Origin of the sequence: Thiothrix caldifontis, assembly GCF_900107695.1 — a bacterium.
Classification (GTDB): domain Bacteria; phylum Pseudomonadota; class Gammaproteobacteria; order Thiotrichales; family Thiotrichaceae; genus Thiothrix; species Thiothrix caldifontis.
Genome location: NZ_FNQP01000009.1, coordinates 114,971 through 158,084 on the forward strand (window position 1 = coordinate 114,971; position 43,114 = coordinate 158,084).

Below are 43,114 nucleotides of genomic sequence, written 5' to 3' on the forward strand. Positions count from 1 at the left end.
CACCGGCAATCCCGAACGCTGCCATTTCACCGGGCAAATCATGTACTGCATGAGCGCTTTGCAAGCGTTTCAGCGCATTAATCATTTTCTGACGACCGGCCAAATCCGCTCCGGCAATATCTGCTTTGAATTCACGGTAACGTGAAAACCACATAACAATCGCTGTTGCCAAGAAGCCCAACAGAATATCGGCAATGAACGAACCCACAAAATAACCAATGCCCGGCCCGCTACTTTCGTCATTATTACTGCGGAAGAAGTTATCGACCATCATGCCAATCAACCGCGCAAAAATAATCACGAAGGTATTCAACACACCTTGCAGCAAGGTTTGCGTCACCATGTCACCGTTGGCAACGTGACCGATTTCATGCCCCAATACCGCCTCGACTTCATCCGCCGTCATGTGGTCTAGCAAGCCTTGGCTAACTGCCACCAAGGCATTGTTACGGCTGGCACCCGTCGCAAATGCATTCGGGTCGGGTGAATAGAAAATCCCGACTTCAGGCATTCCAATGCCGGACTTTTCAGCTTGGCGGCGTACCGTTTCCACTAACCAGCGTTCTTGTGCAGTTTGTGGATTTTCAATAACTTGCACACCCATGCTGCGCTTCGCCATCCATTTGGACATTAGCAAACTCACAAACGAGCCACCAAAACCCATCACAACTGCCAGTATCAAAATACCACTCATGCTGCCCGCACTCATATCAATGCCAAACAGCTTGCCAATAATTGTCATGGAAATAAACAGCACCACCATCACCGCAAAGTTAGTCAGTGCCAGTAAAATAATCCGCATCATGTCTTTCGACCTCTAAGGTTAGATATTATGCCGTAAATATTAGGTTAGCAGAGGTTAGATTCAAGTTTTCCCTACTAATTGACGCTTATCTCCAGACCGGTGACGTTTTGGTAACCTTTCGGTAACAATTTGCCGCGTTTTGCACGTTCACTGCGGTATTCTTCCAATTCCGCACCCTTGATGGTTTTAAACTGCTTACCCGCACGAATCAGCAACGCCGCATTTGCAGGCAAAATCGCCGCAAACTGCACCGTTTCATCGGCAATCCCCAACCCGCCTTTTTTCAGGCTGATCAACTTATTGCCTTTGCCCTTGGAAAGCTGTGGCACATCCTGCAAGCCTGTCACCAGCACATAACCCGACGATGAAACCAGCACCAGCGAATCCGTAGCCACATTTGTCACCAACAATGGCTGCAAAATCGCTACACCCTCGCCCACCGTCAGGGTCACTTTGCCCGCTTTCACCCGGCTTTGCATCTCACCAAAAGTACACAAGAAACCGTAACCTTCCGCCGAATGCAGCAAATACTGATCGCTGTCTTTGCCCATTAGCGCGTATTGGAATTTCGCCCCTGCTGGTGGAGCTAACTTACCCGTCAACGGCTCACCCTGCCCGCGTGCCGATGGCAAGGCATTCGCTGGCAATGCGTAGGTGCGCCCGGTGCTATCCAGCAACACCACTTGCTGGCTGGAACGCCCGCGTACTGAAGTCAGGAATTCATCACCCTGCTTATAGCTCAATGATGCAGGGTCAATATCATGGCCTTTTGCCGACCGAATCCAGCCCATTTTCGACACCACCACCGTCACCGGCTCAGAGGGTGCTAGTGCGGTTTCATCCAACACTTGTGCTGCCGCCCGTTCTTGCAAGGGCGAACGCCGTGCATCACCGTACAACTTGGCGTCTTCTTTCAACTCTTTGCGGATCAAACTGGTCAGTTTGGTATCGGAACCCAACAACGCCAGCAAGGTTTCTTTCTCCTTTTCCAACTCGTCCAATTCGCCGCGAATCTTCATTTCCTCCAAACGTGCCAACTGACGCAATTTAGTATCAAGGATGTAATCCGCCTGAAGCTCGGTCAAATCGAAGCGGCGCATTAACACCGCTTTCGGCTCGTCTTCGGTGCGGATAATGTGGATCACTTCATCAATATTCAGGAATGCCACCAACAAACCCGCCAATAAATGCAGGCGTTTCTCGACCTTATCCAACCGCCATTGCAAGCGGCGCGTCACTGTTTGTCGCCGGAAGGCCAGCCACTCGGTCAAAATGTGCAGCAAACTTTTGACTTGCGGGCGACCATTCAGACCGATCATGTTCATATTGACGCGGTAACTGCGCTCCAAATCAGTGCTGGCGAATAAATGCGACATCAGCATTTCCACATCCACACGGTTGGAACGCGGCACGATTACCAAGCGTACCGGCTGTTCGTGGTCAGATTCATCGCGTAAATCTTCCACCAACGGCAGTTTTTTCGCCTGCATTTGCGCGGCGATTTGCTCCAGAATCTTGCTGCCCGACACCTGATACGGCAAGGCGGTAATAATAATGTCGCCATCTTCGATTTCATAACGCGCCCGCATTCTAAATGTGCCGTTACCTTTCTCATACAGCGCGAGAAAATCCGCCGCCGGAGTAATGATTTCGGCTTCGGTAGGAAAATCCGGTGCGGGAATGTGCTGATGCAAATCCTGCAAGGTCGCATTGGGGTGATCCAGCAAATGCAGGCAAGCATTCACCACCTCACGCAGGTTATGCGGTGGAATATCCGTCGCCATCCCTACCGCAATGCCACTACCACCGTTAAGCAAAATATTCGGCAAACGTGCAGGCAAAATGGTTGGCTCTTCTAACGACCCGTCGAAATTGGGTTGCCATTGCGCAGTGCCCTGCCCCAATTCTTGCAGCAACACCTTGGCGTAAGCGGTCAAACGCGATTCGGTGTAACGCATTGCAGCAAACGATTTCGGGTCATCTTGCGAACCCCAGTTGCCCTGCCCATCCACCAGCGTGTAGCGGTAGGAAAACGGTTGCGCCATTAACACCATCGCTTCGTAACACGCCGAGTCGCCGTGCGGATGGAATTTACCCAATACGTCACCGACAGTACGTGCTGATTTTTTGTGTTTGGAAGCCGCCGTCAGCCCTAACTCTGACATGGCGTAGACAATACGGCGTTGCACGGGCTTTAAGCCGTCGCCGAGATGCGGCAAAGCGCGATCAAGAATAACGTACATGGAATAGTCGAGATAGGCTTTCTCGGTGTATTCTTGAAGTGGCAGGGTTTCGATGCCTTCGTAGTTCATGGATGTCCTGATTCCTTATTCTAGGTTGAGCACAGAGTAATGCACAATGTCAGCAAAAGACAACTGACTTCTCTAAATCAGCCGTATAACCTTGAAACATTGAAGATTTTTAATTTATGCAAACCACTGTACTGATTGCTGACTACCATAATACAACCCATGCGACGGATATTGGTCGCCTACTTGCCCACTATGCACAAGATCCGATGGGAGGTGGCAAATCACTACCGGCGGAGATCACCCAAGGTGTTGCCCAAGCACTCTCGCGTATCCCTAATGCCTTTAGCGTGTTGTGTTATGTGGATGGTCAACCTGCCGGACTAGTTAACGGCTTCGAGGCATTTTCAACTTTTCAGTGCAAGCCACTTATTAATGTTCATGATGTTGTTGTCGCAGAAACATTTCGCGGCATAGGTATCAGCCAATTATTACTCACTAAAGTGGAAGAGGTTGCACGGGCAAAAGGCTGTTGCAAACTAACGCTTGAGGTACTGGAAGGCAATCAGCGTGCGCAACATGCCTATCGCAAATTCGGGTTTACAGGCTATGAACTAGACCCCACAGTAGGCAAAGCATTGTTTTGGCAAAAACCTTTATGAGACTCGCACCCATAATCAATCCAGCGTACAGTTATCACTAAATGTAACAACAATCGACCTTTTGGAGCGGAATGATGACAACCAATAATCCTCGCTACGTCAGCTTACTGACCCGTAATACCCTAGCACTCGTACTCGCGGGGGGACGCGGCTCACGTTTGTATGAACTTACGGATCGCCGTGCTAAACCTGCTGTTTATTTTGGTGGGAAATTTCGCATTATTGACTTTCCTCTATCTAACTGTGTTAACTCAGGCATTCGCAAAATTGGCGTCTTGACCCAATACAAAGCCCACTCACTCATTCGGCATTTGGTACATGGCTGGTCAAACTTTCGCACTGAACTGGGCGAATTTGTGGAAGTATTACCCGCATCACAACGTACCACCGGCAACTGGTATGCGGGTACTGCCGATGCCATTTACCAAAATTTGGACATTGTAGAAGCATTGCGCCCTAAATATGTTTTAGTACTGGCGGGCGATCATATTTATAAAATGGACTATGGCGAGATGTTAGCCTACCACGTCGAAAAAGGTGCTGACATGACCGTCGCTTGCGTTGCTGTCCCGTTAGAAGATGCGAAAGGCTTTGGCGTAATGACCGTTGATGAGCATCACCAAGTCGTCGCTTTTGATGAAAAACCGGCTGAACCACGCCCTATGCCGAGTTCACAGGATACGGCACTGGCTTCGATGGGTAACTACATTTTCAATACCGACTTTTTGTTTGAGCAGTTACACAAAGATGCTGCTAACCCTGATTCCAGTCGCGATTTTGGTAAAGACATTATCCCCGCACTGATTAAAGAACACGCGGTATATGCCTACCCATTCCGTGACCCCATCACCGGAAAACAACCTTATTGGCGCGATGTGGGCACTATTGATGCCTTCTGGGAGGCCAATATGGAACTCGTCTCTATCGAACCAGAATTAAACTTATACGACGATGCATGGCCTATCCTGACTTATCACCGCCAACTACCCTCAGCCAAATTTGTCTTTCGGGATGCCGGACGTGAAGGCAAAGCCTTGGATTCAGTGGTTTCAGCAGGCTGTGTCATTTCGGGTGCAACCATAGTCAACTCCCTGCTATTTTCCAATGTCAAAGTTCATTCTTACAGCACGGTTCAAGACTCGGTACTGCTGCCAGAAGTACGGGTTGGCAGGCATTGCCGCATCACTCGTGCGGTGATTGATCGCGGCTGTGACTTACCAGAGGGGACAATCATTGGCGAAGATCGCAAAGCCGATGCCAAACGCTTCCGCGTTACCAACAAAGGCATAACGTTAGTGACACCAGAAATGCTTGGGCAGAAGGGTTCAGCCAGCGTTGGTTAAGTCAATAGGCTTTCTCACTTTCTTTTATAATAGTGATAGGCGCTTTTGACGAACTGCATAGTGTGCAGCAAAGGCTTACTTAACGGGTGTTGAGTGCTCAAGTGGAAATTAACCATTTTGCGGCGCTCAACCCATAAATGGTCGATCATGGGATGATTGGGAGTTGCGCAAGAATCCATCCATTCCAATGACGTATCATTTAATGTGCGGTAAATATTTTCCAACTCTAACAAGACTCCGGGCGAGTACGCAGCATAATCTTCGTGGTAAGCAATTTTCAGGGCATAACTCCCTTGGGTCGCACTAACCAGATTTAACTTAATCGCAATGGATTTACCATCCACTAGTAATCGCAACATCATCAATTGCCCATTTGCCGCCGCGTTACGCATCAGGTGCTCCGCAAACTCGCGCTCCCCACCATGGCAACTCATCGCGGTCAAGGCACGGCCTTTCCACCCCTGCTCTTCTAAGCGCAAGAAATCATTAATCCAATCACTTAAGCTTTGTCCTTGTCCCGGCAGTAAAGCTTGAAATTCTAACTTACCTAAACTCTCAAGACGTCGACGCAAACGGCTGTATTCTTTACGCTTCTTTTTACGTTGATGCATTAATACATAATTTTCACCCGAAGTTTCCGCCTTTAATAAGGCCCGCTCCCAAATATCCTTCTCATTCAATAAACAGCCTTGGTCTTGAGCGCAAAGCCGTAAATAGTGAGCAAACTCACCTTCGGCTGGTATTTTATTGAGTGAAAATGCCAATGCCCCCGAATGTTCATGCAACCACTCAAATAACGCTTGCAACGTTTCTGTGGCATACAACTTGTCCACCAACGGTGTACCTAAGGGGCAATGCGGATGCAGCCAGTTAAGCCAATGACGAGCAGGGAATTGCTGATAAGAATGCTGCTGTACCAGCGGAAACAATCCTGTTAAGCGAGAATGCGTCGCATCTGACCATACTAATAAAACAGCTACCCTATCTTGAGCAGACAAACTTTCCAAAGCGGGAAACAATGCCCAACTTTCGTAGAAAACATTCGGTTCAAGTGCATGACGTGTCAGTGAGTCCCAAGCGGGAACAATATCACGCAATTCACGTATAGCGGTTACCAGTTGCGTAATCAAAGTGAGTACCCAGTTTATAATTATTGAATTACTATATGGGTGACTATTGTCTACCTAATGAGATATTGGACTTAAGTGAATTCCCGACAAACGGATCCAAATCAACGACAACAAAAAAGCGAGCCGAAACTCGCTTTTTGTATCCTCACAAAGAAGAGTAACGCTTAGGCAGCGATCCACTCTTTGTAGGCTTCCATGTCTTTTTCTTGACCAGCAGCATAACCTGCTTCATAGGCTTCTGTCAGACGCTGCTCTTCACGCATAGGGTTGAGCAGGTAGCCACCTTGCCAGCCTTGCAGGAACTCAGGGTCAACGCCCGCTTTTTCCATTTCTACTACAGCGTTGTAATACTGCATATTCATTTGTCATGTCCTCTCTAAAATCAAAAATGAAAATAAACGTGGTGCTTTTTACGCCGCAGCACGCAGTGTTTCCAGTGCCTTGCCGCTATCCAGCATAGCACGTACCGCATCAGCGGCCTCCTGTATCGAACCATAACGGCCCAAATGCGCCAGACAGATCGAGGCGGAGTATACCAGACTGTCGTACATCAAACCTTTTTCGCCACTAAGTGCAGCCATTCCCATTTCAGCCGCTTTCGCCGCCAATGCATCGCTATCCACCGTGGTTGCAATCTCATCGCCAATCATGGGAGCAGCAGGTAAATCATCCGGCAATGGTACTGCCCGTACCTCTGCTTGAAGTCCAAAGTTTTGGGGATCAAGATCACGTTGCTGTTCTTCACCTTTTTCATAGTAATAAAACAGCTTGCCTGCTTGTTGCAGGGAAGGAATAACCCCTCCCTCCACGCCACGCACAAACATAGCACTATCAAACCCTGCCTGACGTGCCAATGATGCATAAATAGGTGGATACGCTTTATGCACATAGCCGCCCATGCAATGCGTTTTCACACGACCACGGATAGGCCCTAACATGGTTTCCACCGTGGTCAGCACTTGACGCTTAATCATACGCTGGCGAATCGGAATCAGATCATGCAATCCGGGGGCAAACTGGCGTTGATCTAAATAAGTCCAACCAATACGCTCCAACTGCGCCACCGCTTCAGCCGGAGTCAAATTTACATTGAGACCTGCTGCTTTCAATACCTTGTGATGAGTTGCACCAAACTTGGGACCCACTTGTTCTAAGCCATGCAATACCGCGTGTACGCCCATCGCTGCTAACACAACAGGCACAAACGTGGAGGCGGGTACACCACGTGTATAACCGTCATACGGGTCAGACACATCCAGAATCTCATCCACATTCGCCGCGCTAATAACCGAGCTATCAATCAAGGCTTGCAATGTGCCCCGGTTTTCTTCATCAGTTTCACGTTTCATGCGTAAGGCAATAAAGTAAACCGCTACCTGCACAGGGTCAGCTTCACCACTCAAAATGTGGCGCATCGCATAATAGGCATCCTCATAACTCAAGTCCTTGCTGTATTCAGGGCCTGTAGCTACTTTTTGGATGCACTGACGCATGTGCAATTTCAAATTACGGTCGGTGTTTGTATCAGTCATCGTGGCATTTTCCATATCGCGGAAGTTTAAGAAGCGCGTCCCTGTTTCTAAATATCCCTCTAGGGGTAACACTCATGTCCCAGCGGGCTATTTCGGAACCAAACGTATAATGCGCTAAGATTGGAATCTTATTTTACGTTCAAGGAGATTACTGTGTCACAAACCGATAATGAGTCTATGGATTTCGCGAGTGGAATGGCAGCATTTGAAGCCAAACATTTTTCCCGTGCCATGCAACTGCTTTCCCCTTTTGCCGAACAAGGAGACCAAGTAGCGCAACACCTGTGTGCAATTATGTGTCAAAATGGTTTAGGTGTAGTACGTAATGATGCTAAAGCCTTCCAACTCATGCAAGCCTCGGCGGAACAAGGGTACGGCTTAGCACAACATGGCTTAGGCTTTATGTATCTCGAAGGCGAATGTATTCCCAAAAACGGCGCAGAAGCAGCCAAATGGTTTCGCAAAGCAGGTGAACAAGGGCTGCAAGGCTCTCTTAGCACATTAGCACTGATGTACCAACAAGGTAACGGTGTTCCACGTGACGAGGAAGAAGCAAAACGTTTGTATAAACTCGCGGGCTTCGACGATCTGGGGTAAACCATGCGCCAAGCAGGCAATAAACTACATGTCGTGGTAAACGATGTCCCCGTATTAGAATTTGACCGCAGTCAGGCGATTCCTGGTCATCAACGTCTGTATTTGAACAATATGGACGTTAAAATGGATCAAGGCATTACGCTTGATGGCACGTTTCATCCTACCCCTGATCCAATAGTGCGTTCCCACTTTGTCGCGAACTCCATGGTCAATGCACTATTTGTCGAGAATTATTCTCTGGCAATGGCATTGTGTACATGGCTAGCAGACCGTATTCCTGATTTGCAAATCGTGAAAGCGGTTGGCAATATTGAAGCCGATATGGGGATTGAGTTGGTGTTTGACCGTGACTACACAAAAGCCAAAACTGAACAGGGGATTAAGTTCTATAAGCCATAAAAATCACAAAAACATGCACATAAATAAAATTAATAAATTAAGTAGTGATTCAGGCCAAACCCGTAAGATGCACGGCATGGATGAAGGGCGCACAGCAATAACAATAAGCCCGGCTAACGATGGATGTTATGAAAAAGCCAGTCGGCTCAAGTATTAATGAATACCCAGCCGACCTTAACGTTTAACTATCTGCAAGGGTAAGCAGACCCGACACAGATAAGAATCATAACAATAAGCGAATGTTCGCAATGCGTACCGAGCGATAACTATAACAAGAAATGCTCGGTTTTTCCTTTTTAATTCCGATTAAATGCACTTAACCCTGTACAACCCTCAAGCTGCCTGCACCGCAATTTGCTTTGAGGTATGCGTTACCCTATTTTGCTGATCTACATACACCAGTTGTGGTTGATGAACATTGGCTTGTGCCTCTGAAAACCCTGCATACGTACAAATAATAATCAAATCACCCGTACTGGCTTTGTGTGCCGCCGCACCATTGATCGAAATAATCCCACTACCCGCTTCCGCACGAATGGCATACGTGGAAAAACGTTCACCATTGGTAATGTTGTAAATATGCAGTTGCTCATATTCACGGATATTACCGATACGCAGTAAATTATCATCAATCGCGCAAGAACCCTCATAGTCCAACTCAGCATGAGTGACAGTAACACGGTGCAGTTTGGATTTAAGAAGCGTCAGCTCCATGGCGATTCCTCCGTAACGTTCAGTCAAGTATTTGGCAAAGCAATACCATTATGATGTTTCTGTTAATTTTTTCAATGTTAAGGGGATATTATCTATCAAGCGAGCTTTGCCCAGCCATGCCGAGCCTAACACCACCAAATTTTCATCCCCCACTTGCGCGGGTAACAAATCCACTGTACGCCGAATTTCCACATAGTCCGGTTGGAAACCGCGTGATACCAGTGATTGCATTGCCTCGGCCTGTAAAGCAGCGTAATCCTGCCTAGATTTGTGCAGCGCGTCAACCACTTCCCGCAAGGTCAACTGCAATCCGGCAGCAAGCTTCCGCTCAGCGGTGGTGAGGTAGCCATTCCGCGAACTCAGCGCCAATCCGTCAACCTCACGCACTGTCGGCAAACCTTCAATGTGAATATCCATATCCAAATCACGAACCATCTGGCGGATCAACATCAATTGCTGAAAATCCTTCTCGCCAAAAACCGCCACATTCGGTTGCACCAGATGAAACAGCTTACATACTACGGTAGAAACGCCCGTGAAATGACCGGGACGGGAAGCCCCTTCCAGCAACTCACTAATCCCCGGCACTTCGACCTTGGTTGCCAGCCCGCCGGTGGGATACATCAGTGCAGGCGTTGGCGTAAACACCAAATCTGCCCCACCCGCTTGCAACTTACTGCAATCTTCCGCAAGAGTGCGCGGATACGCTGCCAAATCTTCCTTGCGATCAAATTGGGTCGGGTTCACAAAAATAGACACGACCACTTTGCTACCGAGAGCCTGCGCCCGTTTCACCAAGGCAATATGCCCCGCGTGTAAGTTGCCCATTGTGGGCACAAAAGCGATGATTTCACCCGCTTTGCGCCAGCTTTTGAGTTCTTCACGCAATGCGTCAATGGCTTGAACAATAATCATGGAAAACTCTTTAGAAAAAACAATGTTGATCGGCGGGGAATGTGCCCGCTTTTACGGCCTGCACATACGCAGCCACGGCTTGCGGAATGGTTGCGCCCGCACCGATAAAATCTTGGGAAAATTTTGGTGCACGTGGTGAAATACCGAGCATATCGTGCAAGACCAGTACTTGCCCGTCACAGTCGCGCCCTGCCCCAATCCCAATGGTTGGAATCTCTAAGGCTTGGGTAATTTGTGCTGCCAGCGCCACGGGGACGCATTCCAACACCAACATATCTGCCCCCGCCTCTTGCAGGGCAATGGCATCGTCGAGCATTTGCTTAGCAACCGCTTCATCACGCCCTTGCACCCGATAGCCGCCAAGTTTGTGAACCGATTGTGGTTGCAAACCCAGATGCGCACAGACAGGTACGCCATGATGAGCAAGTTGTCTGACCGTAGCCACTTGCGGTGCACCGCCTTCTAATTTCACCATGTGTGCGCCGCTTTCCTGCATTAAACGGGCACTATTACGCAAAGCAAGTTCGGGCGAGGTATAACTCATGAAAGGTAAATCACCAATCACCAAAGCGCGTTGACTGGTTTTAGTAACAGCGCGGGTGTGGTAAACCATGTCATCCATTGTCACAGGAACTGTGGTTTCGTGACCTTGGATGACCATGCCTAATGAGTCCCCCACCAGAATCACCTCAACCCCTTGCGTGTCGAGTACTTTGGCAAAACTGGCATCGTAAGCCGTCAGCATGACGATCTTTTCACCTTCACACTTCATCTTACGCAAAGTGGTTACGGTCACGCGCGGCTCAGGTTTAGTACTCATGCGACTTGTCTCTTAGAATCCATTAAATGTTGCAGTGCAGTTTACCACACTGCAACAATTCAGCCAGTTAACCTGAACGTCACCAGCAGTAACCTGATGTTGCGCAAGCAACAACAATCTGCCCCAAAATAGAAACCACCGTATGCCGCATAGAGAATTGCGGATCAGTAGTACTCTCCTCCAATGTGGGTACGTCATTATCAGCACTGACGGAAATAGGCTGCGGTACACCATCACGCTCTAATTGATGGAATGCTGGCTCTACCTTCGGTAATGAATTACCTGCTGACGCAGATGACTTTACCGCTGGGGAGTGGCTTGTGGTTGTCGTGCAAGCGGGGAGTGACAGCGCTAACGCAAACATCATGGCAATGGTTGGAATTGTTTTCATGGGTTTTTTCCATATATTTTGTTTATCAGCACAACCAAGATTAGCTTAACCCCAGTTAAACGAACAGCACTTTCGTTCATTTATGATTCAGGTTATAACTTATACAAAATTTGCATATTGTATAAATTTATTGCATATTGTTATCTTTAAATGAATCGAACAATAACTAAACAAATGCAAGCAGACACACAGAATCGGCACATCCCGCAGGATGGCAAGCGCCTCAAGGCATTGCGGAAAATCAAAGGACTAAGCCAAGCAGGTTTAGCACAAGCACTGCAAACATTGATTAAGCCTTACATGAAACAAGGCTTCGTCATTCAGCAACCCGACATCGCACGGATTGAGCTGGAAAAGTCCACCCTAGACGTGCCTGCATTGCTCGGTTATTCGCAATTCTTTGGTACGGATATTGACGATTTGCTGAAACCGCATTTCCGCTCCCTACACAAAAATGCCTTTTGTTTGCAACAATTTTCGACGGATAGTGATGCGGATGATTACTTCACCCATATGGAAGCAGCAGGGCGCATTCTCGCTTACAGCCAGTTCCCCTCCTCATTTTTCATGGAAAATCAAGCCACTAACCGACGTTTCAAGCAGATAGCACAACCCGATTATTGCGAAACGCACCTGCATACGCTGGATTCCTTGTTGAGTTTCATTTTTTCGCCGATCAGCCGCTACGGCTACACGCAACGGAACAGCATTTTAGAACGCTATGTAAAACATTTCCGACAACGCCACCACAAGCGCTTGTACTTCTTTTCACGTGCCAGTTTCACGCCTCACAGCCTGTTTCCGAACCTAGTGTTGCTGCCTGAAAAAGCCACGTTGCTGATGCTGGCTCCTATCATGCAGCAGCAACAAGGCGATGTCTTTCTGGAAATTCATGACGAATTGATCTGCAAGCAGGTACACGATTTTTATTTCCAAACCGTGCCGTTATTGGAAGCCAACGTCACCCTACTGCGCATCGGCCGAGAAACACTCACACTCTTACAAGATGGCATTAGCATGGAAATGTCGATTCGTTTTTTTTATGAGGAAGTCCAGAAACGCAGCCCCGAAGACAGTGCTGCGGTTATGGAAAACTTCAGCTTGGATATTCAAGAAATGCTGAAAGAGTAAGGCAACTTAAAAATCCTCTTGTTCTGCTTCCAAAATAGCCAAGCTAATGTGCTTGCCAAGTGTGTCGTCCATGCTATGCCAATCTTTGTAAGCGACGATCTTTTCCGCAATTTTCGGCTTCATTTCGTGTGCCTCCATTTCTTCACGGAGTTCTTTGACACTGGTATACAACTTATTCATGTAATCGCCATACGCGGTAACAATGGCTTTATCACCGGTTGCACCATGCCCAGGTACAATCGTGCTTAAATCCATTGCAGCAATACGTTCGGCATTTTTAACACTACCAGGAAAACTGCCCTCATCCATTAAAATTAAACGGGCATTGCTGATGGTATCACCCGTAAACAAAAGTTTGTCTTCTAACACTTCAAACATGACTTCGTTGGAGGTATGCGCTTTACCTTCCACTAAGTGTGCTTTAACCGTGACATTGCCCACTTTGATTTCCTGATCTTGCGTCAATGCCTCGGTAGGAATCACCAGCTCAGTACCTGCCGTGGCTTTTTCGGTCATGGAGTCCATGGTTTCAATCCACGAGTCGCCTGCGCCTTGCTTAGCATCTTCAATCATGCCCGCACTGGCATAAAACTTAGCATCGGCATTGTCTTCCTTAAACGCCTGATTGCCGAGCCAGTGATCGCCATGAATATGGGTAATAAACACCTTCGTCACTGGTTTATCGGTAACTTTGCGGATATGCGCCAATACCGCACGCCCAATAGCGGCGCTTGAGCCGGGGTCAACCACCGCAACTTCACTATCGCCGACAATGAAACCAGGATTATTAATAAAACCCTGATTTTCTTTGTTAGGCTGACCGGCAGGGCCATGAATCACATAAACATGATCAGATACCTTTTCAGCTTTGTAGTTATCCACAATACCTTGATGAATATTTTTCTCCGCTGCTGCCAAGTTCAGACTGAACGTCGTCAAAGTAATTCCAGCAAGCCACAGTAACATGGGATGTTTCATAAATTAATTTCCTCCTAATTAAATTTTCTGAGAGTCTCAAGTGTATCCGATTACGGAATTAGCTGAAATTTCTGTGGGTTTGTCTACAATAGGCGGCTTTATTGAGTCAGCACGCTGGTAGGCTTTATACATGCAACACAACAACAGTCATCGCAAGGGCATTATTCTCGCAGGCGGCAGTGGCACACGCCTCTACCCCCTCACCCGCGCTGTCAGCAAACAACTGATGCCGGTCTACGACAAACCGATGATTTATTACCCTCTGACCGTGTTAATGCTCGCCGGGATCCGTGATATTCTCATCATCACCACTCCCGAAGATTCCACACAATTCCAGCACTTGCTGGGCGATGGTGCGCAATGGGGGCTGAATATTGAATACGCAGTGCAACCCTCACCGGATGGTTTAGCGCAAGCTTTCATCATCGGTGCTGATTTCCTTGGCAATTCACCTGCCACGCTGATTCTGGGTGATAACATTTACTACGGTGAAGGTTTATCCAGCCGTTTGCAAAGCGTTGCGCAACAAACCACTGGCGCGACCGTTTTCGCTTACTACGTCAAAGACCCAGAACGCTACGGTGTTGCCGAATTCGATGCTAACGGCAAAGCACTCAGCATTGAAGAAAAGCCTACTAATCCACGTTCTAATTACGCGGTAACGGGCTTGTATTTCTACGACAATCAGATTGTGGATGTGGCGCGTGAAGTCCGCCCTTCCCCACGCGGCGAGTTAGAAATCACCACTGTCAACCAGATGTATCTGGAACGTGGACACTTGCAAGTGGAAATGCTCAAACGCGGCACGGCGTGGTTGGATACTGGCACGCACGCCTCCTTGCTGGATGCGTCCAACTACATCCGCGTCATTGAAGAACGCCAAGGGCTGAAAATTGCCTGCCCCGAAGAAGTCGCGTGGCGCATGGGTTATATCGGTGACGAACAATTATTACAACTTGCCGAACCGTTGAAAAAAAGCGGGTACGGCGTATACCTCGCGGAATTGCTGAAATGAAGATTATCCCCACCAACATTCCCGACGTGCTGATCCTCGAACCGCAGGTGTTCGGCGATGCACGCGGCTTTTTTCTGGAAACGTGGAACAGCAAAACGTTTGCGGATGCAGGCTTAGACCTGAACTTTGTGCAAGACAATCACAGCCGTTCCGGTCAAGGTATTTTGCGCGGAATGCACTACCAAATCCAAAACCCGCAAGGCAAGCTGGTGCGCGTCACCAGCGGCAAAGTGTTTGATGTCGCAGTGGATTTACGCCAATCCTCACCCACCTTCGGGCAATGGGCGGGAGCAGAACTTTCCGCTGACAATCACCGCATGTTGTGGGTTCCGCCCGGTTTTGCACACGGCTTCTATGTCATGAGCGAATCGGCAGACTTTTTGTACAAATGTACTGACTTTTACGCCCCCGCTTACGACCGCAGCTTGCGCTGGGATGACCCGACTGTGGGTATCGAATGGCCGCTAATCAATGGCACACAGCCCACGATTTCCGCCAAAGACGAAGCAGGCAAAAGCTGGCAAGAGGCGGACAAATTCGCATGAAAATATTACTCACTGGCGCACACGGGCAACTTGGTTCAGAATTGCAAGCCACCTGCCCTGCCAATATCACCCTGATCCCGACTGATCGGGATACACTGGACATTACCGATCCGCAACAAGTCATCAATGCACTGGAACAACATCGCCCAGATGTCGTTATCAACGGTGCTGCTTATACCGCCGTCGACAAAGCGGAAACGGATAGCGCCAACGCTTACCTGATCAACCACGCCGCCGCACACGTCTTCGCCGCACAAGCAGCATTGTTTGATTATTACCTGCTGCAAATCTCAACCGATTTTGTGTTTGACGGGCTGCAATCCACCCCGTACCTGCCGAATGCCATCGCCAACCCACTCGGTGTTTACGGCGCAAGCAAACTCGCAGGCGAACAAGCCGTACAAGCTGCCTGCCCCAGTGCGGCTATTGTGCGCACCTCATGGCTGTATTCGGCTTACGGCAATAATTTCGTCAAAACCATGTTGCGCCTGATGCGCGAACGCGATTCCCTTGGCGTGGTAGCCGATCAAATCGGCACGCCGACATGGACAGGTACACTCGCGGCAACGCTGTGGTCATTCATCGCGCAAAAACCGCAGGGCATCTTCCACTGCGCCGATAACGGCGTGGCAAGCTGGTACGATTTCGCTGTTGCCATTCAGGAAGAAGCACTGGCGCTGGGATTGCTCAACAAAGCCATCCCCATCAAGCCGTTGCGCACCGACGAATACCCAACGCCCGCACGTCGCCCCACCTTCAGCGTGATGGATAGACGCGCAACTGAAGGCTTACTGGGCTACACTCTACCGCATTGGCGCAAGAGCTTGCGGCAGATGCTTACTCAATTGAAACAACAAAACGTAACAGCATGACAACGACATACACACCTAAACATCTGCTCGTCACTGGCGGCGCAGGCTTTATCGGCACAAATTTCGTGCATTTTTGGCTGCAACAATACCCAAACACCCGCTTGGTGATTCTGGATGCACTGACCTACGCTGGGCGCTACGAAAATCTGCAACCGTTGGAAGGACAAAGCAATTTCCGCTTCGTGCATGGCGATATTCTGGATCAGCCGTTGGTAGAGCAGTTGCTGCGCGAGGAAACCATCGACACGATTGTGCATTTCGCGGCTGAATCGCACGTTGACCGCTCGATTTATGGCCCGGATGCGTTCCTGAAAACCAATATCGACGGCACACACAGCTTGCTGAAAGCGGCAAAAACCGTGTGGCTGGATGAGAAACCGGGCTTTGTACACCGTTTCCACCACGTTTCCACCGATGAAGTGTATGGCACATTGTCAGCAACCGACCCAGCATTTACGGAAACCACCCCGTATGCGCCGAATTCGCCGTATGCCGCCAGCAAAGCTGCGTCTGATCACGTAGTCCGCGCCTACCAGCATACCTACGGCTTGCAGACCACGACCAGCAACTGCTCCAACAATTATGGCCCATACCAGTACCCGGAAAAGCTGATCCCGCTGGCGATTTCCAACCTGTCGCAAGGCAAACCCGTGCCGATTTATGGCGATGGGCAACAAATCCGCGACTGGTTATACGTTGACGATCATAACCGTGGCATTGACCTGATTATCCGCACTGGACGCATTGGCGAAACCTACAATATCGGTGGCAATAACGAACAGGCAAACCTGAGTTTGATCCACGAATTGTGCGCGTTGCTGGATGCGCGTTTCCCTGATTCACCGCACGTACCGCACAATCAGCACATTGTGTACGTGACCGACCGACCGGGGCATGACCGCCGTTACGCCATTGATAACAGCAAGATTTGCAGCGAATTGGGTTATGTACCCGCAGAAACTTTCCAAAGCGGTTTGGCAAAAACGCTGGACTGGTATTTGAATCACCCCGATTTCTGGCAAGGCGATGTCAAACTGTTTGGTACACACGCCCCTTCGACTACGCTCAGGGAGCAGGTTTGATGCAGTGCCGTATTTGTGGCAGTAACGGCGAACACCGCCACTATGTCGCCAAGGAAATGATGCTGGGGTTGCGGGATGAACACCGCTATTTCCAGTGTGCGGATTGCGACTGCCTGCAAATCGAACAGATTCCTGCCAATATTGCCGACTATTATCCCGACAATTATTATTCCTACAGCGATGCGACCAAGGCGGGCAATCCGCTTAAACAAGCCTTAACCAAGCTGCGGGATCGTTACGAAGTCACCGGTAAGTGTTTGATTGGGCGTGTGATGCATTTGTGGATACCCCATGCGAAACTGGCGACTTTACGCCCGTTAAAGCTAACGCCAAGAGCCAAAATATTGGATGTAGGATGCGGTGCAGGCCATTTACTACTCTCACTAAATGAACTTGGCTTTAAAAACTTATTGGGAATTGACCCGTTTAATCATGCTGACATTCTTTATCCTAACGGTTTACGGATCGAAAAGCGGGATATTTTCAGCGAAACGGGACAATGGGACGTGGTAATGTTTCACCACTCTTTTGAACACTTACCGAATCAGCGTCTCCATTTAGGACAGGTATACAACATTCTAAAACCGGGCGGTATGGCTTTGGTACGTATACCAACCGTATCCTCCTATGTGTGGCAGGAATACGGCATAAATTGGGTACAATTGGATGCACCGCGCCATTTTTATCTGCATTCGGTCAAGAGTATGCAAGCATTAGCCGAACAAGCCGGTTTTTTGTGTGAGCAGGTGATATACGACTCCAACGCACTGCAATTTTGGGGCAGTAAGCAATATGAGCGGGATATTCCGTTGCGTGATCCTCGTTCGTGGTCAGAATCACCGGAAAAGTCATTGTTTACGCGCAAACAAATCACTGAATTTGAACAACGAGCACACGAGTTAAATGCGCTGAACCAAGGGGATCAGGCAGCATTTTACTTGAGAAAACCGGCATGAATGGCAAGCCTAAGCTCCTCGCCATATCCTCCCCCGGCGGGCATTGGATTCAACTCACCCGACTATGTTCTGGGTTGGAAGGCCATTATCAGGTGGTATATGCCATGCCAGCAGCTTTGTTCACATCGGCTACGCTCAGTGAACGGAAAATGTATGCAGTAACGGATGTGAGTGCGGATGATAAATGGCGATTGGTTCCGTGTACCTTACAAATATTGTATATCCTTTTGAAAGAGCGCCCGAAAGCAATTTTATCCACGGGTGCAGCACCCGGTGCAGTAGCAATTTGGCTGGGCAGTTTTCTTGGTATCCGCACCATTTGGGTGGATAGCATTGCCAATGTGAAACACATTTCCCGTGCCGGTAAACTGGCAAAAAAGCGAGCGGATGTCTTCCTGACACAATGGGAACATTTAAGCAACAGCCAAGATATTCTGTTCAAAGGAGCAGTGCTGTGATCTTCGTCGCGGTGGGGACACAGTTTCCGTTTGACCGTCTGATCCGTGCCGTAGACGAGTGGGCAGCACAACATAATGTTACGGGGATGGCGCAGATTGCTGGTGGTGAGTATTTGCCGCAACACTTGCAATGGGAACGTTTTATGACCACCGCCGTGTTCAATCAGCACTTGCAAGCGGCTGATTTGATTATTTCGCACGCTGGCATGGGCAATATCATCACCGCCCTCGAAAACCACAAACCCATTATCGTCATGAACCGCCAACACGCATTGGGCGAACACCGCAATGACCACCAACTGGATGGGTTGGAATGGATGGGTAAATTGCCGGGCGTGTATACCGCCTCCACGCAAGACGAGTTGTATGCATTGCTGGAACGGCGGCAGGAATTGTATGCCACCCCACTGGCAACGGATGCTCGACGGCAAACTCTGGTCGATTTTATTGATCAAGCCATCCGCGCATGAGCAAAAGAAACTCACTATTACATACCAGTCTGATTACTACCTCCAGCCGCTTTTTGGGTGTAGGGCTTAACTATGCCGTCATCCTGATCCTGACGAATACCTTGAGTACCGACGAATCAGGCATGGTTTTATTGTTGATGGTGTTGATTCCTGCCGCCGCTTTATTCAGCCGTTTAGGCGTCGAGCAATGGCTTGTACGCGATGTGGCACGTCTGCCGGAAACGGATACACGCTTGCAAGCAGCTTACTTACGTGATGCGTACAAACTGGTGTTATGCAGCAGTGGCGCGTTCATTGTTCTGTGGTTCTTGTGTGTTCCTGTCATACAACATAGGCTATTTGATGATGCCATACACGCCTTACCATTATGGTTAGCCGCCGTAGGTATCTTATTGTTTAATGTGGTGATGATTAATGCCGCTTTTCTGAAGGCGGTACATTACACCTCAGCGTCGATGCTGGTGCAAAATAGTTTGCCAGCCGTGACGTTCTTGATATTAATCGGGCTGTTCTGGCAATTACTAACAGTGAACCAAACCCATTTGTTACTGTATAGTGGGTCACTCTTGTTGGCTGGGCTACTATCGTTTTGGTGGTTGCGCCCTTGGTGGCAAGACTTATTGGTTCGGCATAATTCACGTTGGTCAATGCGTGAGGTATGGCAGCAGTCTCTCCCCCTTGCGCCTGTTTCCATCTTGGCTTTTTTAATGTTATGGACAGATACATTACTGACAGGGTGGATGTTGAATAACCATGATGTTGCATTATACAGCGTTGCCGCTCGCCTATCGTTTGTCAGTTTATTTTTTCTGGGTGCAATGGATGCCACCATTTACCCACGCTTACTGCGTATCCACCAGCAACAACCTGAACAGGCTAAATGCTTTTTCTGGCAAGCTACCGCGTTAGTGGCAGGAATTTTAGGTGGCGTGACATTAGTATTATTGCTGTTAAGCGATGTGTTGCTGGCACTGTTTAAACCCGACTACCTGCAAGCCAGTAATGTGTTAAGTATTCTGTTGCTGGCACAACTGGTCAGGGCATTGAGTTTGACATTCTCATTCATGTTCATCATTAAAGAGCAAGTCTGGTATCTGAACACCTTACTAGGTACTGCTTTAATGGTAGATATTGTGAGTAATTTGCTGTTGATTCCTCTATACGGAATCGCAGGGGCGGCAACGGCAACCCTATTGGCAAATAGCGTGCTAACCGGTGGCGTAATCTTGCTGTTCTTCAAAAACCGCCTGCTAAGCGAACATGGGCAACTATACTAGGAAGCACCATGCTAAGAGTTATTGCTATCTCATTCATTATATCAACATTTATCCCTTCTGAATTTTTTTTCATGGTGGGATCAGTACGAATTGAAGCTTACCGTTTCATATTAGGTTTAGCATTGCTGTATGCGGCATTTAACTTTAGGCTGGCGCTTCAACAAGCTGATTTAGTAGATATTTTACTAATAGCATTAACGGGGTTCGTATTCGCTAGCTTTTTGCATAATCATGGCCTTCAAAAAGCGGTGGAATCCACTGGAATTTTCGCTATCGAAACCTTGGGAGCTTTTTATCTCGCCCGTCTGTTTATTATCACACCGCAACGTTTTTATCGGCTAAACCAAATTTTTATTACGCTCTTAGCTTTACTCACTGCGTTGACGTGTTACGAAGCCTTTACCCAACACCGCGTGTTACATGAAGTGGCGGAGAATATTACCGGTAATCAGGCTCTCGACCCGCGCTTGTATACGCATTATTACATCCGCAATGGCATTATGCGGGCGACCAGCTTGTTTGAGCATCCGATTTTATACGGAACCTTGATGGCCTTGTTCTTCCCGTTCGCCATCCTACTGGTATTACGTTACCGTAGTACCGGACATGTATTAACATTGGGTGGATTAGTCACCTCGATGATTTTAACGTTATCGTCTGCGCCACTATTAGCCATTATTTTTCAGGGATTTACTGCCATATTGGTTAGATTCTGGCAAAACGCCCGTGAGTTTTGGCTGTCGATGTTTTTTGGCGGGCTTGCCACCGCTTTATTGATTGAAGCATTTTCTAACAGGGGTTTTTTCGGGATCCTCATTTCTTACCTGACCTTTAACCCCAATACAGGCTACTTCCGTATTTTGCAGTGGGAATACACCACCGATGACATCCGTGACAACCTGATTCTGGGTATCGCGCATCACGATTGGACACGCCCGTATTGGATGGAATGGATGGGGAATAGCATTGACAGTTTCTGGCTATTATTGATTCTCCAGCACGGTTTGTTCGCATTAATTCTATTGCTGTTGGCGTGCTTGTATGCTGTTTTCCATACCCTCAACCTTGCGCATCACCATTGTGAGCAACACCGCTGGATGGTATCTGCCTGGATTATGTCGTTCATGTCACTGATTCTAATCGGCTTTACGGTGGATTATTTCGGTAAGTTACAACCCCTGTTTTTCTTTATGCTGGGGGCAATTGGTTGGGCACACTATTATCCTTTATGGAACCGTCAGGCGGAAGAATTGGCATCATCAGACAATTCCCACAATACTAACCTCAACGATAACCGTGAAAATTAAAGACAAGACATGAGACTGCGTTTTATTAATCAAAGAGTATTTATGTGGCTGGTATGGTTTCGTGACAGTCTACTGTGGCTGCGCACCTGGTATTTCCGCACCATTTATGGCATGAATATCGCACCCGATGTACGGATTTCTTTTAAGGCAAGGCTGGACAAAACGAACCCTCGCTGTGTTGAAATTGGGGAAAAAACTTATATTGCATTCGATGCCATTATCCTTGCGCATGATTATGCTACCCGACGACATGGTGGGCAATTCGAGCAAAAGACTCGCATTGGGACTAACTGTTTTATCGGCTGTGCGGCGATTATTTTGCCGGGAGTCAGCATCGGCGATCAGGTCATTGTTGGAGCAGGTAGTGTCGTTACCAAAGATGTGCCTGCGCATTCAATTGTAGCGGGTAATCCAGCCAAAGTAGTGCGTTCCGGCATCCAGACGATTGCTTATGGGAGATTGGTATGATCACTGCCACACCAGACGTTAGCATCATTCTGGTTTCTTATAATACATCTAGTTACATCCGCCGTGCACTGGAGTCGCTATTTCGCGAAACCCAATTGACCTCTTTTGAGGTCATCGTGGTGGATAATGCCTCTGGTGACGGTTCTGTCGCGATGATTCGTCAGTTTTTTCCGCAAGTGATGCTGATTGAATCTGGGGAAAATCTGGGCTTTGCAGGAGGAGTGCAACTGGGCGCACAACAGGCAAAAGGTAGCTATCTGCTGTTGTTAAACCCAGATACGGTAATTGTTAATGCAGCCGTAGATCGTTTATTGCACTTCGCCAGACTTTACCCGGATAGCGGTATTTGGAGCGGCGTTACCCTCAATAACGATATGAGCCTGAATACCCAACATGCCTGGAGCAAACCTAACTTACGTGATCTGTTTTATAGTGCCGTAGGCTTAAGTAAGTTATTCAATAAAACCTGCGTATTCAATAACGCCAACTACGGTTGCTGGACACGCGATACCATTAAAGACGTGGATATTGTGTCCGGTTGCTTCTTTCTAACCACCCGTGAATTGTGGGATAAACTCGGTGGGCTGGATGCCAGCTTTTTCATGTACGCCGAAGAAGCCGATTATTGCCTACGTGCCAAAACCCTTGGTTATCAGCCAATAGTCACCCCTGATGCCCGCATTATCCATCACGGGGGGGTCAGTCATAGTCACTTTTCTGGCAAACAAATCAAGTTACTCAAAGGTAAAGTGGAGTTGTTCAATCGACACGTAGCTGCGTGGCAACGCCCTGCCTACAAAGCTTTACTGTATTTCTATGTGCTGAACAAATATATATTACATACCGTTTTCAAACCACGCTCAGAACAACGACGTGAATGGCAAACCGTATTTGCACAACGTGCAGACTGGTTGAGGGGGTATCGTTAATGGCGAGCGTGATTGTTCCTGCACACAATGAAGCGAGCGTTATCCGGCGTTGCTTAGATAGTCTCAACGATCAGCCAGATCTAGAGACACTGATCGTGGCCTGTAATGGATGCACCGACAATACGGCTGACATTGTACGCAACGAATACCCGCAAGCGATTTGCTTAGAGATTGCAATCCCCTCTAAAGTCAATGCCTTGAATGAAGCTGAAAAACATGTCACTAGCTGGCCCGTCTTTTACCTTGATGCTGATACATGTCTATCACCTAATGCGATTCACGCGATTACACAAATAATGGCGAGTGGTAGCCCCTTGTTGGCTGCACCCGAACCGGTTATTGACACATCCCAATCTTCTTGGGCAGTCCGGCAGTATTATCGTATTTGGTTGCAACTGCCCTATATTCGCGAAGGCGTGGTGGCTACCTGTAGCTATGTCATTAGTCGGGAAGGCCATCAACGTTTCCAGAAGTTTCCTCCTGTTATCAATGATGACGGTTTTGTGCGTTGCCAATTTGAGCCTCACGAACGTCATAATATTGCTGACACACAAATCTTTATTAACGCTCCCCGTAATCTCACTTCGTTAATCAAGATTAAAACACGTGCACGCTTAGGTAATATGCAGTTAGCGGCTAGTAAGTTCTGCATGAAACCAGACAAAAAACCGTATTCCCGCATCTTGTTTGATAAACTAATGAGTCGTGATGCTGTACCTACTATCGTCTATGTGTTCATTGCAAGTTTCATTCGCTGGCGAGCCAAGCAGCAATATCGCCACTTGCAAACCTATACATGGGAAAAAGACCAGTCTTCACGTTAAAAAATCACATCATGTTCATACCGAATACTTATAAGAAAATGCCGTTTGTATTTTTTTTACGACAAAACTCCCCAACTGAGCTATATTACAAGCCAGTTTCAGCAACTTTCGAGTGTCATCACGGTTGCCTGATAACCAAAAGAACTATTTGAATAACAAATAGATGGGGCTTTTGTGCCATTTATTATTTTGCTTGTAACAGCGAGTTAACGTGTTGTTTTTTTACATCACCCTCTAGCCTATGCTCGCTGGTTAACAACACACTCCATGATGGCGTTTGGTGCAGCCATTGTTAGAGGATAACGGTTGAATGGAAAACTTGAAGACAAATAACAAAATCAGCGCTGAACTGATCTACCGAGGTACAGACACGTTAATTATTCTGGGGATCGTTATCCTCGCATCTTTACATTCAAGCACTTACAATATCCAAGGTTACTTAAGCATCGGCCTCGGAACCTCACTTCTGTTTGGCTTGGTGGGTCGATTTACCGATATTTACACATCGTGGAGTGGAAGACCATTCTTCCGTGACGAAGTTATACGCCTTATTGTGACTTGGTTAGTGACCTTTTTGTTCCTTATTTTTATTATTTTTGCTGCAAAAACATCAGAAGAATTTTCACGCTTTGTATTGATAGGCTGGTTATTTATCACGCCGCTACTACTAATCAGTAGCCGTTATGCTCTACGTAACTTACAAGCTTCCCTCAAACGTATCGGCATTAACAACCACAGCATTGCCATTGCTGGCATCACCCAGCAAGGTTTACATTTTGCTCAAATGATTGAAAGCCAACCCGATTCTGGGTTTCAAATTGCTGGGTTTTACCATTTGGAAGACAATAGTTCTGCGCTTCAACTGCCACGGCACTATGCCAACCTCGGTAATGCAGAAGCGATGAAAGAAGCAGCACGCACAGGCGAGTGGGATCAGATTTACCTTGCACCAGCATCGGGACAGTCAACATTCTCTCTGTGTCTGATCAATGAACTGTCAGATACGATCACACCTATTCGTCTTATCCCCGACGACTTCACCAACTCATTGTTACACAGCCGTTACATGGAAATCGCTGAAACCCCCGTTTTACGTATTTATGATGCCCCAATGTCTACACAACGGGCATTAATCAAGCGCATAGAAGATTTGTTTCTGGGAGCCTTGATTTTAGTCCTCGTGTCACCCATGATGCTAGTCATTGCTATTGCGATTAAGTTGTCCTCACCCGGCCCTGTCTTATTCAAGCAGACAAGACATGGCTTGCGAGGTGAAAAATTCCAAGTTCTGAAATTCCGTACCATGACAGTCTGTGAAAATGGTGGCAACATTAAACAGGCAACCCGTAATGACTGCCGAATCACTCGCATAGGTTCATTCTTGCGTAAAACATCGTTGGATGAGTTGCCACAGTTTTTCAATGTACTGCAAGGCCATATGTCGATTGTGGGGCCGCGTCCGCACGCTGTCGCTCATAATGAAGAATACCGCCAACTCATCCCCGGTTATATGCGTCGCCACTTAATGAAACCTGGTATCACTGGCTGGGCGCAAGTGAATGGCTGGCGTGGCGAAACCGATACGCTCTTTAAAATGGAAAAGCGTGTAGAACTTGATATGGAATACATCCGTAGCTGGAGCTTAGCGCTGGATCTGAGGATTATTGTTGTGACGGTCTTCAAGACTTTGTATGACAAAAATGCTTACTAGAGCCACATAAAGCAGTGATAATCGAACAACTTACCTTCACCCGTTACATCGCAGCGCTAACGGTCGTGTTTTTTCACTACGGCACAACCGTGTTTCCGGCAAATCTGGCGTGGGTAAACCCGGTATTGGCAGCAGGCCCCATTGCCGTCAGTTATTTTTACGTACTCTCCGGCTTTATCATGGCAATTGCTTATTATCGACCCGATAAGTCACAGCAAGCCTTTGATATGCGACGCTATTGGTGGGCACGAGTCGCACGGATTTACCCTGTATACCTGTTAGCACTGTTGCTGATGATAGCAGCGAAGTTTCAAAGTGCTGGTAGTGAACCGTTAACCGTCGCACTTAGCTTGAGCATGTTGCAAGCATGGATACCAAGCTACCCTTTAACGTTAAATTCGCCCGGCTGGTCATTATCAGTAGAGGCATTTTTCTATTTGTGTTTCCCTCTGTTAATCCTGCTGGTGAAACGTTATCACTTGGTACACCTCACCATTGCAGCCGGTCTGCTGTGGTTCGTGACTCAAATTGGGCATACCCTCCTGCTTAATACAGAAGCGTACACCCCACGAGGATTATTGCATGATGTTATTTTTTACCATCCGCTCATGCATCTCAATACATTTATCATTGGCTTTATCGCAGGAGCATGGCTACAAATGGGTAAGCTGCAACGCTTAAGTAGCCCTGGCTTAAATGTCAGTGGGCTGGTGCTGGTGTTAGCATTCATCATCATGATGCTGATTACTCGCCAACCTATAATAGACAGCACTGGTATTGCGTTTGACTACACCAATGGCCTGATTGCCCCGCTATTTTTATTATTTATAGTCCTCCTTGCACTGAATACTGGAAAAATTAGCCAGTTTCTGCAACACAAATGGCTGGTATTGCTGGGTGAGGCCAGTTTTTCACTGTATATCTTACAAAAACCACTGCATGGCATTTATGAAAAACTGATGCCTGTAGGGATAGAGGCTGATGGAGCACTGCATTTTTACATCTTTATCATGCTACTAACCATCAGTGCCTTATTTTCTTATTGGTTTTTTGAAGCACCACTACGACGCTTAATCAACAACTTTGTTAACCGTGCCCCCTAAGAATTGCTACAATCGGGCGCTCTATTCAACTTGGCCTATAGACCCTCTATATCATGCAAAATGACCAGTACAACCGCCATCAAACCAGCACTTACGCGCCTGATTTGCTGAAAAAACCAGATACACTTGACTTGCGTGAGTTCGGGCGTACCTTACTACGCCGCAGACGCATGATTATGTTGATCACAGCACTTACCTTACTCTTAGCATTGCTCATCACGCTATTGAGCAAACCCGTTTATCGAGCCACCGCGACACTGCAAATCGAACGTGAATCCAGCAAGATCGTGAACATTGACAATATTCTAGGTTCTGGCGACATTCGCGATACTCGCGATTTTTACCAAACACAATTCGAGTTAATTCGCAGCCGTGCACTAGCGGCTCAAGTTATCACTAAGTTAAAACTAGAAGAAAAACTCTCCAGCACCTCGATTATTGGTCAGATAAAAGCATGGTTCAGTACCCCCGATGCCGATAGCCAACAAACGGCACTCGAAGATCTGCTGCTGGACAATCTAACCGTAGAACCGGTTAAAAACTCACGTTTAGTCGCCATCAACTATACCTCATCTGACCCTACGCAAGCTGCTGACATTGCCAATGCAATCGTTCGTACCTTCAAAGACATGAATACCGAACGGCGTTTGTCTGCCACCACCGATGCCTCCGAATACCTCAATAAAACCGTGCAAGAAACCAAAGCGCTGCTGGATGAGTCTGAACAACGTTTGAACCAATACGCCCGCGAACATGAAATTTTCCAACTTGACGGTGAGGAATCCACCACATCATCACTAGCCTTGAAACAGCTTTCTGAAGAACTCATCAAAGTACAAAAACAGCGCATTGAACAGGAAAGCAAATACGAAATCCTCACCGATAAAAATCGTACACTAAGCGATCGTATCGGCGTGTTGGAAAACGATACTTCTTACCTACAAGCGATGCAACAGCGTCTCGACAAGCTCAAAGCCCAACAGGAAAAACAAGCGCTTGCTAATTTAAGCAAGGAGATTAGCAAACTCGAAAACGACATTGAAATCGAAGTTGCTGCCAAACGGGATTCTCTCAAAAATGAGCTAGAAGCCACCAAACGCAACGAAAGCATGATCCGCGAAGGCATAACCAAAGCAAAAACCGAAGCCATGCAAGAGCAAGACAAAACCATCGCTTATAGCACGCTCAAGCGAGAAGTCGCAACCAATCAAGAGCTTTACCAAAACCTGCAACAACGCCTGAAAGAAATCAATATTGCCGGTGGTGTGGTTGCCAACAACATCGCCATTATTGACCCTGCACAAACGCCACTCAAAAAATTCAAGCCTAATTTATCCACCAATTTGTTATTCGGTGGCTTACTCGGATTATTGTTAGGCATATCCGCCGCCTTCATGCGTGAATTTATGGATGATACAATCAAAGATATTAATGAGCTGGAACGGGCTACCCAACTTCCGGTACTTGGGGTAATGGCTGAAACGACAGATGTTAACACCCGACAACTGGCAACTGCCACTATCAGCAAGCCACGTTCCGTTATCGCTGAAGCTTTCCGTTCATTGCGTACCAGCTTACGTTTTTCACACCACAGTGATGATACTCCCATCATTTTTATCACCAGTACCAGCCCTAATGAAGGCAAAACCACCACCGCCAGTAACCTAGCATGTGCTTATGCATCGGCTGGGAATCGTGTACTGTTAATTGATGCGGATTTGCGCAACCCTTCATTACACAAAACCTTAGGTATTCACGCATCTAACGGTTTAGCCAACTACCTTTCTGGCGCGTTGGATAATCGCGAATTGATTCAAACCACCGATATTCCTAATTTATATTTGCTCCCTGCTGGAAGCTTGCCGGATGATCCTGCTGAATTACTGTCTTCACCCCACATGCATTCCTTGTTAGCAAGCGCTAAACGTGATTTTGACCAAATCATTTTAGATGGCCCACCGGTATTAGGGCTTGCCGATGCATTGATTTTAGCGTCACAATCTTCTGCTACCTTGCTCACTGTTCGCGCTGAACATACCCGTATGGTCATGTTGGAAAATGCCCTAACCCGTTTACGTCGTGCGCAAGCACCACTCGTCGGCATCTTACTGAATCGCGTTGACTTGACTAGCGGTTATGGCGATGACTATGGTGGTTACGTTTACCAAGCAGAACAGCAGGTAAACCCCAGCGCAGTGAGCAAATGGTTGACTGCCTTGAAAAAACTGTAATCAGGAGACATACCATGTCTATCGCACTGGCTTTACACGTTCTAGCCGTTGTCATTTGGGTGGGCGGCATGTTCTTTGCGTACATGGCGTTACGCCCCGTTGCCGCGACGATCCTCGAACCACCCCAACGCTTAACCTTGTGGAATGGCGTCTTTGGACGCTTTTTTCCCTGGGTATGGGCGGCTATCATCACCATTCTGGCCTCCGGTTATTGGATGCTTCTCGGCCCATTTGGTGGTTTTGCCAACGCCCCCGTGTTCGTGCATATCATGAATGGGCTAGGTCTGATTATGATGCTGATCTTCTTTCACGTATATTTTGCCCCCTATCAGAAACTGCGCAAAGCCGTTGCAGCACAAAGCTGGCCGGATGGCGGCAAAGCACTCGCGCAAATTCGTGTTCTTGTCGGCATCAACACCCTGATCGGCGTGATCACCACTCTGGTGGCGGCTGGCGGAAAATATTTCCTGTGAGTGACGTATTGCGTTTACGGGATAGTGGGATAGACAGTGTTGCCGCTCTGCTCGCACGCTACGGCTTACAATTGGAAACCGTCGCCGATGAGCAACCCATCCCCGGCAGTTATTGGCATGAAGACGAAGCCGGTATCATTGGTTTGAGTGTGTTTGTACGCCAAGACACGCCCCTGCATTCAGTGTTACACGAAAGCTGCCACACCATTTGCATGGATCAAGAACGCCGTGCTGTGCTGCATACCGATGCTTGCGGTGAATACAGCGAGGAAGATGCGGTCTGTTACCTACAAATTCTACTGGCAGATTATGTCGCTGGGTTTGGACGTGAACGTGCTTTGCAGGATATGGATACATGGGGTTATACCTTCCGGCTGGGTTCAGCACAGCGCTGGTTTCAGGAAGACGCAGAAGATGCCCGCACATGGTTAATTCAGCATGGCTTACTCACACAAACTGATGAGGTCATTTTCCGGTTACGCCAAACATAAGGCTGGCAACCAACCAAAACAGTGCCATTAACAAAGGCTGGTGTAATAAGTAAACCGCCAAACTGTGCTTACCCAACCACAATAAGACCGGCAACCAAAACCAACGGGGTAAGGGTTTCAAGCATTGCTCGCAATGTTCCAGCCGGTTTCCAACATAAATACCTAACAACATCACCCCAAACCAGGGCAACAACGGTGTGTAATCTTTGGTGTTGCTGACCACCGTACCTAACCCTAACCATTGCAACCATGCAGCATTAAATAAGGGATCAGCCAACCACTGCGGTAATAGCACCAACAGCAGACCCAGCGGCAGATTTAACCACCCCAAACGCAGGAACGGTACGGCTAACACGCTGGCAACCGCCATAAAATGCAATACCCCAAAAAAAATCCAACTCGTAGGAAAGACTGCGTAACTGCCAGCACTCACCAACATAGCACTGACCAACAATAGCCCTTCACGCCGCCAAAAGCGTTGCCAATGCAGCCCGTGCCGATTTGCCAACGCTAAGCTAATCCCCGCAACGCCCACAAACAATGCCACGATTGCTTTCTGAAAAGCAGGCCAGAACGTGCTGTGCAATAAATCAAGTTGGAGCAAATCGAAATGATTCAGGTCATACGCGCTATGGAAGACCAACATCAAGAAGACAGCCAAACCGCGTAATGCGTCCGGCCATTCAAGGCGGGAAACCTCCCCCCCCATAGGAGAGGAAGGTTTGGAAAACAGCAAGAGAAGAGAACCTTAGTTCTTAGACTTATCCACGATCTTTTGAATCCACGGCATCATTGCCCGCAATTTTGTACCCGTCTGTTCAATAGGGTGTGCGGCGTTATTACGACGGTATGCCGTCATAGATGGGTAGTTGGAAGCCCCTTCCAGAATGAAGTTTTTCGCGTATTCGCCATTCTGAATGTCTTTCAGGGCTTGACGCATCGCTGCACGGGATTGCTCATTGATAACTTTAGGGCCTGTCACATACTCGCCATACTCCGCGTTGTTGGAGATGGAGTAGTTCATGTTGGCAATGCCACCTTCGTACATTAAATCAACAATCAGTTTCAGCTCGTGCAAACACTCAAAGTACGCCATTTCTGGCGCATAACCGGCTTCTGTCAGGGTTTCAAAGCCCATTTTAACCAGTTCAACCGCACCGCCACACAACACCGCTTGTTCGCCGAACAGGTCGGTTTCGGTTTCGTCTTTGAATGTGGTTTCAATGATACCTGTGCGACCGCCGCCGATAGCAGAAGCGTAAGACAGCGCCACCTCTTTCGCTTTACCAGAAGCATTTTGCTGGATGGCGATCAGGTCAGGGATACCGCCGCCTTTGACGAACTCGTTACGCACGGTGTGACCCGGTGCTTTGGGTGCGATCATAATGACATCTAAATCAGCACGTGGCACGATTTGGTTGTAGTGGATCGCAAAACCGTGTGCAAATGCCAAGGTAGCACCTTGCTTCAGGTTAGGCTGGATTTCATCACGGTACAACTGGCTTTGGAACTCATCCGGGGTCAGGATCATGACCACATCAGCCGCCGCGACGGCTTCAGCAACCGGGGCAACTTTCAAACCAGCGTTCTGGGCTTTTGCCACAGACGGGGAGTTGCTGCGCAGACCAACAGTAACGTCAACGCCGGAATCTTTCAGGTTGCAAGCATGGGCGTGACCCTGTGAACCGTAACCGATGATGGCGACTTTCTTGCCGCGAATGATAGAAAGATCAGCGTCTTTATCGTAATAAATATTCAGTGCCATAAAGCCTTTTACCTTAAATCCAAAATATCATAATCAATTAAACGTGTAGGGACGCTTCGCCACGGGCGATGCCCATGCTACCAGAACGTACTACTTCAATAATACGAAAGTCTCGCAGTGCATTCACGAACGCATCCAACTTACTGCGGTCGCCAGTCAGCTCAATCGTGTACGTTTTATCGCTCACATCAATGATGTTGCCCCGGAAAATATCCGATAAGCGTTTAACCGCTTCACAAGCCGCATTTTTTTCAACACCGACTTTGACAAACATCATTTCACGCTCTAAATGCGCATACTGGGCAAGATCCATCACTTTAACAACATCAATCAACTTATTGAGTTGTTTGACAATTTGTTCCACAATTTCTTCACTACCGCGTGTCACCAGTGTCAAGCGTGACAGCGTTGCGTCATCGGTAGGCGCAACCGTCAGGGACTCAATATTGTAACCGCGTGCCGAGAACAAACCGGCAACACGCGACAACGCGCCCGCTTCATTCTCCATTAAAATGGAAATTACATGCCGCATTTTGTCACCTATACCAGAATCATTTCATTTTGACCTGCGCCAGCAGGCACCATCGGGAATACATTGTTCTCACGTTCAGTAATGAAATCCATGAAAACTAAGCGGTCTTTCATCGCCAACGCTTCTTTTAATGCGCCTTCCACGTCACTCACTTTCTCGATACGCATCCCAACGTGACCATAGGCTTCCGCAAGTTTCACGAAATCAGGGAGTGCTTCCATGTAGGACATGGCGTAACGCTTCTGGTAGAAGAACTCTTGCCACTGGCGCACCATGCCGAGGTAGCCATTGTTCAACGACAAAATCTTGATCGGTAAGTGATACTGCAAACACGTCGCCAGTTCCTGAATGCACATCTGGATGCTGCCATCGCCGGTAATACAACCGACGGTTTCCTCAGGGAATGCCATTTGCACACCCATCGCGGCTGGCAAACCAAAACCCATCGTGCCTAAACCACCGGAGTTGATCCAACGGTTCGGCTGGCTGAAGCGGTAGTATTGCGCTGCCCACATCTGATGCTGACCCACGTCAGAACACACGTAAGCATCGCCGTTGGTCACTTCCCAGAACTTTTCGACTACGTACTGGGCTTTGATGGCTGCATTCACATCCTGATTGTATTTCAGGCAGTCGGCTTTGCGCCATTCGTCGATTTGCTTCCACCATGCTACCAAGGCTTCCGCATCGGGGCGTTCATTCCGGCTGCGGAACTCCTCCAACATATCGACGATGACATTTTTGACATCACCCACGATAGGCACATCCACTTTCACGTTTTTAGAGATTGATGCCGGGTCAATATCAACATGAATAATCTTGGCGTAGGGGCAGAACTTTTCGATATTACCGGTTACACGGTCATCAAAACGTGCGCCAATAGCAATCACCAAATCGGCATGATGCATCGCATTATTGGCCTCATACGTGCCGTGCATCCCCAACATGCCTATGAATTGCTTATCCATTGACGGAAAGCCACCCAACCCCATCAGGGTATTGGTAATCGGAAAACCCAACTCACGGGTCAACTCGGTTAACTCATGCGCTGCACCTGACAACACCACGCCACCGCCGGTATACAGTACGGGCTTTTGGGCTTCCAGCATCAGGTCAATGGCGCGGCGTACTTGACGTTTATTACCCTTGACCGTGGGGTTGTAGGAACGCATGGTGATTTCTTTGGGGTAATGGAACTCACACCGTGCCGTGGTAATGTCCTTAGGAATATCAACCAACACTGGGCCGGGGCGGCCTGTACTGGCGATATAAAAGGCTTTCTTGATGGTTGTTGCCAAGTCTTTAACGTCTGTCACCAAGAAGTTATGCTTAACACAGGGGCGGGTAATACCCACGATGTCCACTTCCTGAAATGCATCATTCCCAATCAGATGGCGCGGCACTTGCCCGGTGAACACCACCATCGGCACAGAATCCATGTACGCATCTGCAATGCCGGTCACGGCATTGGTTGCACCGGGGCCGGATGTTACCAGCGCCACTCCCGGCCTATTGGTTGCTTTGGCATAACCCTCGGCTGCATGTACAGCCCCTTGCTCATGTCTTACCAGAATGTGGTTGATTTTGTCGTGCTGCTTGTACAATTCATCGTACAAAAACAACACAGCTCCACCAGGATAACCGAAGATGGTATCAACCCCTTCCTCTTTCAGACACTCGACGAATATCTCGGCACCGGTCAGTTCCACTGTAAACTCCGTAAATCGCTAATGGCGAAGGAAAAGACTCGCATCATAATACGAATGGATTGGGGATTACACCCCAAAAAGCTTGTGAGTATTGATTTTTTAAGAACAAACTGTGGAGACAAATTAAAGACACATTCCAAAACATAAAAGCCCCGGCAGATTGGAGCCTGCAAGGGCTTTTGGTGCATCGCGGAAGACCACGAAATAATTTAATGGCGCATCCGGAAGGATTCGAACCTCCGACCACCTGGTTCGTAGCCAGGTACTCTATCCAACTGAGCTACGGATGCGCTGGAAGAGGTGCGCATTATGCTAACTTGTTCAGAGTCGGTCAAGCAAAAAATTAAAAAATTTTACAGAAAAGTGATAACCACCCGCAACGCTGATCATCGGCACACTATTTGCAGCCAGTTTGACACTTTCGTGACGCTTAGCAGATGAAATAACGCACCTCGCGCTTTCTATGCTACAGTTTGGTTGCACCGCAACAAAAAGGATATAACGACTATGGTAGACACTGATTTCATGCAATCCCTAAAACGGGCACGCACCTACGGGCTGGGCGAATTTTTGGAAATCATTGGGGAGCTTTCCCAAGAAAGCACCAAAAAAGGCATTCTGGATCGCAAACATAAAGAGTTGATTACACTAGGAATTGCGCTTGCAAAAGGCTGTCATCGCTGCATCGACATCCATACTGAAGCCGCCGTTAAACTGGGTGCAACTGACACCGAAATGCTGCAAGTACGCCGTGTAGCGCTGTATGTGCAAGCCAGCCCCGAACACCACCACACTGAGTTATGGAAAGCTTGGATGGACTCATGGCGCGAGTTTTCCCTTAGTAAAGGCTGTATCGACCGTCGCTGCCGTGAATTAGTCGGTTTGGGCATCGCGTTGGTGCAGCAAGATGCACGTTTGATTGACATGCACGTCAAAGCCGCTCGTGAGTTTGGTGCAAGCCCAGAAGAAATTTTCGAGGTCATGCCTATTGCGTTGCTCATGGATGGCGCACCTGCACTTTCGCAAATTCCACAACTTGTCCATGCACTGGAACAGTCCGAACTGCTGGAGGTTGCTGCCTGAGCAAGCACCAACGCATTTATGCCATCGTGCGGCAAATTCCATTAGGCTATGTCGCCACTTACGGTGACGTAGCCTCTCTAGCCCAGTTACCGGGACACGCTCGCTTAGTGGGTTATGCCCTACACGCCCTCCCCGAATATTCCGACGTACCCTGGCAACGTGTTATTAATGCGCAAGGCAAACTCAGTCTTGGTCGCGCCTACCCCGGCGGCGACTTGCACCAACGTCATCTACTCGAAGCGGAAGGCATCGTCTTCGATGCCAATGGCAACATTGATTTAAAACGTTTTCGCTGGCAACCCTAATGCTGAAATGCTGCACTATACTTAAATAGATAGGGCAACAACACAGAGGGAGAAACTGATGTCACGACTCGCTGATATGACGCTGGCGCAAGCCAACACTTGGTATACGCAAAACCCACAAGCCCGTTACGACCGGCCTTTACCGGCTTCTGCCTATACCATCAACTCCGCCAGCGCCCAAACGTTATGGAAAGACCCCACCCTCAAGACTGACCGCAGTCTCGTCACCAAACTGATCGAAGTCGGCGGCAAATGGGAAGAAGTCCCCACCCACATCCACAGCGACAAAGACTTACGCCTGATTGCCTACCAAAATGTCTGGAAAACCAAGCAGCGTGATCTGCTGCGTTTTATCCAACCCGGCGAATGGTATCTTGGTTCCTCACACCACAATCCCGGCAACCGCCACATTGTGCAATCCGTGTTTCATAATGAGGAAAAAGGCTTGGAAATGCTCAAGTTTAGCATTACCCACATCCGCAATTACATTGGAGTAGCCAACGGCATGGTAGCCACCGACAGCCCACGCAGCTACGCCAATCAACATGCGGCGGGGCATGTGAATCCGAAAGATTACCCATCCTTGCTGTGGCGCATTCGCTTTCTTGGAGACATTTCCCCCGCAGAACAACGTGCTTACGTTAATAATGTGCGTACTTGGTCGATGCTGTTACAAAAAGTCACCAAATTCCCGCCCGACTACAACGGCAATGACAACCTGATGACCAATAGCTATGCAAAAGTAATGGAATTTGGGGGGAATGTGCTCAATGCGGTACTCGGTAGCCGTACCGCGCTGGCTACCTTACACAGCCAAGCTGAACAAGTATACTGCTCCGAAGCGGGAATGCACCTTGCCCTCAACCTCGGCTTAAATGCCCCGCTAAACCAAGCCAGTGTTAGCGCCCTGTTTGGTGCAGATAAATGGGCAAAAGTCAGCGCCATGCTCAATGAAGGTGAAGCTTTTTGGCGCAATGGCAAATACCTAGACTACTACGGCAATGGCACAGATGGTTTTGTGCAAAATGCCGAACAAAACCGCTTGGTTGACTTAGAACCTGCCCCCACTTGGCTGCAAGCACTCAAAGACCGCTTACCCGGCAGACCCTTAGCAGGCGGGGGGCTAGTCTTCCGCCCTTGGGATGTTGCCGACATGATTGAAAACTTCATCAAAACCGCCATCCCCCGCAAGGGGCGTGAAACGTGGGAAGTCTCCAACGCGCAAGCCGAATTACTCTTGTGGTTAAAACCCGGTATTTTTCACTCAATGGGCTTTAGCCGCACTAATCCACCACCGCCACCACTGGTAATGCTGTTTGATACCTTAGTTGCCAAAGTGCGGCGCAATTATGAATCGTATGAAGCATTGCGGGCAGCCATTGCGCCAGAGTTACAGGCCGCGCAGCAAATCGTTGCCCCCAAAGCGCTGGGTGCGGGTGCATTCGTCCCGCCACACATGGTCACCACCATCACCGGTGATGCCGATGAGTTGATTGCTTTGGAGGCTGTCGGGCAGTTATTCCATGAAGATGTGCTCAAAGCGAAGTAATCCTTTATAATCGCCGCATTTTAATGATAACCGGCGGTGATTCGCGGGAGCTTTTGCATTATGCCATTTTCAAACCGACCCTCTGTGGATGCTACTATCGGGCAAAATTTGCCAATCCTTCAGGAGCGTTATGCCCTGCGGCGCTGCATGGCAAATACCGCGCTTGGCAAACTGTATTGGGCACAAGACCTAAAACAAACCCAAGGCAACGGTGAACAAGCCAATGTATTGGCCTTCACATTATTGCCCGCCTTGGCACAAGACCCCGTATTTGAACAAGTTTTTGGGCACGTCTTACCCACTTACCAAAAATCAATGCCCGGTATGCCTCAGCTCTTGGATGATGGCAAAACCGCCGACGGTACGCGCTGGATGGTGATGCGTAATATCAGCGGCATGTTACTTTCCGAACGCCTAGCAGAACTGGATGACCGGGGAATGCCACTCCCCGAAGCGCTAGAATTGCTGGACAATCTTAAGCATGTGTTTGCCAGCCAAACGCCAGACGGCGTGTTTGGTTATGCCGAACCGAATGCTATCCTGCTGACTGAAAAAGCGCCTTGTTTATTGACAGCCCCTGTTGCGGCTGCGTTGCGCATGGCGTACCGCAATCCACCTAGCGAATACACCCGCCACACGCTGCATTCCGGCTACATCAGCCCCGATGTGCTACTGGGCGACACCCCCACCAGCGCAGACGATACCTTTTCGATAGCCTGTTTAGCCTATCACCTGCTGCAAGGCTTACCACCGTTTGGCAAGCAAACTACCCTGGAAGCAGCGGTACGCAACTTTGCCCCCGGTAGCATCCGCAAATTACGCCCTGATACATGGGCAGCCTTACAACAAGGGCTAAACTTAAAGCGTGCGGCTCGCCAGCCAACACCCACCGCGTTATTACGCATCTTGCAACGCAAGCAACAAAAAAAGCTATTGTTACCCGCTGTTGCATTGGTCGCTGCCAGCGCGGTAGCCATCACCACTTACCAATTACTCTCCAGTTGGGGTGAGCCACCAGAAAATGCCGCAGACACGCGCATCACTGGCTTAGAGGCTATTCCATCCAACAACACGCCCCAGCCTGATGCCGCAGACACCGCCACACTGGTCGGGGAACGTGGTCTTCCCCCCGTGCCGGATCAAGACAGTGTGCAAGCTGAAGCCGACAAACTCGCCGCTGAAACCGCGAATCAAGCCAAACCCACCAATAACCTTAGTACACTACAAGAGCAAGCCGCCGACGCTATCCGCACCGGTAAGCCCGCAGCGCTCGACTACCTACGCCAAGCCGTAGCGCTAGAGCCAGACAATACCAAAACACAGCAACTGCTAACGCAACTGATCACCGACCAACATGCCGAAACCGAAGCCTTGCTCAGTGCGGGTAAATTGGAAGAAGCCAACAAACTACTCAGCACCACTGACCGACTGATCACCGAATTCACCTTGGCTGACAGCCTAAAACGTCAAGTGAGTTTAGAAGCCGAAGTCAGCCAAGCGCAGCGCAAACTAGCGTTAGCACAAGAACAGGAAACACCTGCCACAAACGCCACTATCCCACCTGAAACCACCGCAGCACCCAGTGATACGGATGACACCAACAGCAGACAATACCTAGAACGTGCACAACAAGCCATTAGCTATGGCAACCTAAGCCGTGGCGATGACCGCAGTGAAAGTGCCATTGCCTACCTCAGCCCTCTGCTAGCACAAACACCGGATCACCCTGATGCCATGAAATTGCTGGAAAAGATCGTAGCAGCCCAACAGGAAGAAGCCCGTACACTATTGAGTAAACGTGATACCGACAAGGCTCGCACCGCCCTGAATGATAGCCAAACCCTGATTGGCAAATACAAACTGGATAATCACGTTGAAGAACAAATCGCGCTAGAAAAGCGTTACCGTGAAACCTTGGCAATGGGTGTGTTTACCCCCGGCACCGAGCCAGAAACGCCTGCCACCACTGCCCCCACCCAACCGGAACCCGCAAAGCCTGAACCAACCGCGACCATCACCGCCACACCACCCGTCGCCACCCCTGCCCCAGCTCAGGAAACAGAAAACCCTGAAGCCGCTGAAATGGCTACTTCAACCGAAGCGGTACCGACGGCGAATCCCCCGATGGAAGTTCGAGTTTCCCCGGATATTCCCGTGCAGGATGCCATAAACGTTACCACAACCGAACTACCACCCGTTCAGTTAGAAAACGCAGTACCAGAACCTATTACCCCCCCCAGCAGCAACGTCATATTTGAGGTTCCTGCGACAGATGCAGACAACAGCGGCACTACCTTCACCCTCGATGTACCCAACCTGATCGAAGTACCGCTGGATACCATCAAGGAAAGCTTGCCACCTGCCGACAGATAAATGCAGACACTGGGCGACCATCGTCCAGTGTTTCTACCGTATCCAGCAAAATGTCAGTACCTGCAAATATTTGTGCCAACTCCCCCGGCTTCAGCAAGAAGTTGGGGTTACGCGGGCTACCGAACTGTTCCGCTCCCTGCATAAACGTTTGGTAGATGAGAATACCACCCGGTTTTAGTAAGCGTTGCAGCCAAGGAAACAGCGGGCGGTGCAAGTAACGCGCTACCGTGATCAGATCAAACTGCCCGTTAGCGTAATGAATGAACGGATCCGTACCGGTTTCCAAATCCACACACGCGCTACGAATGCAAACCTGCTGAGTTGCCGCCAATTGTTGAGCGCGTTGCAACGCAGCGGGAATGTAATCAATACCGGTCATCGCCCAACCGTGCATCGCAAGATACACCATATCGCGCCCTGCCCCGCACGCAATATCCAAACCCTCGCCCGGTGTAAGCGCATACAGGGGCATGAATTCTGTGACGAAACGTGCAATCAACGGCGCGGGCTGCCATAAACGCTGGGAATGTTCCCCACACTGCCATAAACCTTCGGCTTGTAACATCGCCTCCACTTGCCGCGTCCATTCGGTTTGTTGTGCTACGTGATAGCCTTTGCTGGTGAGAAATGCGTAAGCTTGGTGTAGGTCATCACCAACACCGTATAAGGCAAGCGGTTCACTGGTTTTGGGAAGTTCGTGCATTCGGGCGGGTAATTCTGCGCTGGGAATGGCGCAGGCAGCGGCATGATGCCCCTCACAAAACGCGGCGAAGGGGCGACAATCAAGGTGTGCAAGTGACATTATCTTCCTGGAAGCGAGAGTACAAGATACCGCAGTTTAGCATGATCAGCCCCTAACCAAAGCCGTAAGCTCCGTAAGCATCACATCAAGCTACGCCCTTGCAAAATCATCACCCCCAAACTCGTGGTAAGCAATGAACCCAGCGTCGTCAACACCACCGTATTCGCCGCCAGTGTCGCATTACCGCCCATTGCCCGTGCCATGACGTAACTCGCCGCAGCGGTTGGGGCTGAAGACATCAGCAACAAGATACCTAAATCCATGCCGCGAAAGCCCAACCACCAACCGCCCGCCGTAAACAACACAGGAATCAGTACCAACTTGCTGAATGTTGCCAATAAGGTTTTGCTCATCTCCTGTTTTAGCGTGTGAAAATCCAGCGATGCGCCGGTACACAACAAGGCCAACGGCAAGGTCATATCCGCCAGGGTTTCGCCTGCTTTCATCAGCAAGGCGGGCGGGCGCACATCCCACCAAGCAAACGGCAAGGCCAACACAATGCCAATAATCAACGGGTTGGTAACGATATTACGCAACATCCGCCCAACACCTTGGTGTTTATGCAAAGAACGGCTCAGGGTGATTACCCCCAGAATATTGAACAAAATGCTCAAAATTCCCACGTATAAGGACGCCGCTCCCAACGCCACCTCGCCATACGCATTCACACAATAAGCCAGACCGATAATCGCCATATTGGAACGGAAAATGCTTTGCACCACCACGCCGCGATCTTCCGGCGGTTGCACCGTGAAATGCACCAAAATTTCCGTCAGCAGAAACAAGACAAGCATCGCGACCAAACCATAAGCGATCAATGGGAAGTTAGTCGTCGCATCAATGTGGGTCTTCGCAATGCTGACAAACAGCAGCGCAGGCAATGCCCAGGTAAACACCAGCCGTGAACCGGCCTCAATAAACGCATCGCTGATCGACTGTCGCTCGCGGAGCCATGCCCCCAACGCCAGCAAAATAAAAATCGGCCCCGTGACCGACAAAGAAAACAGGATGGTGTTCCAGAATTCGAGCATTTCACACCTGCGTGCGTGCAAATAAACGCGAATAATTGCATGTAATGAGGCTTAATGTGCGATTAATTTTTGTAATTCACGCAAATCAAGTGTAAATTACAGCCATCTCGTCAGAAAATCATCACAGTTCATCGGATTATGGTCGGTGCAGATCAGGGCGGTAGCGTCTCTTCCATAGCACTTAGATCATATCGGCTGGGCTGCGCACACTGATACCGGGTGTATTAAGAACGTGGGTGTAGATCATGGTGGTCGACACATCCGAATGCCCCAACAATTCCTGCACGGTGCGGATATCGTAACCGGATTCCAGCAGATGGGTAGCAAAGGAATGGCGGAAGGTGTGGGTGGTCGCGTGCTTGGTGATCCCCGCCTGTTTCACGGCGCGGCGGATAATCTTCTGCAAACTGGTTTCATGCAGATGATGACGGCGCACCAACCCGGTACGCGGGTCAACGCTGACCGCACTGGCAGGAAACACGTATTGCCAGCGCAACTCCCGCGCCGCATTCTGGTATTTCTGGCTCAAGGCTTCGGGCAAATACACTTCGCCAAAACCGTTACGCAAATCAATCTGATGCAAACGCGCCACCAAGGCAAGCTGTTCTTTCAGCGCCTCCTTAAAACGCTCCGGCAATGGCACAACCCGATCTTTGCCGCCTTTGGCATTACGGATATGCAATTGGTTGTAATCGAAATCGACATCCAGCACCCGCAAGGTCACGCATTCCATCAGCCGCAAACCACCGCCATAGAGCAAACCTGCCATCAGATGGTGTGTGCCCTTGAGTTGCTGGAAGACGCGGCGCACCTCTTCGCGGGATAACACCACCGGCAATTTGCGCTGGCGCTTTGCCCCGATGAATTCATCCAGATCATCCAGCGGCTTTTGCCACACCTGATTAAACAAAAACGCCAAAGCATTTAACGCCTGCTTTTGCGTAGACACCGAGACATGACGCTTCAGCGCGAGATATTCCAGATAATGCTTCACGTGTTGCCCATTAAGGTCACGCACATTATCGGGTTTGTGGAAATAGAAAAACCGTGAAACCCACAACTGATAAGTTTGTTCCGTGCGGATGGAGTAATTTTTCAGGCGTATCGCCCGCACCACTTCGGCAATCGCAGGCTGATAACGCTGGTAAAGCTCATGGGAACAACGCTCCTCGCCGTCGAGCGTCGCCAGGCCATCCAGCACATTGCTGTAATCGCGGGCAACGGTCGCATGATCCACTTCTAGGGGCTTCGCTGACTCACGCCAGTACTCCCAATCGAAATCACGCGCCCAGGGGAGCTTCAGCGCCAGACTAAACAGAATCCGTATAGCATCGACCACCTGCCCAAATTGCCAGGGTGATAGGCGGCTTTCACGCCCCACTTTGTTCAGAAACTGTTCCACATGATGCGGGGTGTGGGTACGAATGTGTTCATCGGGAAACTCGGCAATGTACTGCTTGGTACGCAATACATACCATGAGACAACACCCTTCTTAACATTTTGTTTCAAAAGAAAAAGTGAATAGTTTTCCCAGAACTCATGGGAATACGCCATTGTTGATTCGACTGGGGTTCGTGTATGCTTCTTATCCATGAAAATCAGTGCCATTGGGGATACACAACGCATGATAATCCGAGACTATACGGAAGGCTTTACGAACAGGATAGGCGGCGTCTGCTCACTGATTATCCGCAGGCTGCCTAGTCTGTTAGACATAGATTCCGCCCAATAAACTGTTAATTGCTTTCGCTCCTCCCTCTGTTCTCCCTCCTTTAGATACGTTCTGTATCGCACTATTCAAATTTGTATACCGTTGTTTTTGTATTCGCTTATAAACCTTTACCCAAGCACCAATCTGGGGCTTGGTGCTGGGGACGCTCCTTGCGTCGCCTAGGGGTTTGTTTATGGCGATTTTTTTTATTCTGTGGAACCCACAAGGTTAGAGTCCCACCCTGCATGGACAGGGTGAGAATGTTTAGGATTAATCTATTTCCATTTCGTAGATAGCTGTTAGAACTTCTGGCATTTTTTGAATTTGTTTAGTCCCTAACAAGAAAACCAGATTGTCTTGAATCAAAGACCTTAG

The 43,114-nt window shown here is 48.8% G+C and carries 43 protein-coding genes and 1 tRNA gene (1 of these 44 only partly in view); 26 read left to right on the forward strand and 18 right to left on the reverse strand.

Going from position 1 to position 43,114, the window contains the following annotated elements; translation table 11 throughout:
- Together htpX and parC are read right to left on the reverse strand one after the other, a co-directional pair.
- Positions 1-805 carry the 5' portion of a protease HtpX gene (htpX, locus tag BLV87_RS09245; RefSeq protein ID WP_093067839.1) on the reverse strand. The gene continues 83 nt to the left of window position 1, outside the view, so only the first 805 of its 888 coding nucleotides appear in the window; the start codon lies at positions 803-805; its stop codon lies beyond the left edge, outside the window.
- 74 nt (positions 806-879) lie between these two features.
- Positions 880-3,117 (reverse strand): DNA topoisomerase IV subunit A, encoded by a 2,238-nt coding sequence (parC, locus tag BLV87_RS09250; protein WP_093067842.1) that lies wholly within the window; start codon positions 3,115-3,117, stop codon positions 880-882.
- A 116-nt stretch (positions 3,118-3,233) separates the two neighbouring features.
- On the opposite strand from parC, the gene BLV87_RS09255 reads away from it, so the two are divergent.
- Positions 3,234-3,716, forward strand: coding sequence for a GNAT family N-acetyltransferase (locus tag BLV87_RS09255; RefSeq protein ID WP_093067844.1), 483 nt, complete (start codon positions 3,234-3,236; stop codon positions 3,714-3,716).
- Positions 3,717-3,787: 71 nt separating this feature from the next.
- Entirely contained in the window at positions 3,788-5,059 is a 1,272-nt protein-coding gene (gene glgC, locus BLV87_RS09260; RefSeq protein WP_093067847.1) for a glucose-1-phosphate adenylyltransferase, read from the forward strand.
- A 14-nt stretch (positions 5,060-5,073) separates the two neighbouring features.
- Here the strand turns inward: glgC and BLV87_RS09265 are convergent, their stop codons facing one another.
- The 3 genes from BLV87_RS09265 to BLV87_RS09275 form a co-directional block, all read right to left on the reverse strand.
- The gene (locus BLV87_RS09265; protein WP_093067850.1) at positions 5,074-6,189 is read right to left on the reverse strand and encodes a GNAT family N-acetyltransferase; all 1,116 of its coding nucleotides are present in this window, start codon (positions 6,187-6,189) and stop codon (positions 5,074-5,076) included.
- 164 nt (positions 6,190-6,353) lie between these two features.
- A complete protein-coding gene (locus BLV87_RS09270) occupies positions 6,354-6,551 on the reverse strand; it encodes an Alvin_2107 family globule sulfur oxidation protein (RefSeq protein ID WP_093067853.1) in 198 nt (65 codons plus the stop codon).
- 48 nt (positions 6,552-6,599) lie between these two features.
- Positions 6,600-7,721, reverse strand: coding sequence for an anthranilate phosphoribosyltransferase (locus tag BLV87_RS09275; RefSeq protein ID WP_093067855.1), 1,122 nt, complete (start codon positions 7,719-7,721; stop codon positions 6,600-6,602).
- Positions 7,722-7,874: 153 nt separating this feature from the next.
- Here BLV87_RS09275 and BLV87_RS09280 point away from each other — a divergent pair, with 153 nt between their 5' ends.
- Together BLV87_RS09280 and BLV87_RS09285 are read left to right on the forward strand one after the other, a co-directional pair.
- The gene (locus BLV87_RS09280; RefSeq protein ID WP_217629967.1) at positions 7,875-8,318 is read left to right on the forward strand and encodes a tetratricopeptide repeat protein; all 444 of its coding nucleotides are present in this window, start codon (positions 7,875-7,877) and stop codon (positions 8,316-8,318) included.
- A 3-nt stretch (positions 8,319-8,321) separates the two neighbouring features.
- A complete protein-coding gene (locus tag BLV87_RS09285; protein WP_093067858.1) occupies positions 8,322-8,717 on the forward strand; it encodes a hypothetical protein in 396 nt (131 codons plus the stop codon).
- A gap of 333 nt (positions 8,718-9,050) precedes the next feature.
- Here BLV87_RS09285 and panD read toward each other — a convergent pair whose 3' ends face one another.
- The 4 genes from panD to BLV87_RS09305 all read right to left on the reverse strand — a co-directional run bounded on the left by panD (position 9,051) and on the right by BLV87_RS09305 (position 11,557).
- Entirely contained in the window at positions 9,051-9,431 is a 381-nt protein-coding gene (gene panD, locus BLV87_RS09290) for an aspartate 1-decarboxylase (RefSeq protein WP_093067861.1), read from the reverse strand.
- 48 nt (positions 9,432-9,479) lie between these two features.
- Positions 9,480-10,346 (reverse strand): pantoate--beta-alanine ligase, encoded by an 867-nt coding sequence (panC, locus tag BLV87_RS09295; RefSeq protein ID WP_093067864.1) that lies wholly within the window; start codon positions 10,344-10,346, stop codon positions 9,480-9,482.
- A gap of 10 nt (positions 10,347-10,356) precedes the next feature.
- On the reverse strand, positions 10,357-11,166 hold the full coding sequence (gene panB, locus BLV87_RS09300) for a 3-methyl-2-oxobutanoate hydroxymethyltransferase (RefSeq protein WP_093067866.1): 810 nt from the start codon (positions 11,164-11,166) through the stop codon (positions 10,357-10,359).
- 79 nt (positions 11,167-11,245) lie between these two features.
- Positions 11,246-11,557, reverse strand: a complete 312-nt coding sequence (locus BLV87_RS09305) for an ABC transporter substrate-binding protein (RefSeq protein ID WP_093067869.1) — start codon at positions 11,555-11,557, stop codon at positions 11,246-11,248.
- Between the two features lie 174 nt (positions 11,558-11,731).
- Here BLV87_RS09305 and BLV87_RS09310 point away from each other — a divergent pair, with 174 nt between their 5' ends.
- The gene (locus BLV87_RS09310) at positions 11,732-12,688 is read left to right on the forward strand and encodes a helix-turn-helix domain-containing protein (protein WP_093067871.1); all 957 of its coding nucleotides are present in this window, start codon (positions 11,732-11,734) and stop codon (positions 12,686-12,688) included.
- Between the two features lie 6 nt (positions 12,689-12,694).
- Here BLV87_RS09310 and BLV87_RS09315 read toward each other — a convergent pair whose 3' ends face one another.
- Entirely contained in the window at positions 12,695-13,666 is a 972-nt protein-coding gene (locus BLV87_RS09315) for an MBL fold metallo-hydrolase (protein ID WP_093067874.1), read from the reverse strand.
- A gap of 130 nt (positions 13,667-13,796) precedes the next feature.
- Between BLV87_RS09315 and rfbA the strand changes: the two genes are divergently transcribed.
- The 17 genes from rfbA (at position 13,797) to BLV87_RS09400 (ending at position 29,878) form a co-directional block, all read left to right on the forward strand.
- Positions 13,797-14,681 (forward strand): glucose-1-phosphate thymidylyltransferase RfbA, encoded by an 885-nt coding sequence (gene rfbA / locus BLV87_RS09320; RefSeq protein WP_093067875.1) that lies wholly within the window; start codon positions 13,797-13,799, stop codon positions 14,679-14,681.
- Complete coding sequence (rfbC, locus tag BLV87_RS09325) at positions 14,678-15,226, forward strand: dTDP-4-dehydrorhamnose 3,5-epimerase (RefSeq protein ID WP_093067878.1); 549 nt, start codon at positions 14,678-14,680, stop codon at positions 15,224-15,226. Before rfbA ends, rfbC begins: the two co-directional genes overlap by 4 nt.
- Positions 15,223-16,098: a dTDP-4-dehydrorhamnose reductase gene (rfbD, locus tag BLV87_RS09330; protein WP_093067880.1), complete on the forward strand. Its 876-nt coding sequence runs from the start codon at positions 15,223-15,225 to the stop codon at positions 16,096-16,098. The genes rfbC and rfbD overlap by 4 nt, the downstream gene beginning before the upstream one ends.
- Positions 16,095-17,180 (forward strand): dTDP-glucose 4,6-dehydratase, encoded by a 1,086-nt coding sequence (gene rfbB / locus BLV87_RS09335; protein WP_093067883.1) that lies wholly within the window; start codon positions 16,095-16,097, stop codon positions 17,178-17,180. The genes rfbD and rfbB overlap by 4 nt, the downstream gene beginning before the upstream one ends.
- Positions 17,180-18,136, forward strand: coding sequence for a class I SAM-dependent methyltransferase (locus BLV87_RS09340; RefSeq protein WP_093067884.1), 957 nt, complete (start codon positions 17,180-17,182; stop codon positions 18,134-18,136). The genes rfbB and BLV87_RS09340 overlap by 1 nt, the downstream gene beginning before the upstream one ends.
- A complete protein-coding gene (locus BLV87_RS09345) occupies positions 18,133-18,594 on the forward strand; it encodes a glycosyltransferase family protein (protein ID WP_093067887.1) in 462 nt (153 codons plus the stop codon). Before BLV87_RS09340 ends, BLV87_RS09345 begins: the two co-directional genes overlap by 4 nt.
- Complete coding sequence (locus BLV87_RS09350) at positions 18,591-19,064, forward strand: glycosyltransferase (RefSeq protein ID WP_093067889.1); 474 nt, start codon at positions 18,591-18,593, stop codon at positions 19,062-19,064. The genes BLV87_RS09345 and BLV87_RS09350 overlap by 4 nt, the downstream gene beginning before the upstream one ends.
- The gene (locus BLV87_RS09355) at positions 19,061-20,341 is read left to right on the forward strand and encodes an oligosaccharide flippase family protein (protein ID WP_093067892.1); all 1,281 of its coding nucleotides are present in this window, start codon (positions 19,061-19,063) and stop codon (positions 20,339-20,341) included. The genes BLV87_RS09350 and BLV87_RS09355 overlap by 4 nt, the downstream gene beginning before the upstream one ends.
- Positions 20,342-20,412: 71 nt before the next feature.
- The gene (locus BLV87_RS09360) at positions 20,413-21,648 is read left to right on the forward strand and encodes a hypothetical protein (RefSeq protein WP_245706977.1); all 1,236 of its coding nucleotides are present in this window, start codon (positions 20,413-20,415) and stop codon (positions 21,646-21,648) included.
- Between the two features lie 42 nt (positions 21,649-21,690).
- Positions 21,691-22,116, forward strand: a complete 426-nt coding sequence (locus BLV87_RS09365) for an acyltransferase (protein WP_245706978.1) — start codon at positions 21,691-21,693, stop codon at positions 22,114-22,116.
- Complete coding sequence (locus BLV87_RS09370; RefSeq protein WP_093067901.1) at positions 22,113-23,045, forward strand: glycosyltransferase family 2 protein; 933 nt, start codon at positions 22,113-22,115, stop codon at positions 23,043-23,045. Before BLV87_RS09365 ends, BLV87_RS09370 begins: the two co-directional genes overlap by 4 nt.
- A complete protein-coding gene (locus tag BLV87_RS09375; protein ID WP_093067903.1) occupies positions 23,045-23,869 on the forward strand; it encodes a glycosyltransferase in 825 nt (274 codons plus the stop codon). Before BLV87_RS09370 ends, BLV87_RS09375 begins: the two co-directional genes overlap by 1 nt.
- A 310-nt stretch (positions 23,870-24,179) precedes the next feature.
- Positions 24,180-25,580: an undecaprenyl-phosphate glucose phosphotransferase gene (locus BLV87_RS09380; RefSeq protein WP_093067906.1), complete on the forward strand. Its 1,401-nt coding sequence runs from the start codon at positions 24,180-24,182 to the stop codon at positions 25,578-25,580.
- A gap of 14 nt (positions 25,581-25,594) precedes the next feature.
- Positions 25,595-26,683: an acyltransferase family protein gene (locus BLV87_RS09385; RefSeq protein WP_093067909.1), complete on the forward strand. Its 1,089-nt coding sequence runs from the start codon at positions 25,595-25,597 to the stop codon at positions 26,681-26,683.
- A gap of 53 nt (positions 26,684-26,736) precedes the next feature.
- Positions 26,737-28,914: a GumC family protein gene (locus BLV87_RS09390; protein WP_093067911.1), complete on the forward strand. Its 2,178-nt coding sequence runs from the start codon at positions 26,737-26,739 to the stop codon at positions 28,912-28,914.
- A 14-nt stretch (positions 28,915-28,928) separates the two neighbouring features.
- Positions 28,929-29,387 (forward strand): CopD family protein, encoded by a 459-nt coding sequence (locus BLV87_RS09395; protein WP_093067914.1) that lies wholly within the window; start codon positions 28,929-28,931, stop codon positions 29,385-29,387.
- Complete coding sequence (locus BLV87_RS09400; protein WP_217629968.1) at positions 29,384-29,878, forward strand: hypothetical protein; 495 nt, start codon at positions 29,384-29,386, stop codon at positions 29,876-29,878. Before BLV87_RS09395 ends, BLV87_RS09400 begins: the two co-directional genes overlap by 4 nt.
- Here BLV87_RS09400 and BLV87_RS09405 read toward each other — a convergent pair.
- The 5 genes from BLV87_RS09405 to BLV87_RS09425 all read right to left on the reverse strand — a co-directional run bounded on the left by BLV87_RS09405 (position 29,853) and on the right by BLV87_RS09425 (position 34,174).
- Positions 29,853-30,614 carry a heparan-alpha-glucosaminide N-acetyltransferase gene (locus tag BLV87_RS09405; RefSeq protein ID WP_217629969.1) on the reverse strand — a complete coding sequence of 254 codons (762 nt, stop codon included), beginning with the start codon at positions 30,612-30,614 and terminating at the stop codon, positions 29,853-29,855. The genes BLV87_RS09400 and BLV87_RS09405 overlap by 26 nt on opposite strands.
- Positions 30,615-30,626: 12 nt before the next feature.
- On the reverse strand, positions 30,627-31,637 hold the full coding sequence (gene ilvC / locus BLV87_RS09410; protein WP_093067954.1) for a ketol-acid reductoisomerase: 1,011 nt from the start codon (positions 31,635-31,637) through the stop codon (positions 30,627-30,629).
- Between the two features lie 43 nt (positions 31,638-31,680).
- Positions 31,681-32,175 carry an acetolactate synthase small subunit gene (ilvN, locus tag BLV87_RS09415; RefSeq protein WP_093067920.1) on the reverse strand — a complete coding sequence of 165 codons (495 nt, stop codon included), beginning with the start codon at positions 32,173-32,175 and terminating at the stop codon, positions 31,681-31,683.
- A gap of 8 nt (positions 32,176-32,183) precedes the next feature.
- Positions 32,184-33,884 (reverse strand): biosynthetic-type acetolactate synthase large subunit, encoded by a 1,701-nt coding sequence (ilvB, locus tag BLV87_RS09420; RefSeq protein ID WP_093067921.1) that lies wholly within the window; start codon positions 33,882-33,884, stop codon positions 32,184-32,186.
- A gap of 213 nt (positions 33,885-34,097) precedes the next feature.
- Positions 34,098-34,174: transfer RNA gene (locus tag BLV87_RS09425), tRNA-Arg, on the reverse strand.
- A gap of 217 nt (positions 34,175-34,391) precedes the next feature.
- On the opposite strand from BLV87_RS09425, the gene BLV87_RS09430 reads away from it, so the two are divergent.
- From BLV87_RS09430 to BLV87_RS09445, 4 genes are read left to right on the forward strand one after another with little or no spacing between them, the layout of a single operon-like run.
- Positions 34,392-34,967 carry a carboxymuconolactone decarboxylase family protein gene (locus BLV87_RS09430; RefSeq protein WP_175517896.1) on the forward strand — a complete coding sequence of 192 codons (576 nt, stop codon included), beginning with the start codon at positions 34,392-34,394 and terminating at the stop codon, positions 34,965-34,967.
- Positions 34,968-34,981: 14 nt separating this feature from the next.
- Positions 34,982-35,272, forward strand: a complete 291-nt coding sequence (locus tag BLV87_RS09435) for an MGMT family protein (protein WP_281241314.1) — start codon at positions 34,982-34,984, stop codon at positions 35,270-35,272.
- 58 nt (positions 35,273-35,330) lie between these two features.
- Entirely contained in the window at positions 35,331-36,821 is a 1,491-nt protein-coding gene (locus tag BLV87_RS09440) for a hypothetical protein (protein WP_093067925.1), read from the forward strand.
- Positions 36,822-36,881: 60 nt separating this feature from the next.
- Positions 36,882-39,194 carry a hypothetical protein gene (locus BLV87_RS09445; protein ID WP_139282153.1) on the forward strand — a complete coding sequence of 771 codons (2,313 nt, stop codon included), beginning with the start codon at positions 36,882-36,884 and terminating at the stop codon, positions 39,192-39,194.
- Here the strand turns inward: BLV87_RS09445 and BLV87_RS09450 are convergent.
- The 3 genes from BLV87_RS09450 to BLV87_RS09460 form a co-directional block, all read right to left on the reverse strand.
- A complete protein-coding gene (locus BLV87_RS09450) occupies positions 39,163-39,996 on the reverse strand; it encodes a methyltransferase domain-containing protein (RefSeq protein ID WP_093067930.1) in 834 nt (277 codons plus the stop codon). The two genes, BLV87_RS09445 and BLV87_RS09450, sit on opposite strands and share 32 nt — an antisense overlap.
- A gap of 80 nt (positions 39,997-40,076) precedes the next feature.
- Positions 40,077-41,027, reverse strand: a complete 951-nt coding sequence (locus BLV87_RS09455) for an AEC family transporter (RefSeq protein WP_093067933.1) — start codon at positions 41,025-41,027, stop codon at positions 40,077-40,079.
- 181 nt (positions 41,028-41,208) lie between these two features.
- Complete coding sequence (locus BLV87_RS09460) at positions 41,209-42,636, reverse strand: integron integrase (RefSeq protein WP_425441551.1); 1,428 nt, start codon at positions 42,634-42,636, stop codon at positions 41,209-41,211.
- Between the last annotated feature and the right edge of the window lie 478 nt (positions 42,637-43,114).

What these genes read in the sequence shown, in the direction of transcription:
- BLV87_RS09305 (WP_093067869.1), bottom strand. Translation starts at nt 11,557, where the DNA reads ATGAAAACAATTCCAACCATTGCCATGATGTTTGCGTTAGCGCTGTCA.
- BLV87_RS09340 (WP_093067884.1), top strand. Translation starts at nt 17,180, where the DNA reads ATGCAGTGCCGTATTTGTGGCAGTAACGGCGAACACCGCCACTATGTC.
- rfbA (WP_093067875.1), top strand. Translation starts at nt 13,797, where the DNA reads ATGCAACACAACAACAGTCATCGCAAGGGCATTATTCTCGCAGGCGGC.
- BLV87_RS09355 (WP_093067892.1), top strand. Translation starts at nt 19,061, where the DNA reads ATGAGCAAAAGAAACTCACTATTACATACCAGTCTGATTACTACCTCC.
- panC (WP_093067864.1), bottom strand. Translation starts at nt 10,346, where the DNA reads ATGATTATTGTTCAAGCCATTGACGCATTGCGTGAAGAACTCAAAAGC.
- panB (WP_093067866.1), bottom strand. Translation starts at nt 11,166, where the DNA reads ATGAGTACTAAACCTGAGCCGCGCGTGACCGTAACCACTTTGCGTAAG.
- BLV87_RS09315 (WP_093067874.1), bottom strand. Translation starts at nt 13,666, where the DNA reads ATGAAACATCCCATGTTACTGTGGCTTGCTGGAATTACTTTGACGACG.
- BLV87_RS09365 (WP_245706978.1), top strand. Translation starts at nt 21,691, where the DNA reads ATGTGGCTGGTATGGTTTCGTGACAGTCTACTGTGGCTGCGCACCTGG.
- BLV87_RS09440 (WP_093067925.1), top strand. Translation starts at nt 35,331, where the DNA reads ATGTCACGACTCGCTGATATGACGCTGGCGCAAGCCAACACTTGGTAT.
- BLV87_RS09345 (WP_093067887.1), top strand. Translation starts at nt 18,133, where the DNA reads ATGAATGGCAAGCCTAAGCTCCTCGCCATATCCTCCCCCGGCGGGCAT.
- BLV87_RS09445 (WP_139282153.1), top strand. Translation starts at nt 36,882, where the DNA reads ATGCCATTTTCAAACCGACCCTCTGTGGATGCTACTATCGGGCAAAAT.
- BLV87_RS09255 (WP_093067844.1), top strand. Translation starts at nt 3,234, where the DNA reads ATGCAAACCACTGTACTGATTGCTGACTACCATAATACAACCCATGCG.
- BLV87_RS09285 (WP_093067858.1), top strand. Translation starts at nt 8,322, where the DNA reads ATGCGCCAAGCAGGCAATAAACTACATGTCGTGGTAAACGATGTCCCC.
- BLV87_RS09460 (WP_425441551.1), bottom strand. Translation starts at nt 42,636, where the DNA reads ATGGCACTGATTTTCATGGATAAGAAGCATACACGAACCCCAGTCGAA.
- BLV87_RS09390 (WP_093067911.1), top strand. Translation starts at nt 26,737, where the DNA reads ATGCAAAATGACCAGTACAACCGCCATCAAACCAGCACTTACGCGCCT.
- BLV87_RS09430 (WP_175517896.1), top strand. Translation starts at nt 34,392, where the DNA reads ATGGTAGACACTGATTTCATGCAATCCCTAAAACGGGCACGCACCTAC.
- rfbC (WP_093067878.1), top strand. Translation starts at nt 14,678, where the DNA reads ATGAAGATTATCCCCACCAACATTCCCGACGTGCTGATCCTCGAACCG.
- BLV87_RS09450 (WP_093067930.1), bottom strand. Translation starts at nt 39,996, where the DNA reads ATGTCACTTGCACACCTTGATTGTCGCCCCTTCGCCGCGTTTTGTGAG.
- BLV87_RS09455 (WP_093067933.1), bottom strand. Translation starts at nt 41,027, where the DNA reads ATGCTCGAATTCTGGAACACCATCCTGTTTTCTTTGTCGGTCACGGGG.
- BLV87_RS09360 (WP_245706977.1), top strand. Translation starts at nt 20,413, where the DNA reads ATGGTGGGATCAGTACGAATTGAAGCTTACCGTTTCATATTAGGTTTA.
- BLV87_RS09380 (WP_093067906.1), top strand. Translation starts at nt 24,180, where the DNA reads ATGGAAAACTTGAAGACAAATAACAAAATCAGCGCTGAACTGATCTAC.
- BLV87_RS09375 (WP_093067903.1), top strand. Translation starts at nt 23,045, where the DNA reads ATGGCGAGCGTGATTGTTCCTGCACACAATGAAGCGAGCGTTATCCGG.
- glgC (WP_093067847.1), top strand. Translation starts at nt 3,788, where the DNA reads ATGATGACAACCAATAATCCTCGCTACGTCAGCTTACTGACCCGTAAT.
- rfbB (WP_093067883.1), top strand. Translation starts at nt 16,095, where the DNA reads ATGACAACGACATACACACCTAAACATCTGCTCGTCACTGGCGGCGCA.
- BLV87_RS09310 (WP_093067871.1), top strand. Translation starts at nt 11,732, where the DNA reads ATGCAAGCAGACACACAGAATCGGCACATCCCGCAGGATGGCAAGCGC.
- panD (WP_093067861.1), bottom strand. Translation starts at nt 9,431, where the DNA reads ATGGAGCTGACGCTTCTTAAATCCAAACTGCACCGTGTTACTGTCACT.
- BLV87_RS09395 (WP_093067914.1), top strand. Translation starts at nt 28,929, where the DNA reads ATGTCTATCGCACTGGCTTTACACGTTCTAGCCGTTGTCATTTGGGTG.
- parC (WP_093067842.1), bottom strand. Translation starts at nt 3,117, where the DNA reads ATGAACTACGAAGGCATCGAAACCCTGCCACTTCAAGAATACACCGAG.
- BLV87_RS09370 (WP_093067901.1), top strand. Translation starts at nt 22,113, where the DNA reads ATGATCACTGCCACACCAGACGTTAGCATCATTCTGGTTTCTTATAAT.
- BLV87_RS09270 (WP_093067853.1), bottom strand. Translation starts at nt 6,551, where the DNA reads ATGAATATGCAGTATTACAACGCTGTAGTAGAAATGGAAAAAGCGGGC.
- BLV87_RS09275 (WP_093067855.1), bottom strand. Translation starts at nt 7,721, where the DNA reads ATGACTGATACAAACACCGACCGTAATTTGAAATTGCACATGCGTCAG.
- ilvN (WP_093067920.1), bottom strand. Translation starts at nt 32,175, where the DNA reads ATGCGGCATGTAATTTCCATTTTAATGGAGAATGAAGCGGGCGCGTTG.
- rfbD (WP_093067880.1), top strand. Translation starts at nt 15,223, where the DNA reads ATGAAAATATTACTCACTGGCGCACACGGGCAACTTGGTTCAGAATTG.